At 71.9% G+C, this 55,425-nt stretch carries 52 protein-coding genes (1 of these 52 cut by a window edge); 20 read left to right on the top strand and 32 right to left on the bottom strand.

From position 1 onward, the window contains the following. Positions 1-106: 106 nt before the first annotated feature. The 4 genes from KVT44_RS16250 to KVT44_RS16235 form a co-directional block, all read right to left on the bottom strand. The gene (locus KVT44_RS16250; protein WP_190170725.1) at positions 107-1,222 is read right to left on the bottom strand and encodes an ADP-ribosylglycohydrolase family protein; all 1,116 of its coding nucleotides are present in this window, start codon (positions 1,220-1,222) and stop codon (positions 107-109) included. A gap of 120 nt (positions 1,223-1,342) precedes the next feature. After that, on the bottom strand, positions 1,343-3,976 hold the full coding sequence (locus KVT44_RS16245; RefSeq protein ID WP_217567555.1) for a tetratricopeptide repeat protein: 2,634 nt from the start codon (positions 3,974-3,976) through the stop codon (positions 1,343-1,345). A 28-nt stretch (positions 3,977-4,004) separates the two neighbouring features. Next, entirely contained in the window at positions 4,005-4,580 is a 576-nt protein-coding gene (locus KVT44_RS16240; protein ID WP_217567554.1) for a hypothetical protein, read from the bottom strand. A gap of 93 nt (positions 4,581-4,673) precedes the next feature. Beyond that, the gene (locus KVT44_RS16235; protein ID WP_217567553.1) at positions 4,674-7,259 is read right to left on the bottom strand and encodes a bifunctional FO biosynthesis protein CofGH; all 2,586 of its coding nucleotides are present in this window, start codon (positions 7,257-7,259) and stop codon (positions 4,674-4,676) included. Between the two features lie 240 nt (positions 7,260-7,499). Between KVT44_RS16235 and KVT44_RS16230 the strand changes: the two genes are divergently transcribed. After that, positions 7,500-9,035 carry a CehA/McbA family metallohydrolase gene (locus KVT44_RS16230; RefSeq protein WP_217567552.1) on the top strand — a complete coding sequence of 512 codons (1,536 nt, stop codon included), beginning with the start codon at positions 7,500-7,502 and terminating at the stop codon, positions 9,033-9,035. Positions 9,036-9,106: 71 nt separating this feature from the next. Here KVT44_RS16230 and KVT44_RS16225 read toward each other — a convergent pair whose 3' ends face one another. Next, a complete protein-coding gene (locus tag KVT44_RS16225; RefSeq protein WP_099922087.1) occupies positions 9,107-9,712 on the bottom strand; it encodes a TetR/AcrR family transcriptional regulator in 606 nt (201 codons plus the stop codon). Between the two features lie 167 nt (positions 9,713-9,879). Between KVT44_RS16225 and KVT44_RS16220 the strand changes: the two genes are divergently transcribed. Continuing rightward, on the top strand, positions 9,880-10,968 hold the full coding sequence (locus KVT44_RS16220) for an ABC transporter permease (protein ID WP_217567551.1): 1,089 nt from the start codon (positions 9,880-9,882) through the stop codon (positions 10,966-10,968). Positions 10,969-11,194: 226 nt separating this feature from the next. Further along, positions 11,195-11,551, top strand: a complete 357-nt coding sequence (locus KVT44_RS16215; protein WP_217567550.1) for a helix-turn-helix domain-containing protein — start codon at positions 11,195-11,197, stop codon at positions 11,549-11,551. Here KVT44_RS16215 and KVT44_RS16210 read toward each other — a convergent pair. The 5 genes from KVT44_RS16210 to KVT44_RS16190 all read right to left on the bottom strand — a co-directional run bounded on the left by KVT44_RS16210 (position 11,531) and on the right by KVT44_RS16190 (position 15,428). Further along, positions 11,531-11,857 carry a hypothetical protein gene (locus tag KVT44_RS16210; RefSeq protein ID WP_217567549.1) on the bottom strand — a complete coding sequence of 109 codons (327 nt, stop codon included), beginning with the start codon at positions 11,855-11,857 and terminating at the stop codon, positions 11,531-11,533. The genes KVT44_RS16215 and KVT44_RS16210 overlap by 21 nt on opposite strands. Positions 11,858-11,939: 82 nt before the next feature. Then, complete coding sequence (locus tag KVT44_RS16205; protein WP_308314019.1) at positions 11,940-12,683, bottom strand: TetR/AcrR family transcriptional regulator; 744 nt, start codon at positions 12,681-12,683, stop codon at positions 11,940-11,942. Positions 12,684-12,724: 41 nt separating this feature from the next. After that, a complete protein-coding gene (locus KVT44_RS16200) occupies positions 12,725-13,663 on the bottom strand; it encodes an SDR family NAD(P)-dependent oxidoreductase (protein ID WP_190170732.1) in 939 nt (312 codons plus the stop codon). 64 nt (positions 13,664-13,727) lie between these two features. Continuing rightward, complete coding sequence (locus KVT44_RS16195) at positions 13,728-14,486, bottom strand: SDR family oxidoreductase (RefSeq protein ID WP_099922082.1); 759 nt, start codon at positions 14,484-14,486, stop codon at positions 13,728-13,730. Positions 14,487-14,582: 96 nt separating this feature from the next. After that, positions 14,583-15,428, bottom strand: coding sequence for an alpha/beta fold hydrolase (locus tag KVT44_RS16190; protein WP_217567548.1), 846 nt, complete (start codon positions 15,426-15,428; stop codon positions 14,583-14,585). A gap of 85 nt (positions 15,429-15,513) precedes the next feature. Between KVT44_RS16190 and KVT44_RS16185 the strand changes: the two genes are divergently transcribed. The 3 genes from KVT44_RS16185 to KVT44_RS16175 all read left to right on the top strand — a co-directional run bounded on the left by KVT44_RS16185 (position 15,514) and on the right by KVT44_RS16175 (position 16,651). Further along, positions 15,514-16,134 (top strand): helix-turn-helix domain-containing protein, encoded by a 621-nt coding sequence (locus KVT44_RS16185; RefSeq protein ID WP_217567547.1) that lies wholly within the window; start codon positions 15,514-15,516, stop codon positions 16,132-16,134. A gap of 80 nt (positions 16,135-16,214) precedes the next feature. Next, a complete protein-coding gene (locus KVT44_RS16180; protein WP_217567546.1) occupies positions 16,215-16,409 on the top strand; it encodes a hypothetical protein in 195 nt (64 codons plus the stop codon). Further along, positions 16,406-16,651, top strand: coding sequence for a hypothetical protein (locus KVT44_RS16175; protein WP_217567545.1), 246 nt, complete (start codon positions 16,406-16,408; stop codon positions 16,649-16,651). The genes KVT44_RS16180 and KVT44_RS16175 overlap by 4 nt, the downstream gene beginning before the upstream one ends. Before the next feature lie 71 nt (positions 16,652-16,722). Here the strand turns inward: KVT44_RS16175 and KVT44_RS16170 are convergent, their stop codons facing one another. From KVT44_RS16170 to KVT44_RS16140, 7 genes are all read right to left on the bottom strand, one after another. After that, on the bottom strand, positions 16,723-17,304 hold the full coding sequence (locus KVT44_RS16170; RefSeq protein ID WP_217567544.1) for a hypothetical protein: 582 nt from the start codon (positions 17,302-17,304) through the stop codon (positions 16,723-16,725). Between the two features lie 147 nt (positions 17,305-17,451). After that, positions 17,452-18,927, bottom strand: coding sequence for an aldehyde dehydrogenase family protein (locus KVT44_RS16165; RefSeq protein ID WP_308314018.1), 1,476 nt, complete (start codon positions 18,925-18,927; stop codon positions 17,452-17,454). Then, on the bottom strand, positions 18,924-20,654 hold the full coding sequence (locus KVT44_RS16160; RefSeq protein ID WP_217567543.1) for an amidohydrolase family protein: 1,731 nt from the start codon (positions 20,652-20,654) through the stop codon (positions 18,924-18,926). Before KVT44_RS16160 ends, KVT44_RS16165 begins: the two co-directional genes overlap by 4 nt. A 13-nt stretch (positions 20,655-20,667) precedes the next feature. Next, positions 20,668-21,786: an LLM class flavin-dependent oxidoreductase gene (locus tag KVT44_RS16155; protein ID WP_097285170.1), complete on the bottom strand. Its 1,119-nt coding sequence runs from the start codon at positions 21,784-21,786 to the stop codon at positions 20,668-20,670. Positions 21,787-21,885: 99 nt separating this feature from the next. Then, positions 21,886-22,662 (bottom strand): SDR family NAD(P)-dependent oxidoreductase, encoded by a 777-nt coding sequence (locus KVT44_RS16150; protein ID WP_217567542.1) that lies wholly within the window; start codon positions 22,660-22,662, stop codon positions 21,886-21,888. 32 nt (positions 22,663-22,694) lie between these two features. Next, positions 22,695-23,600 carry a TIGR03619 family F420-dependent LLM class oxidoreductase gene (locus tag KVT44_RS16145; RefSeq protein ID WP_217567587.1) on the bottom strand — a complete coding sequence of 302 codons (906 nt, stop codon included), beginning with the start codon at positions 23,598-23,600 and terminating at the stop codon, positions 22,695-22,697. Positions 23,601-23,638: 38 nt separating this feature from the next. Further along, on the bottom strand, positions 23,639-24,910 hold the full coding sequence (locus KVT44_RS16140) for an amidohydrolase family protein (RefSeq protein WP_217567541.1): 1,272 nt from the start codon (positions 24,908-24,910) through the stop codon (positions 23,639-23,641). Positions 24,911-25,152: 242 nt separating this feature from the next. Between KVT44_RS16140 and KVT44_RS16135 the strand changes: the two genes are divergently transcribed. The 4 genes from KVT44_RS16135 (at position 25,153) to KVT44_RS16120 (ending at position 29,291) form a co-directional block, all read left to right on the top strand. Next, entirely contained in the window at positions 25,153-28,113 is a 2,961-nt protein-coding gene (locus KVT44_RS16135; protein ID WP_217567540.1) for a BTAD domain-containing putative transcriptional regulator, read from the top strand. A 207-nt stretch (positions 28,114-28,320) separates the two neighbouring features. Further along, positions 28,321-28,500, top strand: a complete 180-nt coding sequence (locus KVT44_RS16130) for a hypothetical protein (protein WP_095854064.1) — start codon at positions 28,321-28,323, stop codon at positions 28,498-28,500. A gap of 180 nt (positions 28,501-28,680) precedes the next feature. Beyond that, positions 28,681-28,851, top strand: coding sequence for a hypothetical protein (locus tag KVT44_RS16125; RefSeq protein ID WP_217567539.1), 171 nt, complete (start codon positions 28,681-28,683; stop codon positions 28,849-28,851). Between the two features lie 200 nt (positions 28,852-29,051). Continuing rightward, positions 29,052-29,291, top strand: coding sequence for a hypothetical protein (locus tag KVT44_RS16120; RefSeq protein ID WP_217567538.1), 240 nt, complete (start codon positions 29,052-29,054; stop codon positions 29,289-29,291). 2 nt (positions 29,292-29,293) lie between these two features. Here the strand turns inward: KVT44_RS16120 and KVT44_RS16115 are convergent, their stop codons facing one another. Beyond that, positions 29,294-30,895 (bottom strand): FadD3 family acyl-CoA ligase, encoded by a 1,602-nt coding sequence (locus KVT44_RS16115; RefSeq protein WP_217567537.1) that lies wholly within the window; start codon positions 30,893-30,895, stop codon positions 29,294-29,296. A gap of 102 nt (positions 30,896-30,997) precedes the next feature. On the opposite strand from KVT44_RS16115, the gene KVT44_RS16110 reads away from it, so the two are divergent. From KVT44_RS16110 to KVT44_RS16100, 3 genes are read left to right on the top strand one after another with little or no spacing between them, the layout of a single operon-like run. Beyond that, complete coding sequence (locus tag KVT44_RS16110) at positions 30,998-32,146, top strand: lipid-transfer protein (protein WP_217567536.1); 1,149 nt, start codon at positions 30,998-31,000, stop codon at positions 32,144-32,146. A gap of 9 nt (positions 32,147-32,155) precedes the next feature. Beyond that, positions 32,156-32,587 carry a Zn-ribbon domain-containing OB-fold protein gene (locus KVT44_RS16105; protein ID WP_190170746.1) on the top strand — a complete coding sequence of 144 codons (432 nt, stop codon included), beginning with the start codon at positions 32,156-32,158 and terminating at the stop codon, positions 32,585-32,587. Next, a complete protein-coding gene (locus KVT44_RS16100; RefSeq protein WP_308314017.1) occupies positions 32,563-33,366 on the top strand; it encodes an enoyl-CoA hydratase/isomerase family protein in 804 nt (267 codons plus the stop codon). The genes KVT44_RS16105 and KVT44_RS16100 overlap by 25 nt, the downstream gene beginning before the upstream one ends. 186 nt (positions 33,367-33,552) lie before the next feature. On the opposite strand, the gene KVT44_RS16095 is transcribed toward KVT44_RS16100, so the two are convergent. Further along, positions 33,553-35,877, bottom strand: a complete 2,325-nt coding sequence (locus KVT44_RS16095; RefSeq protein ID WP_099922063.1) for a serine/threonine-protein kinase — start codon at positions 35,875-35,877, stop codon at positions 33,553-33,555. Positions 35,878-36,037: 160 nt separating this feature from the next. Beyond that, complete coding sequence (locus KVT44_RS16090; RefSeq protein ID WP_217567535.1) at positions 36,038-36,790, bottom strand: VOC family protein; 753 nt, start codon at positions 36,788-36,790, stop codon at positions 36,038-36,040. A gap of 166 nt (positions 36,791-36,956) precedes the next feature. On the opposite strand from KVT44_RS16090, the gene KVT44_RS16085 reads away from it, so the two are divergent. After that, positions 36,957-37,592 (top strand): TetR family transcriptional regulator, encoded by a 636-nt coding sequence (locus tag KVT44_RS16085; RefSeq protein ID WP_054234406.1) that lies wholly within the window; start codon positions 36,957-36,959, stop codon positions 37,590-37,592. An 84-nt stretch (positions 37,593-37,676) separates the two neighbouring features. Here the strand turns inward: KVT44_RS16085 and KVT44_RS16080 are convergent, their stop codons facing one another. Together KVT44_RS16080 and KVT44_RS16075 are read right to left on the bottom strand one after the other, a co-directional pair. Continuing rightward, positions 37,677-38,171 carry a nitroreductase family deazaflavin-dependent oxidoreductase gene (locus KVT44_RS16080; RefSeq protein ID WP_099922061.1) on the bottom strand — a complete coding sequence of 165 codons (495 nt, stop codon included), beginning with the start codon at positions 38,169-38,171 and terminating at the stop codon, positions 37,677-37,679. Next, entirely contained in the window at positions 38,171-39,361 is a 1,191-nt protein-coding gene (locus KVT44_RS16075; RefSeq protein ID WP_217567534.1) for an acyl-CoA dehydrogenase family protein, read from the bottom strand. The genes KVT44_RS16080 and KVT44_RS16075 overlap by 1 nt, the downstream gene beginning before the upstream one ends. Positions 39,362-39,475: 114 nt before the next feature. On the opposite strand from KVT44_RS16075, the gene KVT44_RS16070 reads away from it, so the two are divergent. Then, positions 39,476-40,642, top strand: a complete 1,167-nt coding sequence (locus KVT44_RS16070) for an acetyl-CoA acetyltransferase (protein WP_190170749.1) — start codon at positions 39,476-39,478, stop codon at positions 40,640-40,642. Between the two features lie 63 nt (positions 40,643-40,705). Here the strand turns inward: KVT44_RS16070 and KVT44_RS16065 are convergent, their stop codons facing one another. The 4 genes from KVT44_RS16065 to KVT44_RS16050 form a co-directional block, all read right to left on the bottom strand. Then, complete coding sequence (locus KVT44_RS16065) at positions 40,706-41,656, bottom strand: AraC family transcriptional regulator ligand-binding domain-containing protein (RefSeq protein ID WP_217567533.1); 951 nt, start codon at positions 41,654-41,656, stop codon at positions 40,706-40,708. A gap of 192 nt (positions 41,657-41,848) precedes the next feature. After that, a complete protein-coding gene (locus KVT44_RS16060; RefSeq protein WP_254649439.1) occupies positions 41,849-43,186 on the bottom strand; it encodes a hypothetical protein in 1,338 nt (445 codons plus the stop codon). Next, positions 43,183-43,362 (bottom strand): DUF397 domain-containing protein, encoded by a 180-nt coding sequence (locus KVT44_RS16055; protein ID WP_217567532.1) that lies wholly within the window; start codon positions 43,360-43,362, stop codon positions 43,183-43,185. The genes KVT44_RS16060 and KVT44_RS16055 overlap by 4 nt, the downstream gene beginning before the upstream one ends. Then, complete coding sequence (locus KVT44_RS16050) at positions 43,359-43,586, bottom strand: Scr1 family TA system antitoxin-like transcriptional regulator (RefSeq protein WP_254649438.1); 228 nt, start codon at positions 43,584-43,586, stop codon at positions 43,359-43,361. Before KVT44_RS16050 ends, KVT44_RS16055 begins: the two co-directional genes overlap by 4 nt. A 312-nt stretch (positions 43,587-43,898) precedes the next feature. Here KVT44_RS16050 and KVT44_RS16045 point away from each other — a divergent pair, with 312 nt between their 5' ends. Next, positions 43,899-44,570, top strand: a complete 672-nt coding sequence (locus tag KVT44_RS16045; RefSeq protein WP_190170752.1) for a pyridoxal 5'-phosphate synthase — start codon at positions 43,899-43,901, stop codon at positions 44,568-44,570. Here KVT44_RS16045 and KVT44_RS16040 read toward each other — a convergent pair. Then, a complete protein-coding gene (locus tag KVT44_RS16040; RefSeq protein WP_217567531.1) occupies positions 44,507-45,496 on the bottom strand; it encodes a LysR family transcriptional regulator in 990 nt (329 codons plus the stop codon). The two genes, KVT44_RS16045 and KVT44_RS16040, sit on opposite strands and share 64 nt — an antisense overlap. 207 nt (positions 45,497-45,703) lie before the next feature. On the opposite strand from KVT44_RS16040, the gene KVT44_RS16035 reads away from it, so the two are divergent. Continuing rightward, positions 45,704-46,609, top strand: coding sequence for an SDR family oxidoreductase (locus tag KVT44_RS16035; RefSeq protein WP_217567530.1), 906 nt, complete (start codon positions 45,704-45,706; stop codon positions 46,607-46,609). Between the two features lie 18 nt (positions 46,610-46,627). Here KVT44_RS16035 and KVT44_RS16030 read toward each other — a convergent pair whose 3' ends face one another. From KVT44_RS16030 to KVT44_RS16015, 4 genes are all read right to left on the bottom strand, one after another. Next, positions 46,628-47,533, bottom strand: a complete 906-nt coding sequence (locus KVT44_RS16030; RefSeq protein ID WP_217567529.1) for a GNAT family N-acetyltransferase — start codon at positions 47,531-47,533, stop codon at positions 46,628-46,630. Between the two features lie 317 nt (positions 47,534-47,850). Further along, positions 47,851-48,459: a GNAT family N-acetyltransferase gene (locus tag KVT44_RS16025; protein ID WP_217567528.1), complete on the bottom strand. Its 609-nt coding sequence runs from the start codon at positions 48,457-48,459 to the stop codon at positions 47,851-47,853. 30 nt (positions 48,460-48,489) lie between these two features. Beyond that, the gene (locus tag KVT44_RS16020; protein WP_217567527.1) at positions 48,490-48,960 is read right to left on the bottom strand and encodes an OB-fold domain-containing protein; all 471 of its coding nucleotides are present in this window, start codon (positions 48,958-48,960) and stop codon (positions 48,490-48,492) included. 31 nt (positions 48,961-48,991) lie between these two features. Next, a complete protein-coding gene (locus tag KVT44_RS16015; protein ID WP_099922051.1) occupies positions 48,992-49,444 on the bottom strand; it encodes a DoxX family protein in 453 nt (150 codons plus the stop codon). 230 nt (positions 49,445-49,674) lie between these two features. On the opposite strand from KVT44_RS16015, the gene KVT44_RS16010 reads away from it, so the two are divergent. After that, positions 49,675-50,967, top strand: a complete 1,293-nt coding sequence (locus tag KVT44_RS16010) for an NAD(P)/FAD-dependent oxidoreductase (RefSeq protein ID WP_254649437.1) — start codon at positions 49,675-49,677, stop codon at positions 50,965-50,967. Positions 50,968-50,974: 7 nt separating this feature from the next. On the opposite strand, the gene KVT44_RS16005 is transcribed toward KVT44_RS16010, so the two are convergent. Continuing rightward, positions 50,975-52,318: a hypothetical protein gene (locus KVT44_RS16005; RefSeq protein WP_217567526.1), complete on the bottom strand. Its 1,344-nt coding sequence runs from the start codon at positions 52,316-52,318 to the stop codon at positions 50,975-50,977. 390 nt (positions 52,319-52,708) lie between these two features. Between KVT44_RS16005 and KVT44_RS16000 the strand changes: the two genes are divergently transcribed. Continuing rightward, the gene (locus tag KVT44_RS16000; protein WP_217567525.1) at positions 52,709-54,934 is read left to right on the top strand and encodes an acetate--CoA ligase family protein; all 2,226 of its coding nucleotides are present in this window, start codon (positions 52,709-52,711) and stop codon (positions 54,932-54,934) included. A gap of 91 nt (positions 54,935-55,025) precedes the next feature. Beyond that, on the top strand, positions 55,026-55,425 hold the 5' portion of the coding sequence (locus KVT44_RS15995) for an enoyl-CoA hydratase/isomerase family protein (RefSeq protein ID WP_217567524.1). Its footprint extends 482 nt past the window's final position; the window shows 400 of its 882 coding nt (coding positions 1-400); the start codon lies at positions 55,026-55,028; its stop codon lies off the right edge, out of view.

Below are 55,425 nucleotides of genomic sequence, written 5' to 3'. Positions count from 1 at the left end.
GGGCGGGGCTTCGCCCCGGATTCCCGCCCACCCGCAGTCATTTGGCTGCGGGCCCGCGGGGGCTCGGCGCGCAGTTCCCCGCGCCCCTTCAGGGCGCGAAGAAGGCTTATGCCCGGGGGTAGCGGGCCAGCCAACCCGGTGCGGAGCCGCCCGGGCCGTGCAGGGCCGGGCCCTGGGTCATCTCCATCGCGAAGTCGTCCGCCAGGGCCAGCATCGTGGGACGGCCCTCCAGCTCGGCCAGCCAGGCAGGCGGGAGGGCCGTCTCGCCGTGCAGGGCGCCGAGCAGCCCCCCGGTGAGCGCACCGGCGACACCGGAGGGCCCACCCTGGTTCACCGCGAGGCACAGACCGTGCCGGATGTCGTCCCCCACCAGCGCGCAGTACACGGCGACAGCGAGCAACCCCTCCGCCGTACCGTCCCCGGCGAGTTCCTCGACGCGCCCCGGCGTCGGCATCCCCTGCCGCACGGCCCCCAACGCATGCTGGAGCGCGTCCGCGACGGGCTGCTGCCCCGGCCGCGCCGCGAGGATCGCGAGCGCCCGCTGCACGGCCCCGTCGAGGCTCTCGCCGCGGGCCAACGCGTGCACGATGACGGCGTACGCGCCCGCCGCGAGGTACGCCGTGGGGTGCCCGTGCGTCTGCGCGGCGCACTCGACGGCGAGCTGCATCACGAGCTGCGGCTCCCAGCCGACGAGCAGCCCGAAGGGCGCCGAGCGGGCGGCGGCCTCGGGCCCGAGCTCGCCGGGGCTCTTGGGCGCGTCCAGCGTGCCCATGATGTCGTCGCCGAAGCCGATCAGGCAGGCGCGGGCCGGGTCCCGGCGGGCGTACAGCCACTCCTCGCGGGCCAGCCAGCCGTCGTCCTTGCGGCGCTCGTCGGGGCCCCAGTCGCTCTGGGTGGCCGCCCAGCGGCGGTACGCCCGGTGGAGGTCGGTGGGCGGATGCCAGGCGCCCGTGTCACGGCGCACCTGGGCCCGTATCAGACCGTCGAGGGAGAAGAGGGTCAGCTGGGTGAGGTGGGTGACGGAGCCGCGCCGGCCGTGCCCGAAGGCGAGGTCGACCAGCCCCTCCGCACCGTGGGCCTCCCGGATCCCCTCCAGGGTGAGCCCGTCGACCGGCGCCCCGAGGGCATCCCCGACGGCCGCGCCCAGCAGAGTCCCACGTACCCGGCTACGGAAGTCCTGCTGCTCCGCACGGCCCCAGACGGCACCGGCTGTCGCACCCACCGAGACCTCCCCAGGCACCGTCCGTACGTCCGACAGCTCAGCACTGTAATCGACCGGGAACGGTCCGTTCAGGGCACGGATCGGTATGCGAACTGTGCCCCGAGTGAACCAAGTGCTCGCTTATGAACGGCGTTCGTCCGTGTTTCCTGCGGCGATCCGCTCCCCGAGCGGGGCCAGCCGGGCCCGCTCGGTGTCGGAACTCAGTTCGAGGGCTCGGTCCAGGTCCGCGCGTGCCTCCTCGAACCGCCCGAGCCCGAGCAGCGCCCGCACACGGCAGACGAGGACCGGTGCCTCGTCGGGGCGCAGGGCGCGCGCCCGGTCGAGGTCGGCCAGGGCGCGGTCGTGGGAGTCGCGTTCGAGGTGGAGCTCGGCACGTTGGCGCAGCGCCCAGGGGTAGTCCGGCTGGAGGGCGAGGGCCCGGTCGAGGTCGGCGAGCGCCTCCTCGGAGCGGCCCAGCGCGCCGCGGCAGACGCCTCGGCTCGCGTACGCCGAGGCGTATCGGTCGTCGAGGGCGAGGGCCCGGTCGTAGTCGGCGAGGGCCTGCGCCGGGCGGCCGGCGGCGCGCAGGGCGTCTCCGCGTTCGCACAGGCCCCAGATCCCGTCGGGGTACAGGCGGACCGCCTCGTCGAGGTCGGCCAGTTGGCGCCCGTGCTCGCCGCGGGTCCGCCACACGCGGGCCCGGCGGATCAGCGCCCAGGGGTACTCCGGTTTGAGTTCCAGCGCGCGGTTGAGGTCCGCGAGGGCTTCGTCCGGTTGCCCCAGCAGCTGGCGGACGGCTCCCCGGGAGGCCCAGGCGAAGTGGTGGGAGGGGTCGAGCGCGATCCCTCGGTCCAGGTCTTCGAGCGCCGCGTCGTAGTGGCCGAGGATGCGGTGGTACTCGCCGCGTACGGAGACGGTCGGGGCGTGGTCCGGCTCGAGCGCGTCGGCCCGGTCCAGATCGGCGAGGCCCGCCTCGTGGTCGCCGAGGCCGCCGTGGCTGAAGCCCCTGCCGCGGTACGCCCGCGCCAGTTCCGGATCGAGCGCGATGGCCCGGCCGAACTCCGCGAGCGCGGGCGCGTACGCGCCGGCGTGCCGCAGGGCCCGTCCCCGGGCCACCCGGGCCCGGGCCTGCCAGCGCTCCTCGAACTCGGTCCGGTTCAGCAGCAGCTCCAGCGCGGCGGCCACTCCGCCGTCCGCGAGCGCCGCCAGCAGGTCGCGCCCCCAGGTCCGTACGAGCTCCGTGTCCGTGTCCTCGCCCGCCTCCGCCAGGACCCGTGCCCAGCGTTCGGCGAAGACGCCGCCGTCGACGCTGTCGCAGGCGTCCACGAAGTCCCGCAGCACGAGGGGCAGCGCGGTGCGGGCGTTCGCGCACAGCCGGTGGTACGACTCCGCGAGCCGCAGCTCGCGCCAGCCGCCGTCCGCCCACACCTCGGCCGTGTCCAGGCCGGCTTCGGCCTCCGTGCGCCAGCGCCCGAACGTCTCCGCGAGCCGGGTGTGCCGCCCCGCCCAGCCGCGCGGGGAGCGCAGCCGCTGCAGGCGCAGCATCGGGGCCCGTACGACGTCGTGGTACTGGATCCGGTGTCCGCGGTCGGTGACGAAGGGGAGTCCGCGGAGCCAGCCGAAGAGGGCGTCGGCCTCGGTCTCCGGGCAGTCCACGGCGGCGCGGAAGACGTCCGCGTCGAGACGGCGGGGCAGGGCACAGGCGAGGGCGGCGGCGCGGCGGACGGGGTCCTGTTCCCATTTGAGGAAGCGTTCGACGGCCGTGGCGCTCGGGTCGCCGATGTCGTCCGGGGCGCCGGGCCGGGACTCGGCGAGGGTGGAGACGAGGACGGGCAGTCCGCCGGTCAGCCGCAGCACCTCCTCGACGACGGGTTCGGCCACGACTCCCTTGTCGGCGAGCAGGCCGCGTGTCTCGGCCGCCGTGAAGGGCGCCAGCGGCACGTCCGCCACGAAGTCGGCGAGGCCGCCCCAGCGGGCGGTGTCGAGGGGGCGCTGCCCCGCCGTCACGACCACGACGTTCGCGGGCAGGGCGCCGTGCCGGTCGGTCGTCATCACGTCGTGCAGCCAGCCGTCGAGGAGGGGCGCGGTCCGCTCGTACGTGTCGAAGATCAGGACGAGCCAGGGGGCTTCGGTGGCGACCCCGGCCAGCTCGTCGAGCAGCACGGGGGTGAGCACCCGCTCGGGCGACAGGACGAGCTGCGCGTCCTCCTGACTGCGCAGGCGGGCCCCGATTCCGGCCCGCAACCGGTCGGCTCCATGGGCCAGTTGGGCCGGGTCGACGGCACCGGCGAAGGCGCCGACACCGGGTACGAGACCGAGCCCGACCAGACTCGCCCGGGCGGCGGTCAGACTCGCGGCCGACGGTGCCGACGGCTGGAGTTCGGATGTCTGCGCCGGCGCCGCTGCCGCCGACTCGGCCTCGTGGCTCCGCTCCCGGTGGGTGGCCAGCAGGCGGTCGAGGTCCTTGAACCGGTGCCCCTGCCGGGCGAACCGCGCGCTGATCGCCGCCATCGCCTCGGGCAGGCTGCCGACGCCGTCGTCGACGTACGCCGTCAGCGCCCCGCGGGCCCGGGCGAGCTGCTCCAGCTCCCTTACGAGGAACGTCTTTCCGACGCCCGCGTTGCCGTGGACGTGGAAGAGGAACCGGTGCCGCTCGTCCTCCGGCGGCAGGTCGAGGTTCTGCCGGAACGCGGCGCGTTCGGCACCGCGGCCGACGAAGCCGTGCCGTCTGCGCTGCTGGATCAGGTCCTGCATCGACGGCCGCGCACGCCCCATCCGTCCGCCCCCTCCATCGCCCCGGCCGCTACTTCGTCACGGTGACCTTCGTACCCTTGGTGCCGAATGCCCAGACCGCGTCCCCGTCCGCGCTGTGCATACGGATCCCGCCGGTCTTCACGCCCACCGCGGGCTGTGGCGAGGAGCCGTCCTGGGCGTTGGAGAACGCGATGTTCACGCCGGACGCGACAGTGAAGTAGACGATGTTCTCGACCTTCGTGCCGTCCGTTCCCGTGGTGGAGGCGACGGTGGTCGACACCGCGTACCGGCCCGGCGCCGGGCTCACCGTGCCCGGCCACACCGCGAAGGTGCGGCGGACGGCCTCGCCGGTGTCGACCAGCCACACGCGCCGCTGGGCGAGCGAGTAGACGATCCGCCGTCCCGTGCCCGAGCCGTCGGGCACGGCGGCCGGCTCGGCCTTCTTGGGCGAGGCGGAGGGCCCCGGGCTCGCCGACGCTGACGGCTTCGCCCCGGCGGCGTGGGCGGCGGTCGGGTGCGCCCCCTGGTCGGCCCGCGCGGCGAGGCCGGTGACGCCCACGATCGCCGCCGCGGTCAGTCCGGTGACCCAGATCCAGGAGGGAAGCCGTAGGGCAGGCACGGACACACAACTCCTCGGGCTCACAAGGCTTCTGGGCCCTCCACCGAGGGTCGGATCATCGTACTCCGACGCGCCCGGGGCCACCGCACACTTCGGCCGTCACTCCAGGACCGGCAGCAGCTCCGGCAGGTGCCCGTCCGACACCTCCGCCGCCCGCTGCCGCTCCTCGGAGACCTCCCCGTACAGGGTCGTCCGCGGCCTCGCCGGACGCCCGGCCGCCTCCGCGACGGCGATGAGGTCCTTGACCGACTTGTACGAGCCGTACGAGGAGCCCGCCATCCGGGAGATGGTCTCCTCCATCAGCGTGCCGCCGAGGTCGTTGGCGCCGGAGCGGAGCATCTCCGCCGCGCCCTCGGCGCCCAGCTTCACCCAGCTGGTCTGGATGTTGGGGATGTGCGGGTGGAGCAGGAGGCGGGCCATGGCCACCACCGCGCGGTTGTCGCGGGTGGTCGGGCCCGGACGGGAGATGCCCGCCAGGTACACCGGCGCGTTGGTGTGGATGAACGGGAGCGTCACGAACTCGGTGAAGCCGCCGGTCTGCTGCTGGATGCGGGAGAGCGTGCGGAAGTGGCCTAGCCAGTGGCGGGGCTGGTCCACATGCCCGTACATCATCGTGGACGAGGAGCGGATGCCGAGTTCGTGCGCGGTCGTGACGACGTCGATCCAGGTCGCCGTGGGCAGCTTGCCCTTCGTCAGGACCCAGCGGACCTCGTCGTCGAGGATCTCCGCCGCCGTGCCGGGGATGGTGTCGAGGCCCGCCTCCTTCGCGGCGGTCAGCCACTCACGGATGGACATCCCCGTACGCGTCGCGCCGTTGACGACCTCCATCGGGGAGAAGGCGTGCACGTGCATGCCGGGGACACGCTCCTTCACCGCCTTCGCGATGTCGAAGTAGGCGGTACCCGGGAGGTCCGGGTGAATGCCGCCCTGCATGCAGACCTCGACGGCCCCGAGCTCCCAGGCCTGCTGGGCGCGGTCGGCCACCTGGTCCAGCGACAGCGTGTACGCGTCGGCGTCCGTGCGGCGCTGGGCGAAGGCGCAGAAACGGCAGCCGGTGTAGCAGACGTTGGTGAAGTTGATGTTCCGGGTGACGATGTACGTGACGTCGTCACCGACGGCGGACCTGCGGACGTCGTCCGCGATCCGGCAGAGGGCGTCGAGCGCCGGCCCGTCCGCGTGCAGCAGCGCGAGCGCCTCGTCGTCGGTGAGCTTCGTCGGGTCGTCGGCGGCGGTCGCGAGGGCCGCCCTGACGTCGGTGTCGATGCGGGAGGGCAGCATCCCGGGCGCCGCCGCCTCCCGCAGCGCCTCCCAGTCGCCGTACACGAGGTCGAAGTCGTCCCGGCGGTCGCCGGTGCGCCCCTCCGTGTCGATGGTGCGGTGCAGATCGGTGCGCCCCGAAGCCGCGAAGGCCTCCTCCGGCTCCTGCCAGGGGTGCCCCTCGACGACGGCGTCCTCGCGGGCGAGCCCCGTCTCCGGGTCGGCCAGCGCCCGTACGTGCGGCAGCAGCCGCGGGTCGAGCCAGGGCTCCCCGCGCTGCACGAACTCGGGGTACACACACAGCCGCTCGCGCAGTTCGAAGCCGACGGCGCGCGACTGCTCGGCCAGCTGCTCGATCTGCGGCCAGGGCCGCTCGGGGTTGACGTGGTCGATGGTGAGCGGCGAGACCCCGCCCCAGTCGTCGATCCCCGCGCCGATCAGCCGCCCGTACTCGGAGTCGACGAGGTTCGGCGGGGCCTGGAGGCAGGCGGCCGGTCCCATGATGTGCCGGGCGACGGCCACCGTGGCGACCAGTTCGTCCAGTTCGGCGTCCGGCATCCCGCGCATCGCCGTGTCCGGCTTGGCGCGGAAGTTCTGGATGATCAGTTCCTGGATGCCGTGGTACGACCGGGACACGCGCCGCAGCGCGAACAGCGAGTCGGCGCGCTCCTCGTACGTCTCCCCGATCCCGATCAGCAGCCCGCTGGTGAAGGGAACGGACGACCGCCCCGCGTCCTCCAGGACCCGCAGCCGTACGGCGGGCTCCTTGTCCGGGGAGCCGTAGTGCGGACCGCCGGGCTCGCTCCACAGCCGCGTCGCCGTCGTCTCCAGCATCATGCCCATGCTCGGCGCGACGGGCTTGAGCCGCTGGAAGTCGGTCCAGGACATCACCCCCGGGTTGAGATGAGGCAGCAGTCCCGTCTCCTCCAGGATCCGGATGGAGATGGCACGGACGTACGCGATCGTGTCGTCGTACCCGTGCGCGTCCAGCCACTCCCGGGCCTCGGGCCAGCGGTCCTCGGGCTTGTCGCCGAGCGTGATGAGGGCTTCCTTGCAGCCGAGTTCCGCGCCGCGCCGCGCGACGTCGAGAACCTCGTCCGGCGACATGAACATCCCGTGCCCGGCGCGGCGCAGCTTGCCCGGCACGGTGACGAAGGTGCAGTAGTGGCACTTGTCCCGGCACAGCCGGGTCAACGGGATGAAGACACTCTTGGAGTACGTGATGACGCCGGGCCGGCCGGCCGCTTCGAGGCCCGCGTCCCGCACCCGGGCGGCGGACGAGGCGAGGTCCTCGAGGTCCTCGCCGCGCGCCTGGAGCAGCACCGCGGCCTCGGTCACGTCGAGGGCGACGCCGTCACGGGCGCGTTTGAGGGCGCGACGCATGGAGTTCTCGGTCGGGCCGGTTCCGGGGGTCGCGGTGGTCGTCATCCTTCGAGCATACGATCGCGGTGATCAGGCGTTACAGGGCGTGGCCGTATTCCTCCGGGGCCACAGATCGTTACAGGGTGCCACTGGCGCCCCGCGCGGGTCGGGCCCCGGCGGGCGCGCCGCCTCCCCGAAAGCTGTCGATTTCCTTCCCTTGCCCCGCAGTTCACAGCCGACTACCAGGGTGGTACGTGCCAACGTGCACCACCCATGTCACTCTCACGACACCCTGGGAGCAGCAGCATGTGCGAGGACGAGCACGGCATCGAAAGCTTCGACGGCATCGGCAGACGCGCGCTGTTCGTGACGGGGGCGGCGGCCGCCCTTACGTTGGGAAGCGTGACCTTCGCGAGCGGCTCCGACGCGGCCGACCGTACCGAGACCCGTACGGTGTCCGGCACCCTGCCCACCGGTTCGCCGGACTTCGTGTACCTCCCGGTGGAGATCCCGCGCGGGGTGCGGGAGATCCACGTCGCGTACACCTACGAGAAGCCGTCCGTCCCGGCCGGCACCGCGGGCAACGCGCTCGACATCGGCCTCTTCGACGAGCGCGGCACGGCACTGGGCGGCGAGGGCTTCCGCGGCTGGTCGGGCGGCGCGCGCACCGAGTTCTTCGTCCGCGCGGACGACGCGACGCCGGGCTACATCCCCGGCCGGATCCACCCCGGCACCTGGCACATCGCGCTCGGCCCCTACACGGTGGCGCCGCAGGGCCTGCCGTACGAGGTCACGATCACGCTGACGTACGGGGAGCAGGCCGCCACCCCGGCCCCGGCGTACCCGCCGTCCCGCGCGAAGGGCCGGGGCCGTGCCTGGTACCGGGGTGACTGCCATCTCCACTCCTGGTACTCGGACGGTCGCCGCACCCCCGCGGAGATCGCCGCGCTGGCGCGCGCCGCGGGCCTGGACTTCATCAACACCTCGGACCACAACACGCACAGCTCGCACCCCCACTGGGCGGACCAAGCCGGCGACGACCTGCTGATCATGCTGGGCGAGGAGGTCACGACCCGCAACGGTCACGTGGTGGCCCTCGGCACGGACCCCGGCACGTTCGTCGACTGGCGCTACCGGGCCCGCGACAACCGTTTCGGCCGTTTCGCCCGCCAGATCCGCCGCGCGGGCGGCCTCGTCGTCCCCGCCCATCCGCACGCCACCTGCGTCGGCTGCGGCTGGAAGTTCGGCTTCGGGGAGGCGGACGCGGTGGAGGTGTGGAACGGCCCGTACACCCCCGACGACGAGGTGACCCTCGCGGACTGGGACAACACGCTGGTGGCGGCCGTCCGTTCGGGCACCGCCGACCGCTCCTGGCTCCCGGCGATGGGCAACAGCGACGCCCACCGCGACCCCGACCCGGTCGGCACCCCGCAGACGGTCGTCCTCGCCGACGACCTGACCCGCGAGGCCATCCAGGAGGGCCTGCGCGCGGGCCGCTCCTACGTGGCGGAGTCGAAGCTGGTGTCCCTGACGTTTTCGGCAACCGGCGCGAAGGGCGAGCACGCGGGCATCGGAGAACGCCTGCGGGTCGCCCCCGACACCCCGGTCACCGTCCGCCTGGAGGCCACCGGCGCCCCCCGCTGCACGGTCCGCTTCGTCACGGACCAGGGCGTCCTCTTCACGAGCGCTCCCTTGCCGGTCTCGGGTTCCGGCACGGTGGAGTGGAACACGACGGCGCAGTACGCGGCCTACGTACGCGCGGAGTTGCGCCACGAGACGGCGGTGGGCCCGGTACCGGGGGCGTTGGCGGCGTTCACCAACCCGATTTTCCTCGGGACATGAGTCGGCTGGTTTGACGTCCTGATGGGGCCGTCGGCCGACCGGTGCCGCTGATCGAGAAGCGGCGGGACCGCTCAGCGCTCACCGGCCGGCTCCGGCCACAACGCCCGCACCGCGTCAGGCACCTCGGCCACAACAGCCGGGTCGAGCAAGGCCAGTTGGAGGATGTAGCCCGGGAGGACGGAGAGCATCGCCGAAGCGATCGCCTCGGCCGTCACACTTGAGGGCAAGTCGCCGTGGTCCTGGTGGTCACGGACCATGATGGCCAGGTCGGCGCGCATGCGGCCCATGAGCTGGTCGAGCTTGTGAGCCACCGAGCGGTTGCGCATGGCCTCTCCCCAGACCAGAACCGCGAGCCCGGCCAGGTTCCCCTCGGCGGACTTGACCCGGATCACGTCGAGAAGTTCCGCCATGAGCGCCCCCATGGATCGGCCCTGCCGGTTCGTGGCGACGGTGAGCGTGATGTCGAGGACCTCGCGCATGTTCTCCTCGGCGATCGCGAGGATCATCTCGTCCTTGCTGGTGAAGTGCCGGTACACCGCTCCCGCGGACAGCCCCGCCTCCGTGAACAGGTCCTGCATGGACGCGGAGTGGAAACCGTCGCGGAGGAAACAGCGGCGCGCCGCGTCCAGGATCTGCTCGCGGCGGGCGTCCATGTACTGCTGGGTGACCTTGGGCATGAGGTCACCCTATCAAGAAAAACGAACATTCGTGTTGACGTTTGCTCGTGCGGCGGGTCAGACTGGGGAATTAATAGAACGATCATTTCTTTTTTTATGAGAGGGGCTGACCCGTGAGGAGCCCGTTGTCAGGAAACCCGGCAGGGCGGGAAGCGACCGTTGCCGTCGTGGTGTTGCCCCTGGTGATCACCCTGGTGGTGCTGTTGTTCGCCTGGCCGGCGGGACGGACCGCGCCGCGCGATGTCCCGGTCGGAATCGTGGGCACCGGAGCGGCCAGCCAGCACGCGGTGGAAGGACTGGTCCATGAGAGGCCCGGCGCGTTCGACTTCCACCTCTATCCCGACCAGCAGGCCGCGCGGTCGGCGATCGAGAACCGGGACGTCTACGGCGCCCTCGCCATCTCGCCCCACGACATCACGGTGCTGACGGCCCCTGCCGCCAGCACCTCCGTGGCCCAGCTTCTGCGTGAGGTCGGACAGCAGCTGGCCGATCGGGCCGCCCGGCAGGGGGCCGCCGGTCCTCAGCCCTCGGCCAAGATCCACGTGAGGGCACTCGACGTGGTGCCCGTCGCCACGGAGGACCCCAGGGGAGTGGTGTTCAGCTCGGCGGTCTTCCCGCTCACGATCTGCGCCATCCTGATCGGAGCGTTTGTCTCGACGGCTCGCGGCCTGCGACGCCCATGGCACCGACTGCTGACGCTTCTCGTCGCATGCGCCGCCGCGGGGCTCGGCGCCTACCTCGTGGCCCAGGGTTTCCTCGGGGCATTGCCCCACGATCACGTGGCCACGTGGGCGGTCCTGTCGCTCGTCCTGATCTCCATCAGCGCCACCGCCGCCGGGCTGATCCGACTCCTCGGGCAGGCGGGCCTCGGGCTCAGCGCCGCGCTCATGGTCTTCGTCGGGAACCCCTTCTCCGGCGCCGGCTCCGCTCCGGAGATGCTTCCCGAGGGAGTGGACCACGTCGGCCAGTGGCTGCCCCCCGGCGCCGGAGCCAGTTTGCTTCGCGACACCGCGTACTTCGACGGCAACGGCGGCTCCGGCCACCTTGCCGTCCTCGCCCTGTGGAGCGTCTGCGGGTTCACAGCGGTCATGTTCGGCCGACGGATCACCGGACGAGCACCCGGCGCGAAGACCGGTGCGATGGCCTCCGGAGCGCCGCTCTCGTCGTTGCCGACTTCCGGCGCCGCTTCGCCGGACCGGCGTCACACGCACGCACACGCACACGCTCACGCACGTCGCAACGACGATGACGGCTGATGCCGAACGCCTCGGGCGCCATGCTCCGGGCCGGGACGGTGATCGCGGCCGTCCACATGAGCTGACCTCACGAAGGGGGCGGCCCCTTCCACGCGGGCCGCACCGCCACCTGGGAGGCGCGGCCCGGACGACACACGGGCCGACTCCCGCCATAGCCACCAGTACGACCTACAGCCCGAGGCGTTGAACCGCGATGCCTCGCGCCGTACCGGAACGGACACACACCATGACCACCTCACAACGCCCGCAGCCGGCCGGGCCCCCTCCGGCCGCCACTCGGGCCTTCGCCCTGCTGGGCAGACGCTGGAACGGCCTGATCCTCGCGGCCCTGGCCACGGGCCCGGCCCACTTCGCGCAGGTTCGCGAGCGCGTCCCCGGCATCAGCGACCGCATGCTCGCCCAGCGCCTCCAGGAACTGACCGCGGTCGGCCTCGTCGCCCGAAACGCCCAGCCCGGCCCGTCCTCGCGAACCCATTACGCACTCTCTCCGCACGGCAACGCCTTCCTCATCCCACTGGCCGCCTTGCTCGTGTGGGCGGAGGACCACCTTCCAGCGAGCGGCTCACTGGCCGAGGGCCAGTAGCGTCACCATGAGGACCGTCAGGACGCCCAGGCCGATTCCGCCCGCCTTCGCGCCGCCCCGGGGGAGGAAGATCCCGGCGACCGTCAGCAGCGTGGTGAGCGGTACGCCGAGCCGGGCGACCACGATGAGCGCGTTCTCGAAGTGGGGCGTGCGGACGCCGTCCTGGCAGGTGTCGCAGGCGATGGCGAGGAGCGGGCCGAAGGTGGCGACCAGGCCACCGGTGACGAGTACCAGCATCGCGAGGGCGGTCAGGCCGGCCCAGTCGAGGGGAGTGCGCCGGGACTCGGTGGTGTGGGTGTTCGCCATGCGGCCGACGTTACGGAGGGTGTCGACCGGTCGGCATCCGATGTCGTACTCAGGTCACCGTGAGGCCATGACCTGAGTACGGCTACTCCGGCGTCGTGTTGGACAGCCGGTCCAGCCACTCGCCCAGGAGGGCGGACTCGCCCGGGGAGAAGTCCGGCCTCGGGGTCCGGCGGAGGAGGGCGGCGAGGTGGGTGGCGGTGGCGGGGAGTACTTCTTCCGCTCCCGCTTCTTCCGCTCGCGCTTCCTCGTCGTCGGCGGACGTGGTCTCCGGCCCCATCGCCTCCGGGGTGAAGACCACCGCGTGCACCGCGTCCCGTATCCGGCGGGAGAGCGTCTCGTCCGTGAAGGTCGTCGGGCGGGAGACCAGCATCAGGGAGACGCCGACGTTGGCGGACATGATCATCTGGGCGGCGAGTTCGGGGGCCAGGCGCAGCTTGCCCTGTTCGGCCGCGCGCCGGAGGTCCGCGGTGAGGATGCGGTGGGACTCCAGAGCGGCGGCCGGTGGCGTACGCATCGCCGGGGAGTTCATGAGGCGGTAGAGGTTGGGGTTGCGCAGGGCGAAGTCGGTGTGGGTGTCCCAGCCGTCGCGCAGGTCCTGGATGGGGTCCGTGCCGGGCCTGCGGCTGCGCTTGGTCGTCAGGTACTTCTCGTATCCGTGGTCGACCACCGCCGACAGCAGGCCCTCCTTGTCCCCGAAGTGACGGTAGAGGGCCGGGGCGCCGACCCCCGCCGCCTCGCAGACCGCCCGGGTGGAGACGTCCCCGTCGGGGGAGTTCGCCACCAGCTCGGCCGCCACTTCGAGGATGCGCGCTTTCGTACTGCTCACGGACGTGCTCACGGTAGCGACGTTATCCGAGTCGCCCGAGGTCACGCCGTCCCCTTCCGCGCTACGGGGGACAACAGGTCCGCCAGGCCGATCCGGGTCAGGAACTCGGCGCGGACACGGTCCGCGACCAGGCTGACCTCCTGCGAACCGTCGTCCGCCGGGTCGACGTGCACCCGGAAGGGACGCTTCCCGTACGGGGTGTCCACCACGTCGACGATCGCGTCGGCGACGAGCGACACGTCCGCGTCGGGCGGCGTGAGGGCCGCCAGGCGTCCCGCGACCTGGTCCATCAGGCCCGCGTAGTGCTCCTCGTAGGCGGGAAGCACGGTCTGTTCGGAGGGGTGGCCGCCGCTCGCGAAGTGGTTCGTGCCCGAGGTGAACGCGCCCGGCACCACGATCGTCGTCTCGATGCCGAAGCGGGCCAGTTCGGCGGCGTACGACACGGCGAGCGCGTCCATCGCGGCCTTGGCGGCGAAGTACGGCGCCAGGTACGGCGGGGTGCCGCCGCGCGTGGAGGTGGAGCCGACCCACAGCAGCAGACCGTGGCCCTGGGCCCGCAGGTGCGGCAGCGCGGCCCGGTTGACCCGCTGGGTGCCCAGCACGTTCGTGTCGTACACCGCGGCCAGTTCGGCGGGTGTGAAGGCCTCCGTCGGGCCGGTCACCATGTGTCCGGCGTTGTGGACGAGCACGTCCAGCCCCCCGGCCCCCGCCAGCACCGTGGCGATCGCCGCGTCCGCCGACTCCTGGGAGAGGACGTCGAGTTCGACCGTACGGAGGTCCACCGCGTGCTCGGCGGCGTACGCCTCGGCCTCCGCGACCCGGGCCGCGTTGCGCCCGCCGGTGTCCCGCATCGCGGCGTACACCGTGTGCCCGGCGCGGGCGAGGGCGCGGGCGGACAGCGCGCCGAAGCCGGATCCGGCCCCCGTGATGACGATCGTCTTGCGCGCGGCGTCCACGGCCGAATTCACGACTGATTCCATGACTGACTCCACGACTGATTCCGTGCCCGAATCCATGACTGAACTCCTCTTGAATGGTGGCGAGTTACGCGATGCCGCCGTTGGCCCGCAGCACCTGGCCGTTGACCCAGCGGCCTGCGGGACCGGCGAGGAAGGACACCACCTCGGCGATGTCCCGGGGGGTGCCGAGGCGCTCCAGCGGCGGCTGGGCCGCCATCCGCGCGATGGTCTCCTCGTCCTTGCCGTCCAGGAAGAGGGCGGTGGCGGTCGGGCCGGGGGCCACGGCGTTGACGGTGACGTCCCGGCCGCGCAGCTCGCGCGCGACGATCAGGGTCATGGCCTCGACGGCACCCTTGGTGGCGGCGTACGCGCTGTACCCGGGGATCGCGAGCGCCAGCACGGAGCTGGAGAAGTTGATGAGCGCGCCGCCCGCGCGCAGCCGTCGTGCCGCCTGCTGGTCGACGACGAACGTGCCGCGGATGTTGGTGCGGTGCATGCGGTCCAGCGCGTCGAGGTCGAGGTCGACCAGGGGAGCGAGCGCCATGACACCGGCCGCGTGGACGACGACGTCCACCCCGCCGTACGTGGATTCGGTGGCGTCGAAGAGGGCGGCCACCTCGGTCTCGTCGGCGACGTCGGCGCGGACGGCGATCGCCTCTCCGCCCGCCTCGGTGATCGCGGCGACGGTCTTGTCGGCCTCGGCCTCGTTGCCGGCGTAGTTCACGACGACGGCGTGACCGTCGGCCGCGAGGCGCTCGGCGGTCTCCCGGCCGATTCCGCGGGATCCGCCGGTGACGACGGCCACTCGGCGGGACGTTCCCGGCGTGCTGGAGTGCTCGGTCATGACGTTGCTCCTCGATGGGGCGGGGGTAGCGTTGTTCACCACCCGATGAGAGCAACGCTAACACCATCGCGGTAGCAGCGCTACCGCCAACCGCGCTCAACCCAGGAACGCCGCTACGGTCGCCACGAAGCGCCCGGCGTCGTCGAGCCAGGGGTAGTGACCGGCGCCCGCCTGCACGACGAGCCGCGCGTCGGGGAACAGCCCCGCGAACTCGGCCGTCGCCCCGGGTGGGCTGTTCAGGTCGAACTCCCCGGTGAGCAGCAGGGCGGGGGTTCGGCAGGCGGCGAGCGCCGCGCGGGTGGCGGGCGGGTCGAAGGCGCCCTCGGCCCCGAAGAAGGCCACGGCCTCCTCGTTGGCCGGCCGGGCGGCCGCATGGTGCCGCCGCGCCGCGGCGTCCCAACGGCCCCAGAAGAAGGGGGCGATGGCCTCCCAGTCGCTGCCCGTCCCCGCACCGATCGCCTCCAGCGCGGCGAACGCCGCCGGGAACCACGGCTCACCCTCCCTGAGCCGCGCGAGTGCGCGCCGCTCCTCCCCCGTGACCTCGATGCCGACGGCTCGGGTGCCGGGGCCGATCAGGGCGAGCCTGCCGACGCGCTCCGGATACCGGGCCGCGTACTGCGTCACGACGTTCGCTCCGGCGGAGTGGCCGAGCAGGTCGAGCCGGGCCGGCCCGAGGTGCGCGCGCAGCGCCTCGACGTCGTCGACCAGGCGGTCGCAGCGATAGCCGGCGGTGTCGTGCGGGAGCGCGGACCGGCCGGTGCCGCGCAGGTCCAGGACGGCCAGCCGACGATGCAGGGAGAGGCCTCCGAGGTCGCCCAGGTAGCGGGAGTCCGTGGGGCCGCCGGGGACGCAGAGGACCGGATCGCCGCCGCCGTCTCCGCTCCCGCCTCCCATCAGGCGGTAGGCGAGGTGGGTTCCGTCAGGTGCGGTGAAGGTGGGCATGACGCGGATCCTGACACTCATAACCGGGTTATACAACCGGGTTATGACTCCGTGGGGACACTCGACCTGGGTATATAACCGAGCTATGGCAGTCGAAGAGGACACGCGTCGAACCCCCGAGCCCCCGACCGGGCCCCTGACCGAGGCGCAGGCCGAGCGGATGTTCGCCGACATGAACGACGTCATCCGCGCGGGCGAGGAGATGCGCAGGCTGCGCGCCGAGATGATCAGGCTCTTCGCCGACCTCGGCTGGACCCAGGACAGGATCGCCCGCCTCACCGGCATGAGTCAGCCCGCCGTGTCCAAGCAGGTCACCAAGCACAAGGGGGACGACCCGTCGCCCCCGCCGCGCCTCTCGCTCGACCAGCACGACACCCCCTGGCTGGAGGGACGCCTCTGGGGCCTCGCCGAGGAGATCTCCGAGACCCTCCACGACGCCGCCCACTGCACGCGTTACGTCAACGCCGTTGCCCGGGGCCGGAAACACTTCACACCCCAGAACGTCGACGACCTCCGACGCCTGGTCGAGGAGGACCTGCGGCTGCACCGGGCCGCCCTGCCCGACGGCCACCGGCACGCCTACGACGAGATCAGCCGCGCCCTCGACATCTCCGCTCCCGCGGCCCCCACCCCCACCGAATCCCCCTCCGCACGCCGCACCCTGGCCCGCCAGATCCAGCGCGCCCGCCTCAGGGACGAGGCCTGAGCCGACGCTCGCTCACCCGCCGCACCGGGGTCGGTGTTCCTACAGCCGCCATACTCAACACCATCAACCTGCCCGCGAATATGGACGCATTCGTGAAGGCCAAGGGGAACGTCTCCTCGCACACCGCCCGGATCCTGCGGCGGCAGAACTTCGCCGAGGGATGGGAGAAGTCCGCGCGGATGCGGGCCGAGGCCGGAATCGTGACCACAGCCTCGGAACCCGCTGAGAGCGAGGACTCCACCCTGGAGCGCTGGGCGCGGGTCGCGGGCAGGTGAAGCGCGGCCACGCCCACGAGCTGTCGTTCGCCGGAAGTCCCCCGCACACCCTGGTGATCCGGAAGTCCCACGCACACCCTGGTGATGTCGACGTCCCGGTCGACGCCCCCTCCTCGGGCACCGTCGTGCTCGGCGAGTTCCGCACCCTCTCAGCCCCTCGCTTCACCGAAGAGCTGGGCCCCGTCGACGAACGGGTCATGGAGGCCGTCGAGATCGGCCTCCGGGCCGTGTTCGACCTGTAGACCCGGGCCGGCCAGGCCCGTCAGTCCTGCCGCGTTCCGGCGTTCACCGGCCCCGGCGAGGAGGACTCCGGTCAAGGCCCCTTCGTCGCCCGAGCCCGGTCGCGGGTCCACGCACCCGCACCTACCAGCAGGGCGGCCCCAGCTCCGTACACGGGCAGCCACAGGGTCGTCGTGGCTGCCAGGCAGTCGGCAACGGCCTTGTCGCTCTGGGCCACTTGCGCGTACGCCAAGGCGGCGCCGTCGCTGTCAGCCAGGTTCGCCAGCGCGGCCCTCGACCGGATGGCCTCGTACCTGCCCGTCCCCTCACACCCGCTCCGCGTGCCCGACATCGGAAACAGCCAAGCCCAGCGCTGCATCATGGGGGCCAGTGCGATCGCCACGCACAGGCCGACGACCAGCGAATACGCGACCAGGCCGCGCATGTAGGCCGATCGGATGCCGGGCGTCCACGCCGGCCGCCGCTGGAAGGCGAAGATCACGGCAAGAAGCGTCACCCCGATGTACGTGGAGAACCACTGCCAGGAACCCTGCGCGAGTGCGAACGTCAGCACGGCGGCGAGTCCGATGCCGATGACCCCGGCCTGGCCGGCCGAGTCGTATCCGGCTCCGGTGGATGCGGGCCTTCGGGTTGCTTGAGGGCTGGGGTCGTTCACGGGCCTCTCCTGCGGGGTGGGAGCCATCAGCATCCGCCGCGTGGCGCCGCGGGCCCCGGCGCCATGCCGGACGGTCTCGACACCCCCGCTCGGATGCCCCACCCTGCCGGTCCGGACAGGCCCAGGGCCTGTCCGGCCGATCAAGCCCTAGTTGCCCGACGGCCACACGATCGCCTGCACCTCGCTGTACGCATGCAGTGCGTACGACCCCACGTCCCGCCCCACCCCGCTCTTCTTGAAGCCGCCGAACGGTGCCTCCATGTTGCGGCCGACGGTGTTGACGCCCACCCCGCCCGCACGCAGCGCGCGGGCGACGCGGAAGGCGCGGGCGACGTCGCCCGACCAGACGTAGTCGATCAACCCGTAGTCGCTGTCGTTGGCGAGGGCGATGCCTTCCTCCTCGTCGTCGAAGGGGACGACCACGACGACGGGCCCGAAGATCTCCTCGCGGACCACCCGCATGTCGGGGGTGCAGTCCGCGAGAAGGGTCGGGGCGACGTAGAAGCCACGGTCGCACGGGGGGCGCGTGCCGCCCGTGACGATCCGCGCACCCTCCTTGCGGCCGAGTTCGACGTAGGCCTCGACCCGGTCCCGGTGGGCCGCCGAGATGACCGGCCCGACGACCGTCCCGGGCTCCCGCGGACCCCCGACCGTCAACCGTCCCGCATACGCGGCCAGTTGCTCGACCAGGCGGTCGTGGACACCCCGCTGTGCGATCACCCTCGTCGGCGCCGTGCAGATCTGGCCGCTGTAGAAGGAGAACGTCGTGCCGATGCCGAGCACCGCCGACTCGACGTCCGCGTCGTCGAAGACGACCGCCGCGCCCTTCCCGCCCAGCTCCATCAGCTGGCGTTTCATCCCGCGCCCGCACACCTCGGCGATGCGCTGCCCCACCGCCGTCGAGCCGGTGAAGCTGACCATGTCCACGTCCTCGCAGTCCACGGCCGCCTCGCCGACCTCCGGACGCGAACCGCTCACCACGTTCACGACACCCGGGGGTAGGCCCGCCGCCTCCAGAGCCTCCGCCATCCGGTACACGGAGAGCGGGTCCTGCGGGGCGGGCTTCACGAGCACCGTGTTGCCCATGGCGAGGGCGGGGGCGATCTTGCCTGCCGGATTGGCCCAGGGGTTGTTGTAGGAAGTGACGCAGGTGACGACGCCGACCGGCTGGCGGACGGCGAGGGCGCCCATGACCGCCGCCTTCCCGAACGGCCCGGCCTCGTTGATCTGCGGCGGCAGCGGCTGCTCGACGGGCTCCACGCGCGCGTAGCGCCGGAAACGGGCCGCGCCCACCCCCACCTGCATCCCGCGCGCGGTCCCGGTCGTCGCACCGCTCTCGGCCTGGGCGAGATCGGCGTAGGAGAGGAAGTTGCGCCGGATGATGTCCGCCGCCCGGCCGAGGAGCGCCGCGCGCTCCTCGGGGGGCGTCCGCGACCACGGTCCGAAGGCCTCCCGGGCCGCGGCGGCGGCCGCGTGCACCTGCTTCCGCGAGGCCTCCGGCGCCATCCCGACGACACCCTCCGTCGCCGGGTCGATCACCTCGTAGTGCCCGTCGTCGGGCTCCACCCACGAGCCGCCGATGAACAGCCGCTGCTCGTCGCCCGCCCCCCGCACGTCGGTCACCTCGTACTCACCGTCTCCGTGTCCCGGCCGGAGCGCAGCACCTTCCCCGGTACGGCGCCCGTCACCACGTCCCCCCGGATCGACTCGACCCCGTTGACCCAGACCGCCGTGATGCCGATCGCCTTGGAGTCCAGTCGCGGGCTTTCTCCCGGCAGGTCGTGCACCAGGGTGGCCTTGCCGGCGTCGATGCGCTCCGGGTCGAACAGCACGAGGTCCGCATGGAAGCCCTCCGCGATCCGCCCGCGTTCCCTCAGTCCGAAGAGGCGCGCCGGGTCGTCCGTGAGCATCTTCACGGCGGCCTCCAGCGTGGTCAGCTTCCGCCCGCGCAGACAGTCCCCGAGGAAGCGGGTCGTGTACGGGGCCCCGCACATGCGGTCGAGATGGGCGCCCGCGTCCGAGCCGCCGAGCATGACGTCCGGGTGCTGCCAGGTCTCCGCGCGCAGCGTCCAGGAGTCGGTGTCGTTGTCGGTGGGCATGGGCCACAGCACCGTCCGCAGGTCGTCGTGCGCGCAGATCTCGACCAGGCACTCGAAGGGCTCCTGGTGGCGCCGGGCCGCGATGTCCTTCACGACCTGCCCGGTGAGGCCGTCGTTCGCCGGGCTGTAGGTGTCCCCGATGACGTACCGCCCGAAGTTGGCGAGGCGGCGGAAGACACCCGCCTCCTTGCTGTTCGCCCGGGCCAGCATCTCGGCGCGCACGGAGGGGTCTCTGAGCCGTGCGATGCGCTCCGGGACGGGCAGGGCGAGGATCGGGCCCCACCCGGGGATCAGGTTCAGCGCGCAGAACGTGCCCAGGGACATGTTCATGGGGGTGAGGATCGGCATGGTGAGGGCCACCACCCGGCCGCCCGCCTTCCGCGCCCGTTCACTCGCGACCAGTTGCCTCGGTACGCGCTCGGGGACGGCGGCGTCGATGGTCAGCACGTTCCAGTTGAGCGGGCGGCCCGCCGCCGCGCTCATCTCGACGAAGAGGTCGATCTCGTCGTCGCTGAACTGGTCGAGGCAGCCGGCGACGATCGCCTCGATCTGGGTGCCCTCGTGCTCGCCGACGGCCCTGCTCAGAGCCAGCAACTCGGCGGGCTTCGCGTGCCGGGAGGCGACCGGTTTCCCGTCGCCGTCGGAGTGGGTGGAGGACTGGGTGGTGGACAGGCCCCAGGCACCGGCGTCCATCGCCTCGTGGAAGAGGGCGAGCATCCGCTCCAGCTGCTCCCCGGTCGGCTGCCCGCCCACCGCGTCCGCGCCCATCACGTACCGCCGCAACGCGCAGTGCCCCACCATGAAGCCCGCGTTGACGGCGATCCGCCCCTCCAGGGCGTCGAGGTAGTCGCCGAAGCTGTGCCAGTTCCAGGGCGCCCCCTCCTCCAGGGCGACCAGCGACATCCCCTCGACCTTGGACATCATGCGGCGGGTGTAGTCGGCGTCCTCGGGCCGTGCCGGGTTCAGCGGGGCGAGGGTGAAGCCGCAGTTGCCGCCCGCGACCGTCGTCACCCCGTGGTTCAGGGACGGGGTGGCGTAGGGGTCCCAGAAGAGCTGGGCGTCGTAGTGGGTGTGCGGGTCGACGAATCCGGGGGCGAGGACGAGACCGGAGGCGTCCTCGCCGGTGCGGGACGCCTCCGTGACCGTGCCGATCGCGGCGATACGGCCGTCGCGGATGCCGACGTCCGCGGTGTAGCCGAGCGCGCCCGTGCCGTCCACGACGGTCGCGCCCTTGATGACGTGGTCGAGCATGGCCGCACCCTCCTCAGACCGCTTGGCGGAAACGGGTCGTCCGGTGCACCGGATCCGTGTCGATCTTCGGGATCACGTGCTCCCCGATCAGCCGGATCGTCTGCAGGGTCTCCTCCTTCGGGACCCCGACCGGCAGCCCGAAGGAGAGCTGGTCGGCGCCCGCCTGCTCCCAGCGCTTGCACTGGGTGAGCACCTCGTCCGGGTCGCCGCAGATCAACAGCTCCTCCTCGATGAGGAGTTCGACGAACTCGGCGTTGTACTCGGGGAGCGTCTCGGGCCAGACGGGGAAGCCCTCGGGGCGCGGGAAGGTGTCGTGGTAGCGGAAGACGAGGGAGGGGAGGTAGTGCAGTCCGCCGCCGACCGCGATCCGTATCGCCTCGTCGTGGGTCGGCGCGCAGATGGCGGTGGTCGTCACCATCACGTTGTCGTTGACGAAGGCCCCGACGGGCTCGGCGTCCACGATGGCGGTCTTGTACTGCTGGAGCACCCACTCCATGTCGGAGACCTTCTGCACGCTGAAGCCGAGCACGCCCAGGCCCTTGCGTGCGGCCATGGCGTACGAGGGCGGCGACCCGGCGGCGTACCACATGGCGGGGTGCGCCTTCCCGTACGGCTTGGGGAGCACCTTGCGGGGCGGGAGCTGCCAGTGCTTGCCCTGGAACCCGACGTACTCGTCCTGGAGCCACATCTTCGGGAACTCGGCGATGGTCTCTTCCCAGATCTCCTTGGTGTAGTTCATGTCGGTGATGCCGGGGAGGAAGCCGAGGATCTCGTGGCTGCCCGCGCCGCGCCCGCTGCCGAACTCGAAGCGGTTCTCGCTGAGGTGGTCGAGCATGGCGACCTTCTCGGCGACCTTCACCGGGTGGTTGACCTGGGCGAGCGGGTTGAAGATGCCCGAGCCGAGGTGGATGCGGTCCGTGGCGTGGGCGAGATAGCCGAGGTAGACGTCGTTCGCCGAGAGGTGCGAGTACTCCTCCAGGAAGTGGTGCTCGGACGCCCAGGCGTACTTGAAGCCGGACTTGTCCGCCTGGATGACGTACTCGGTCTCCTCCATCAGCGCCTTGTGCTCCGCGAGCGGGTCGGTCTCGGCGCGCTTGCCCACGTATCCCTGTACAAAGAGCCCGAATTCCAAGGAGGTTCACCGTCCCCAGTATGTTTCTGACTATCCGTCAGATTGACTTGCCGCCGACTGTTGCACCACGGGCCTGCACCGTCAATAGCTGACTGGCCGTCAGATCACGCTGACCCCCGCCAGCCACCCCCCGTCGATCACGAACGGCTGCCCGGTGATGTACGAGGAGTCCTCGGAGGTCAGGAACAGGGCGAGCCGGGCGACCTCCTCGGGCCTGCCCACCCGCCCGAGCGGCACGAGCTTGCTGTACAGCTCGTCCAGGGCCCTGGTCATCTCCTCGGGATCGGCCGTCGGGTCGAGTTGGGCCGGGTTCGACATGGGGGTGTCGACGGCGCCCGGACAGATGGCGTTGACCCGTATCCGCTGGTGCGCCAGCTCCAGCGCGGCGACCCGGGTGAGGCCGAGGATGGCGTGCTTGGTAGCCGTGTACGTGCCCACGGCCGCCATCCCGGTCATCGCGGTGTACGAGGCGGTGTTGACGATCGTGCCCCCGCCTGCCGCGGCGATCTCCCCCGCGACGGTCTTGATACCGAGGAAGCAGCCGACCTGGTTGACCTGCACGACCTGGAGGAACTCGTCCAACGGGGTGTCGACGAGGGCGTTGAAGCGCAGGATGCCCGCGTTGTTGACCAGCCCGTCGATCCGCCCGTACGCGCCCTTCACGGCGGCGACGGCGTCCCCCCAGTCGTCCTCCCGGCCCACGTCGAGGTGGACGTAGAGCGCGTCCAGCTCCTTGGCCACATCCTCGCCCCGGTCGTCGAGCACGTCCGCGACGACGACCCTGGCACCCTCCGCGGCGAACAGCCGCGCCTCCTGCTCGCCCTGCCCGCGCGCCGCCCCGGTGACGATGACGACACGTCCGTCCAGCTTTCCCATGCCCTGACTCCCTGCTCGAGGTGAGGCGCGATCTAGTTGAGGTGGGGCGCGACGTCGGCGCCGAACGCCGTGATCTGGTCGACGAGCTCACTCAGCCCCCGCGCCCGGAACCGCACCTGGATCTGGTGCACCCCCATCGCCCGGTACGCCCGCAGCGACTCGGCGACCGCCTCCGGGGCCCCGGTCACCGTGCGCCGCCCGACGTGCCAGTTCGGCGTGCCGACGTACAAGGGCTCGGTGATGGCCCCGACGACGAGAGGCGCGGAGATCCCCGCCCCCTCCCTGATCCGGTACAGGCGGGCGATCTGCTCCGGCAGCCGCTCGCGCGGATCCCCCTGCGGCAGCCAGCCGTCACCCCGCAGCGCGGCCCGGCGCACGGCGGCGGGCGAGGAGCCGCCGACCCAGATGGGCACGTGCTCCTGCGCGGGCCTGGGCCGCTGCCCGAGCCCTTCGAAGTCGTACAGCTTCCCGTGGTGCACGGGGAACTCGTCGGCCCCCAGGGCGGCGCGCAGCGCGTCGATGGACTCGTCGAGCACCGCCCCCCGCCGCGCGAAGTCGGCGCCCACCGCCTCGAACTCCTCCTCCACATGCCCGGCGCCGACCCCGAGGATCAGCCGCCCGCCGGAGAGGTGGTCGAGGGTCGCGTACTGCTTGGCCGTGACCAGCGGATGCCGCAGCCCGACGACCGCGACATGACTGAGCAGCCGTACGCGCTCGGTCACGCCCGCGAGGTAGGAGAGGGTGGCGACGGGGTCGTACCAGATCGTGCTCATGGCGTCCGCGAGACGGCGCGGGACGGCCACGTGGTCGCAGCTCGCCACATAGGCGAAGCCGGCGCGGTCGGCGGCGCGGGCGACCGCGACGAGCTCGCCGGGACCGGCGTCCGCCTCCCAGGGTTCGGCGTAGAGGGTGCTCTGGGACTGGATCGGGAGCTGCATCCCGTAGAGCAGGGGCGAGGGGTCCGACGGGGACTGGTTCAACGGGGGCCTCCCGGTCCGGGCCACAGCCCGTCCTTCGTCAGCCCCAGCAGGTCGATGGCGTTGCCCCGGACGATCCGTTCCACCACGTCCGCGTCCAGGTGCCCCATCTGGGCCTCGCCGACCTCGCGGGACTTGGGCCAGGTGGAGTCGGAGTGGGGGTAGTCGGTCTCGTAGAGGACGTTCGGGACCCCGATGGCGTCGAGGTTCCTCAGGCCGAACGCGTCGTCGAAGAAGCAGCCGTAGACGTGGTCGGCGAAGAGTTCGGACGGCGGGCGGTGGACCTTGTCGGCGACGCCGCCCCAGCCGCGGTTCTCCTCCCAGACCACGTCGGCGCGCTCCAGGATGTAGGGGATCCAGCCGATCTGACCCTCCGCGTACATGACCTTGAGGTTCGGGAAGCGTTCGAACTTGCCGCTCATCAGCCAGTCGACCATCGAGAAGCAGCAGTTGGCGAAGGTGATGGTGGAGCCGACGGCGGGCGGCGCGTCGGCCGAGGTCGACGGCATCTTGCTGCTGGAGCCGATGTGCATGGCGATGACCGTGCCGGTCTCGTCGCAGGCGGCGAGGAAGGGGTCCCAGTCGTCGGTGTGGACGGAGGGCAGTCCGAGGTGGGGCGGGATCTCGGAGAAGGCGACCGCGCGGACGCCACGGGCGGCGTTGCGGCGCACTTCCGCGGCGGCGAGTTCCGGGTCCCAGAGAGGTACGAGGGTGAGCGGGACGAGCCGGCCGTGGGCCGCCGGGCCGCACCACTCCTCCACCATCCAGTCGTTGTAGGCCCTCACTCCGAGCAGGCCCAGCTCACGGTCCTTGGCCTCGGTGAAGGTCTGGCCGCAGAAGCGCGGGAAGGTGGGGAAACAGAGCGCGGACTGGACGTGGTTGACGTCCATGTCGGCGAGACGCTGGGGGACGTCGTACGAGCCGGGGCGCATCTGCTCGTACGTGATGATCTCCAGCCGTATCTCGTCCCTGTCGTAGCCGACGGCGGTGTCGAGGCGGGTGAGGGGCCGGTGCAGGTCCTCGTAGACCCACCAGTCCCCGATGGGTCCGTCGTCGCCGGGCCCGCCCATCACCGGGGCGAACCTGCCGCCGAGGAAGGTCATCTCCTTCAGCGGCGCGCGGACGATGCGGGGTCCGGTGTCCTGGTACTTCGCGGGGAGGCGGTCGCGCCAGACGTCGGGCGGCTCCACGGTGTGGTCGTCCACGGAGATGATCTTCGGGAACGGGGTCGTGGACGCCTGGGCGGCCTCAGTGGTCCTCGTGGTCTCCATACGGCTCACGGTAGCGCCGATCTGACGACCCGTCAGCTACCTGGTACGGCTCTGCAGACTGCTGCACGCCTCCGGAATGGGCGGCTCTGTGCGGAGATGTGCGCAGTGGTTGTGAGAGCCCTGTGATTCCCCGTGCCTGTACGGTGTGCGGGCCTGTGATCGCTGTCTCGCACGGCTGACGCATCCGCCATGAACAAGGCAAACTGGCCTCGTAGCACTGACGGTTCGGCAGGGGGACGGCGATGGACGGTGTACCGCGAGTGCCGGAGCAGCGACGTGCCGGGGAATCGGCGGCGTTGCGCTTCAGCGTGCTCGGCCCGGTGCGCGCCTGGCGCGGCGAGGATTCCTTGCCCACGGGGTCCCCGCAGCAACGCGCCCTGCTGGCCGCGCTGCTGCTGCGGGAGGGCCGGACGGCCACGTCCGGCGAGCTGATCGACGCCCTGTGGGGCGAGGAGTCCCCGCCCCAGGCGCTGGCCGCCGTGCGGACGTACGCCTCCCGGCTCCGCAAGGCCCTGGACCCCGGCGTCCTGATCAGTGAGTCCGGCGGCTACGCGATCCGGCTGGCCGCGAGCGACAGCTCCCTCGACCTCGCCGAGGCCCAGGAACTCGCCGCCGACGCCGAGAAGGCCAAGCACTCCGGCGACCTGTGCTCCGCCCGCGACCTGCTGAACCGCGCGCTGGGTCTGTGGGACGGGGAGCCGCTGGCGAGCGTGCCCGGTCCGTACGCGGAGACCCAGCGGGCCCGCCTGGAGGAGTGGCGTCTCCAACTCCTCGAATCCCGGCTCGACATGGACCTGGAGCAGGGCTGCCACGCGGAGGCGGTCTCCGAACTCACCGCCCTGACGGCGGCGCACCCCCTGCGCGAGCGGCTGCGCGAACTGCTGATGCTCGCCCTGTACCGCAGCGGGCGGCAGGCCGAGGCGCTCGCCGTGTACGCCGACACGCGCCGCCTCCTCGCCGACGAGCTCGGCGTGGACCCGCGCCCGGGCCTGAAGGAGCTGCAGCAGCGGATCCTCCAGGCCGACCCGGGCCTCGCGGAACCCTCGGCCCCGGCGGCCGAGCCCACCGCGACACCGGTCCGCCCGGCCCAACTCCCGGCCACCGTCACGGACTTCACCGGACGCGCCTCCTTCGTCCAGGAACTGAGCGACGTCCTGGCCTCCGCCTCCTCCGCCGAGGGCGAGGGCCAGGTCATGGCCGTCTCCGCGCTCGCGGGCATCGGCGGCGTCGGCAAGACGACCCTCGCCGTGCACGTGGCCCACCAGGCGCGCGCGGCGTTCCCCGACGGGCAGCTGTACGTCGACCTGCAGGGTGCGGGCCAGCGGGCGGCGGAGCCGGAGACGGTCCTCGGCGCGTTCCTGCGTGCCCTGGGCACGGCGGACTCCTCCATCCCCGACTCCCTGGAGGAGCGCTCGGCGCTCTACCGCTCGGTCCTGGACGGCCGGCGGGTCCTGGTCCTCCTGGACAACGCCCGCGACGCGGCCCAGGTCCGCCCGCTCCTGCCCGGCACGGAGGGCTGCGCGGCCCTCGTCACGTCCCGGGTGCGGATGGTGGACCTGGCGGGCGCCCACCTGGTCGACCTCGACGTGATGTCCCCGGAGGAGGCCCTCCAGCTCTTCACGAAGATCGTCGGCGAGGAGCGGGTGGCGTCGGAGCGCGAGGCGGCCCTAGACGTCGTCGCGGCCTGCGGCTTCCTCCCCCTCGCCATCCGCATCGCGGCCTCCCGGCTGGCCGCCCGCCGCACCTGGACCGTCTCGGTCCTGGCGGCGAAGCTCGGCGACGAGCGCCGCCGCCTCGACGAGCTCCAGGCCGGCGACCTCGCGGTCAAGGCCACCTTCGAACTCGGCTACGGACAGCTGGAGCCGGCCCAGGCCCGCGCCTTCCGGCTGCTGGGCCTGGCCGACGGCCCCGACATCTCCCTGGCCGCCGCGGCCGCCGTCCTCGACCTCCCGATCGACGACACCGAGGACCTCCTCGAATCCCTCGTCGACACCTCCCTCCTGGAATCCGCCGCCCCCGGCCGCTACCGCTACCACGACCTCGTACGCCTCTACGCCCGCGCCTGCGCGGAACGCGACGAACAGCCACCGAGCGAGCGGGATGCGGCGATGTCACGCCTTCTGGACTTCTACTTGGCCACGGCCGCCGGGGTGTACGCGATCGAACGGCCCGGGGATCGGTTGGTGGACCATCTGGAGCCGACGGAGCACCCCGGGCTGGTGTTCGACGACCGGCATCCGGCGCAGGACTGGTTGTACGCCGAGGCGAACGCCCTCCTGTCGTGCGTGCGCCAGTCTGTGGCGGACAGCCGACTTCGCAGGGCTGTCGACCTGCTCTGGGCCGCCAAGGATCTTGCCGAGTCGGGGGCCAATTCGCGCGAATACGAGGTCGCCGCGAACGCGGCGCTCGAGCGTGCTCGTGCCATTGGCGACGCGCATACCGCTGGGCGTGCGCTGACTACGCTCACCGACGTCCACCTGGTCGCGGGACGCTTCGATCAGGCTGACGCGGCCGCCGTCGAAGCCATGCACATGGCACAGGAGGCGGACGACCCCGTTGCCAGCTGCTGGGCCCCCAACACCCGCGGCATCATCGCCATCTACCAGAGTCGGCACGCCGAGGGCGAGCAGTACCTGACCTCGGCCATCGAGAATTTCCGCAGCAACAAGAACCGGCCGGGCGAGGCCAGCGCACTGTGCAACCTGTCCCGCATTCACCTGGCCACGGGACGTGTCGACAGCGCCGTCACTCTCGCTCAGCAAGGCATCGACATCTACGACTCCACGGGGAACGCCCTCAGGGGCGCGAACGGGCGCTACGCCCTGGGCTTGGCGCTCACCCGCAACGGGGACCTCGGCTCGGCGGCCGAGAGCCTCGTGGAGGCCCTGGAGACCTTCCGCGACAGTCGCCAGCGACTCTGGGAGGGGATGACTCTCTTCCGGCTCGCCGAGGTGGACCTCGCCGCCCGACGTCCGGCGCAGGCCGCGTCCAACGCGGAGATGGCTCTGACCGTGCTGCGGGGCATCGGTGGGGAGTGGCGACGTGGGCTCGTGCTCACTGTGCTCGGTCGCGCGCTCAACGGCATCGGACAGACCGGTCGCGCCCAAGTCTGCTGGCGTGAAGCCCTCGGGATCTATGAGGAGTTGGGATCCCCCGAAGCAGCCGAGGTGCGCAGCCTGCTGAACCCGGCCGCTGCTGCCTAGCCGACCGTCGGGGCGTTCATCGAACGTTTATCGCCGCCCGACATGCTCACTCCTGTCGTTCCGTCGCGTCGGGGGGCAGGCGGATCGACAGTGAGGCCGTGAGGTTAATCTGAGCGGCCAATCGGTGCCCGTCCGGCGTCCATCGGGGGAGCTGCCGGGCGGGCCCCCAAGCCTCTTGCCTGGAACGGAACTGGGGAGTTGACCGCTATGAGCGAAAAGAAGAGCGAGCCCATCGTCAAGCCGCTGGACCAGCACGCAACGGGTGAGGAGCTCGTCGCGCTGGACCAGCACGCCACCGACGAAGAGCTCATTGCCCTGGACCAGCACGCCACGGGCGGCGAAATCAAGCCGCTGGACCAGCACGCAACAACCGAACCGTCCAACTGACCAATCACGACGGGGATCGGCCGCGGCGGCGCGGAGGGGGAGCCGCCGCGGCCGATGTGTGTCCAGCAACTGGTTCAGGTCAATTGATGACGCGAATCGTTCGATCTACTCGAACATTCGCCCCCTGTGTCGCTAGCGTCACTCGATGTTCGGAAGTTCCTTTCTCTCACAGGAGTTGGCATGACACGCACCAAGAAGGCCCTCGTCACGGTGGCTCTCGCGGCCGCCGCCGCGATCGGTACCTCGGCCCCGGCGTTCGCCAACGTCCACGCCACGGACACCCCGGTCACCACGGACAACATCCACGCGACCGACACCCCCGTCACCACGGACAACATCCACGCGACCTGATCAACACCTCAAGCCACACTGCGGGGTCGAGCTCAAGCTCGGCCCCGTTCGCGTCCAGCCTGCTCAAACCGCCCAGCTCTCCAAAACCACCGCAATGCTCCCCGCCGTACAGGTCTTCTTCTTCGGCTCGGTCACGAGCGGGGTGGGCCGAACTCCGTACGCCCGACGGCCGCCGCCGCTACCTGGACTTCCTGTTCCGGGTGGAGGGGCTGGCCGTCGAGATCGAGGGATACGCGTACCACGGCTCACGCGAGTCGCACCGCCGGGATGTCGCCCGCTTCAACCAGGTCCTCCAGTGCCCGGAGGTGCGTCTCCTCCTCCGCTACACCGCCGCGGATGTCTTCCACCGTCCCGCGATCGTGATCGAGGAGGTCCGCGCCGCCCTCTCCCGGCTCCGCGAGCGCGAGCGCGACCGTGACTCAGGGACCCTCGCGCCGTAGCTTCAGTACGTCCCGGACCGCAACTCCCCCTTCACCACCTTCCCGCTCGCGTTCCGCGGGAGTTCCCGTACGAATTCCACCGCCCGGGGGACCTTGTAGTTCGCCATCTCGCGGCGGGACCAGGCGATGAGGTCGTCGGAGGTGAGGTCGGATCCCGGGCGGCGGACCACGTAGGCCTTGCCGACCTCGCCCAGGCGGTCGTCCGGTACGCCGATGACCGCCACGTCCGCGATGTCCGGGTGGAGGCCGAGGAGCTGTTCTATCTCGGCGGGGTAGGCGTTGAAGCCGCCGACGATGAACATGTCCTTGATGCGGTCGGTGATGCGGAGGTTGCCCGCCGGGTCCAGGACGCCCACGTCGCCGGTGCGCAGCCAGCCGTCCGAGGTCAGGACGCGGGCGGTCTCCTCGGCGTCCTCGAAATAGCCCCGCATCACGTTGAAGCCGCGGACCAGCACCTCACCCGGGGTACCCGTGGGCGCTTCCACTCGTACCTCCACCCCCGGGATGGCCCGGCCCGACGTCGACGCGATCACCGACGACGGGTCGCCCCGGCGGCACATCGTCACGAATCCGCTGGCCTCCGAGAGGCCGTACGCGGTCAGGACCGTCTCCACGCCCAGTTCGGTGCGCAGGCGTTCCACCAGGCGGAGGGGGACCACGGCCGCTCCCGTGACCACCAGCCGCAGCGTCGACAGGTCGTACGACGCCCGCGCCGGGTGGTCCAGGAGGGACTGGTGGAGGGTCGGCGGGCCCGGCAGGACCGTGACCCGCTCGGACGCGATGTTCGCCAGCACCGTGTCCACGTCGAACACCGGCTGCGGGATCATCGTCGCGCCCCGCATCAGACAGGCGAGCACCCCGGCCTTGTAGCCGAAGGTGTGGAAGAAGGGGTTCACGATCAGGTAGCGGTCCTCCCGGCGCAGACCGGCCAGCTCGCACCACACCTCGTACGCCCGCAGGCTCTGCTCGTGCGTGATCACGGCGCCCTTGGGCCGGCCCGTCGTGCCCGAGGTGAAGACGATGTCCGACGGCGCCGATCCCGGCACGGCCGCCGCCCGTTCCCGCACCTCCGCCGCCCCGACACCCTCCCCATCCGCGAGGAAGTCCTTGCAGGTGCGGAAGTCGGCGGGGGCGTCGTCGGCGAGCACCACGACCTGTTCCAAGTGCGGGAGTCCGGGGAGGGGGCCGTCTCCGGCGCCCTCCTCCTCCGCGCTCTCCCCCGCCGCCCGTCGCAGCGACGCCACGTACGACGTCCCCAGGAACGTCCCCGTCACGAACAGCAGCCGCGCGCGGCTCCGGGACAGCACGTACGCCGCCTCGGTGCCCTTGAAGCGGGTGTTGAGCGGGACGAGCACCGCGCCCGCCGACACCGCGCCGAGGGCGGAGACGATCCAGTCCAGGGTGTTCGGCGCCCAGATGGCGACCCGGTCGCCGAGCCGTACGCCGTTCGCGAGGCAGGCGGCCGCCGCACGTTCGACGCGGGCGCCCAGCTCGGCGTAGGAGATCCGCGTACGGCCCTCGACGACGGCCTCGCGGTCCGCGAAGCGCGTCGCCGCCGACCGCATCAGCCCCGGGATGCTGCCCCATTCCAGGTCTCCGCGCATCTCACGCCTCCCGTAGCCACGAACCCACTAGCTGACTACCCGTCAGATTAGCTGTAGCCTGACGGCCTGTCAGCAGTCGGGCCCTTCCGTGGAGGTGCACCTATGCCGGGGATCAAGGACGCCACCGCCGTCGTCGGCATCGGACAGACACCCTTCGCCAAGCAACTCCCCGAGTCCGAGAAGACCTTGGCCTGCCGCGCGATCCTCGCCGCCCTCGACGACGCCGGAATCGCGCCCTCCGAAGTCGACGGGCTCGCCTCCTACACCATGGAGGAGACCGACGAGGTGGAGGTCGCGAAGGCGGTCGGCCTCGGCGATCTCACCTTCTTCAGCAAGGTGGGCTACGGCGGCGGCGGCTCCTGCGCCACCGTCGCGCACCTCGCCGGCGCCGTCGCCACCGGCCAGGCGACGGTGGGCGTGGCCTGGCGGTCGCGCAAGCGGGGCAGCGGGCCCAGGCCGTGGAAGAACACCGCCGTCCAGCTCCCCACGCCCGCCCAGTGGACCCGCCCCTTCGGGCTGCTCAGACCGGCCGACGAGATAGGCATGCTGGCCCGTCGCTACATGCACGAGTACGGCGCCACCCGCGACCACCTCTTCAACGTCGCCCTCGCCTGCCGCAACCGCGCCAACCAGAACCCCGCCGCGATGATGTACGAGCGCCCGCTGACCCGCGAGATGTACATGACCTCCCGCTGGATCAGCGAACCCCTCTGCCTCTTCGACAACTGCCTGGAGTCGGACGGCGCGTTGGCCTGCGTGATCGTGTCCGCGGAGCGCGCCCGGGACTGCCGGCAGCGCCCCGTGTACGTCCACTCCGCCGCCCAGGGTCTGCCCGCCCAGCACCACGGCATGGTCAACTACTGGAACGACGACCCGCTCACAGGGCCCGCCTGGACCGCCGCCCGGCACCTGTGGAAACACGCCGACTTCACCCCTGACGACGTCGACGTGGCCCAGATCTACGACGCCTTCACCCCCCTGATCCCGCTCTCCCTGGAGGGCTACGGCTTCTGCGGACGCGGCGAGGGCGCGGCCTACACGGAGGGCGGCACCCTGGAGATCGGGGGCCGGCTGCCCCTCAACACCGGCGGGGGCGGGCTCAGCGAGGCGTACGTCCACGGCTTCAACCTCATCAACGAGGGCGTGAAGCAGTTGCGCGGCACGAGCACCGCCCAGGTCCCCGGGGCCGCCACCTGCCTGGTCACGGCGGGGGAGGGCGTCCCCACCTCCGCGATCCTGCTGAGGAACTGAGGAGCCGAGATGACCGAGCCCCTTCTCACCCCCGTCCTCGACGACGACGGCGCGCCCTTCTGGGGGTACGCCGCCCAGGGCGAGCTACGGATCCAGGCGTGCGCCGACTGCGGCGAGCTGCGCTTCCCGCCCCGCCCCTGCTGTCCCCACTGCCGGTCCTTCGGCAGCGAGTGGCGGCGGATGAGCGGACTGGGCCGCGTCTGGTCGTACGTCGTCCCGCACCCGCCGCTGCTCCCGGCGTACGCGGCCCTGGCCCCGTACAACGCGATCGTGGTCGAACTCGCCGAGGCCCCGCACATCCGCCTGGTCGGCAACCTGGTCACGGCGCCGGGCGCCCCGCTCGACTCCTTCCCCCCGGACCGGATCCGGATCGGAGCGCGGGTACGGGTGGTGTTCGGCGGGGAGGGGCTGCCGCAGTGGGTTCTGGACGGCCGGTCGTGAACGGCGGCGCGCTGCGGATCGCGACCGACAAGGACACGGGCGTCGCGGTCCTGGCCCTGGACCGCCCGGAGAAACTGAACGCCATCGACGAGGCCCTGGCATCCGAACTCTCCGCCGCCTGGCGGGCGTTCCGCTTCGACGACTCGGTACGGGCCGTCGTCCTCACGGGCGCGGGGGAACGGGCCTTCTCCACGGGCCTCGACCGCGCCACCGAAACCCCCCAGCCCGCCTCCCCCTTCATGGTGGACGACCCGCTCCTGCGCATCGGCCCGAAGGCCAACGACCTGTGGAAACCGGTCGTCGCGGCCGTGTCCGGGATGGCGTGCGGAGGGGCCTTCTACCTCCTCGGGGAGGCGGAGTTCGTCGTCGCCGACGAGACCGCCACCTTCTTCGACCCGCACACGACGTACGGCATGGTCAGCGCGTACGAGTCCGTGTACGCGGCGCACCGGATGCCGTACGGGGAGGCGGCGCGGATGGCACTCATGGGGAACGCCGAACGGATGTCCGCGCGGCGGGCGTACGACATCGGATGGGTGTCCGAACTCACCCCGCCCGGGGGAGCGTTGGAAGCCGCCGTGCGTTGCGCCACGGTGATCGCCTCCTACCCCTCCGAAGGAGTCCAGGGCACCGTCCGCGCCCTGTGGACCGCCCACGAAGCCGCCCGCGCCCACGCCTTCGCCCAGGCGCCGCACCTCATCTCCCTGGGCAACCTGCCCCTGACCCGACAGACAGAGTTGTTCTCCGCACGCCGCCCGAACGGGTTCCGGGTGCGGTGATTCGTCCGCGGGCCGGTGGGGGCTGGTCGCGCAGTTCCCCGCGCCCCTAAAAGCCTCCGGCCGACCGGCGTTCGAGAGCGACGCCGATGGGGCACAGGGGCGCAGCCCCGTGCCCCAGGGGCGCGGGGAACTGCGCGCCAAGCCCCCACCGACCCGCAGTCGAAGAACAGGAAGGGCCGGTCGGCCTTACGTCGTGCGGGCCGTGCCCGTCCCCTTCTCCGCGTCCAACGCGTACACGCACCGGTCCTTGCTGCACGCGTACACCACCCCGTCCTTGACCACCGGCGCACCGGTGATCTCCCCACCCGTCGCCAGCTTCCACCGAAGCCGCCCGTCGTCCGCCTTCAGGGTGTAGAGGAGATGGTCCGTGGAGCCGAAGTGGATGCGGCCCTCGGCGACCGCGGGCGCGCCCACGAGGTCGCCCCCGGCCTGGAAGCGCCACTTCGGGGTGCCGGTGACCGCGTCGAGGGTGTACAACCCCTTGCCGCTGCCGACGTGGACGTGGCCGGCCGCGACCAGGACGGGATCGATCGAGGAGCGGGCCTCGGTCGCGATGCGCCAGCGGTCGCGACCGTCCGTCGCGTCGAGGGCGTACACCGTGCCGAGGTAGTCGGCGAGGTAGACCCCGCCTCCCGTGACCGCGGGGCCCGGCACGAAGGTCGGCGGGGAGAGGAAGACCGCGGGGGCCTCGAAGTGCCAGCGCACGTGCCCGCCGGCGACGTCGACGGCGAGGACGCGGGTGCCCGCGGAGATGTAGACGTAGCCGTCGGGGGCGGAGGTGATCCGTACGGGTACGCCCCCGCACGACGCCGCGTCGCCGATCGGGTACGACCACCGTTCCTCACCCGTACGGGCCTCCAGGGCACGCAGCCGGGCGTCCTTCCAGACGTACACCGTGCCGTCGTGGACGGCGGGCCCGGCCTCCGGGGACTCGAAGTCGGTCTGGGCGCCGGTGATCTCCCAGAGTTTCTGGCCGTTGGAGGCCTCCCAGGCCTGGACGCCGCCCCCGCGCGTACCGGTGATGACGGTCCCGCGGTCGGCCTTCAGGGAGTACACCCAGGCGTCCGTGGACAGACGCCACAGGTCCGCGCCCTCCCGCGCGTTCAGGGCGAAGAGGGTGGGGCCGTCGGAGGCGTGGATACGGCCGTCCGCGACCGCCATGGACCAGGCCACGTCCCGCGTCTTGAAGCGGCGGCGGCCGGTCGCGACGTCCAGGGCGTGGACTTCGAAGGAGGTGACGTAGACGAGGTCGCCCGCGACGGAGGGCGTACCCCAGACGTCGTTCGACATACGGAAGCGCCAGGGCCGCCAGCCGGACGGGGAGTCCGGGGCGGGCGGCGGAGCGACCGTCGGCGCGGGGTCGGCGCCGTTGACGCCGACGCGCGGGCGGGACCAGGAGGCGGCGAGTCCCGCCTCCGGAGGAGGTGCCTTCACGGCGGCGGCACGGGCGTCGGCGACGCGCGGCCCGGGGCCGATGGGCACCTGGCCGCCCGCGAGCCGCACGGGGCCGGTGTCGGGCGCCCCGACGGGCAAGGGAGCGTGCGAGGGCGGCGGAGGGAGGGCGGGGCGTCCGCCTCCGCTGCGACCGCCGGAGGACGGGGGCTTCAGCGCCGGACGGCCCCCGCGGCGCGACTCGATCAGGCCCACTGCCCGCTCGGGCAGCCACGCCGACGCCGTACCGCTGTCGTCGGAGCCGGAGCCGAAGAGGTGGGGTGCCAACTGGGCCTGGAGGTCGGCGGGGTTGGGGCGGCCGGTCGCCTCCATCTGCATGCAGGACTCGATGAGGGGGCGCAGCTCGTCCGGGAGGCCCTCCAGGTCGGGGCCCTCCCGCAGCAGCATGAAGACCGTCTCGACGGGGTTGGCGCCGTGGAAGGGCGCGTGCCCGGTGGCGGCGAACACCAGCATCGAGCCGAGCGAGAAGACATCGCTCGCGCCCGTCACACTGCGCGAGTCCTTCGCCTGTTCGGGGGACATGTAGGCCGGGGTGCCGACGGCGACGTTCGTCATCGTCAAACGGGTGTTCGAGACACCGGAGGCGATACCGAAGTCGATGACCCGCGGCCCGTCCTCCACCACCAGCACGTTCGAGGGCTTCAGGTCGCGATGGACGAGCCCGGCGCCGTGGATCGACTGCAGCGCCTCCGCGACGCCCGCCGCCAGCCAGCGCACCGCCTGGGCCGGCATCGGCCCGCACTCGTTCACTATTTCCTCGAGGGAGGGCGCAGGAACGTACGCGGTGGCCAGCCACGGCACGGCCGCGCGCGGGTCGGCGTCGACCACGGCCGCCGTGTAGAAGCCGGAGACCGCTCGCGCGGCCTCCACCTCACGAGTGAAGCGGACCCGGAACAGCTGGTCCTCGGCGAGCTCGGTCCTGACCGTCTTGATCGCCACGCGCCGGCCCGAAGCCGAGCGCGCGAGATAGACCAGCCCCATGCCGCCGGCACCCAGCCGTCCCAGCACCTCGAACGGCCCGATCCGCCGCGGATCGTGCTGTGTCAGCTGATCCACCACTTGCCTGCCACCTCCCCGTACGAGCCACGTCATCCACGTATGAACGCAGCCCCGTGCAGCGTCTCACCACCGCACCGCCATGGCGGCACGCACCCCGATTCTTCCTGTCCGGGCCACAGGTTGCGAACCCGGGGGCGGAACGGGGTGTCTCGGGACAAAATCACCGGCCCCGTACCTGGAGTACGGCGAACGACGCCCCTTGATTGTCCGTGACGACGGCCGCCCTTCCGTACGAGGTGTCGAAAGGGGGCGCCTGGACGCGTCCGCCGAGCCGGTTCACCGTACCGAGAACCGCGTCGACGTCCTCCACTCCGAAGTGGACGAGGAAGTGCGGCGGCATCTCGGCCGGGAAGACACCGGAGACCGGGGCGCGGCCGAAGTCGGGCGAGGCGTCGGGGCCGAACAGGGCGTCGTGGAACAGGGTGCCGTAGAAACGGTCGACGGTTTCCGGGTTCCGCGCGTACAGCTCGGCCCAGCAGAAGGAGCCCGGCTCGTGCCGCTTGCCGAAACCGGGGTGGGTCCCCGCCTGCCACAGGCCGAAGACCCCGCCCTCGGGGTCGGTCGCGAGGGCGGTCGTACCGTAGGGGCCCAGCCGGGTGGGCGCGGTGATCACCTGCCCGCCCGCCGCCTGGATCCGGGCCGCGAGCGCGGCGGCGTCCGGGGTCGCGAAGGACACCGTCCACACGGTGGGCATCCGGCCGTCCCGCTTGGGTGTGAGGGCGGCGACGGGCTCCCCGTGATGGCGTGCCCACACGCCCTCCATGTGCGGCTCGAACCCCTCCCCGAAGGTCCAGCCGAACAGCTCACCGTAGAAACGCCTGCCCGCCTCCACATCGGGAAGCTGCGCGTCGACCCAACAGGGGACGCCCTCCGGGTAGGCGTGCGTTGCGTCGGACGCCCGGGATACGGCCATGCGGCCAAGTTAACGGCCTTTCATCCACTCCGCGCGACGGCCCGGACACCCCCGGACACCTCCCAGGGCCCCCACTCGCCGCCCGCACTCCCCCACGCACCCCATTTGCAGTCGGCCGAATCGCGCTCCGATCACCCCTCGGTAAGCTGACGGCATGACAGGACAAGTGCGTACCGTCGACGGCCGCGTGGCCGGACGGCGAGGGCAGGCGACCAGGCAGAAACTGCTCGACTGCCTCAGTGAAATGCTCAGCTCGTCGCCGTACCGGGACGTCAAAGTCATCGATGTCGCCCGGAAGGCGGGCACGTCGCCGGCGACTTTCTACCAGTACTTTCCGGACGTCGAGGGCGCCGTCCTGGAGATCGCCGAGCAAATGGCCGCGGAGGGCGCCGGGTTGACCCAGCTCCTCGAAGGTCGCTCCTGGGTCGGCAAGGCCGGCTGGGCGACCGCGCAGGAACTCGTGGACGGTTTCCTGGAGTTCTGGCGGAAGAACGAGGCGATTCTGCGCGTGGTCGACCTGGGCGCCGCCGAGGGCGACAAACGCTTCTACAAGATCCGCATGAAGATCCTGAACTCGGTGAACAACTCCCTCGCGGACTCCGTCTCCGAGCTCCAGTCCAAGGGCAAGGTCGACAAGGACGTGAACCCCGCGGCGATCGCCGGTTCCCTCGTCGCGATGCTCGCCGCGGTGGCCTCGCACCAGAAGGGCTTCCAGACCTGGGGCGTCAAGCAGGCCGAACTCAAGCCGAACCTGGCGCTGTTGGTGCACCTCGGGGTGACCGGGAAGAAGCCGACCAAGTAGCGCGACCGTATCTTCTGGGGCTCCTGTTCGGCCCACATCCTGTCATGCAGGCGGCAGTCCACTCGTGGACTGCCGCCTGCTGCGCTATGCGCCGCGACGCACGATGCGAAACAGCCGGATCTCCCGGTCGATCCGCGCCTGGTACGTGGCGTACGGCGGCCAGAACGCCAGCACCGCCTTCCACGCCGCGTCCCGCTCCTCCCCCTCCAGCAGACGGGCCCTCACGGGGATGTCCTCGCCCTGCCAACTGATGACGGCGTCCGGATGGGCGAGAAGGTTGGCGGTCCAGGCCGGATGATCGGGGCGCCCGAAGTTGGACCCGACGAGAATCCAGCCGCCCTCCCCCTCCGGCATACAGGCCAGTGGCGTACGCCGCTCCAGCCCGCTGCGGGCGCCCCGCACGGTCAGCACGATCCCCGGCAGCAGCTGCGCGCTGAGCAGTACCCTGCCGCGCGTCAGCCGGTGCACCGCGCGGTCCATGGCAGGGACGAGGTGCGGGGCGACCCGGGCGAAGACCCGCGTCGAGGACACCTTCTGCACACTCCGCACGACGGCTCGCGATCGGATTCCCGGCGCCATCAGACCGCCACCTCCGCCCCGTCGAAGAGCCGCGCCGCGTCGGCGGCGTACGCCCGCAGCCGGTGCACGGGCCCGAAGAGCAGTTCGTCGCCGGCCGCGCGCTTGAAGTACAGCTGGGCCTCGTGCTCCCAGGTGAAGCCGATGCCGCCGTGCAGCTGGATCGCCTCGGCGGCGGCCGTGCGCAGCGCCTCCAGGCCCTGGGCGAGCGCGAGCCCGCCGACCCGCTCGCCGCCGGCCCCCGCCGCCCAGGCGGCGTAGTACGCGGCGGACCGCGCCGCCTGTACCCGCACGTACACGTCCGCGAGCCGGTGCTTCACCGCCTGGAAGGACCCGATCGCCCGCCCGAACTGCTCCCGCTGCCGCACGTAGGCGACGGTCCGCTCCAGCGCCCGGTCCGCGGCCCCCACGGCTTCGACGGCGAGCACGGCGGCGGCGCCGTCCCCGACGGAGGCCAGCGCGCCGAGCACGTCGCCGTCCTCCTCACCGAGCAACTCGGCCCGCACCTGACGCAGTTGCACCCGCCCCTGTGCCCGTGTCTCGTCCAACGACGTCTGCCGCATCCGTACGAGCCCCTGGGCGCCCTCCGTCACCAGGAAGATCCGCGTCCGGGCCCGGGCGAACCCCCCGGTGTGCGCGGCGACCAGCAGGAGCCCGGCGCTGTGCCCGTCGAGGACCTGTTCCACCTCCCCGTAGAGGCGCCAGCCGCCCTCCTCGCCCGGCCGGGCCTGTACGCCCCCGGCCCGGCCGCCGCCCGCCCAGTCCCCGCCGTTGTCGCCGACCAGGCCGAGCGCGGTGGGGAGCCCGGCGCCCGGTACCGCGAGGGCGGCGGTCAGCTCGCCGGCCGCGATCCTGGGCAGCAGCCCGGCGCGCTGGACGTCGGTGCCGAGGGCGAGGATCAGCGGGGCCGCGAGGGCGGCCGTGGCGAGCAGCGGCGAGGGCGCGAGGACCCGCCCCGACTCCTCGCAGGCGAGGGCGAGATCGGCGAACGAACAGCCGACCCCGCCGTACGCCGTGGGCAGCGCGAGCCCCGGCAGCCCGAGCTGCTGCGCGAGGGTCTCCCAGAGCCCGGCGTCGTGTCCGACCCCGGTGCGCACGGCCGACCGCACCTCCTCCGGACCGCAGCGCTTGAGCAGGAGCTCCCGCAGGGTGCGGCGGATCTCGTCCTGTTCGGCGGTGAAACGGGCGTCCATGGCCAGGCCCTTTCTCCCGATCTGACGGCCCGTCACATTAGCGCCGTGCGGTACGGATGCCCAGAGCCACGACGACCTCCCGCACGCCGCCACATCTGATGTACCGTCAGATTCATGACTCCGGGGAAGCGCAAGGTCGCCGTCGTGGGTGTCTCCCTCTCGGACTGCGGTCGCGTGGACGACGCGACGCCCTACGCCCTGCACGCCCAGGCCGCCAGGCGCGCGCTGGCGGACGCGGGGATGGACCGCTCGCTGGTCGACGGGTTCGCGTCGGCCGGCCTCGGCACCCTGCCGCCGGTCGAAGTGGCCGAGTACCTGGGCCTGCGCCCCACCTGGGTCGACTCCACCGCCGTCGGCGGCTCCACCTGGGAGGTCATGGCGGCGCACGCGACGGACGCGATCGCGGCGGGCCACGCCGAGGCCGTCCTCCTCGTCTACGGTTCGACGGCCCGCGCCGACATCAGGGCGGGCCGCCGCACCGGCAACCTCTCCTTCGGCGCCCGGGGCCCCCTCCAGTTCGAGGTCCCCTACGGCCACACGCTCATCGCCAAGTACGCGATGGCCGCGCGCCGCCACATGCACGCCTACGGCACGACACTCGAACAGCTCGCCTCGGTGGCCGTCCAGGCGCGGGCGAACGCGACGCTGAACCCGGAGGCGATGTTCCGCACCCCGATCACCACCGACGACGTCCTGTCCGGCCCGATGATCGCCGACCCCTTCACCAAGCTGCACTGCTGTCTGCGCTCCGACGGCGGCGCGGCGGTGCTGCTGGCGGCCGAGGAGTACGTACGGGACTGCCGTACGGCCCCGGTGTGGATCCTCGGCACCGGCGAGCACGTCTCGCACACGACGATGTCCGAGTGGCCGGACTTCACCGTCTCCCCCGCGGCGGTGAGCGGACGTCTCGCCTTCGAGCGGGCGGGGGTGCGGCCCGACGAGATCGACGTGGCCGAGCTCTACGACGCCTTCACCTACATGACCCTCGTGACCCTGGAGGACCTGGGCTTCTGTGCGAAGGGCGAGGGCGGGGAGTTCGTGGAGAAGGGGCGCCTGACGGTGGGCGGAGAGCTGCCGGTGAACACGGACGGGGGCGGACTCTCGGCCCAGCATCCGGGGATGCGGGGCCTGTTCCTCCTCGTGGAGGCCGTACGGCAACTGCGCGGGGAGGCCGGGGAACGCCAGGTCAGGAAGACGGGCGGACGCCTTCCCGAGCTGGCGGTGGCCTCCGGGACGGGCGGGTGGTTCTGCTCGTCGGGGACGGTGGTGCTGGGGCGGTAGGGGCCGGTGGTGCTCGGACGGTCGGCCCCGTCGGCGCTGGGGCGGTAGGGGCCGGGCAGCGGTTCAGCGTGCGGCCCAGCGGCGTCTGGCCCGACGCAGGGCGCGGGCGTCGGAGTAGCCGAGGAGACCGGCCTTACCGCCGGAGGGCGCGGCCGGGTGCCGATGGAGCCGCGCGAACTGCGCCTGCCGGGCGCGGTCGACCTCATGGCGCCAAGTGGTGCCCGACTCGGCGAGCCGGCGCTGGAGGGTTCTGGGGCTCGTCGCCAGCCGTCGCGCGACGGAGGTGAGGGAGAGGGGGGCCTCCGCGAGCACCGCGGCGGCCAGCACCTGCTGGACGCGGTCGGGCCAGCTGGTGGGGCGCGGCTGGATGCGCGGCAGCGAGGCCGCGTGGCGCTCCATGATGGCGGCGAGGGCGGGATCGGCGGTGCGCAGCGGCAGCTCCAGATCGGCGGCGCGCAGGGTCACGCTGTCGGTGTCGGCCCCGTACGTGATCCGGGTGGTGCCGAGGAAGTCGCTGAACGTGGTGGACCTGCGCGGTGCGCGCTGCCGCAGGCTGACCTCCACGGCTCCGATCGGCCGTCCGGTCGCCCAGCGGGAGCGGGAGAGCAGATCGGACATCCCGGTCTGGATGGCCAGCTCCCGCCCCCGGTCCTCGTCCTCGGCCAGCGAGAAGGTGACCCGCACGACTCTCTCCGTGGCGGCCACGACGGCGTACTGCCCCACACCGGTGATCAGGTCCACATACCGCCCGCTCGCCGCGTAGCCCTCCCCGAGAGTCCGTGCCGTGGTGAACAGGTAGTCGTAGACACCGAGTTGGCCGGGCGCGAAGTCGGCGCCGACGCGCAGTCCGACGTCGGGCACACCATGGTGGTGCTCGGCCAGTACCAGGGTCCGCAGGAAGCAGTCGTTGGCGACGGTGATGTCGTCGCTGTCCATGGCCCACGCCGGGATCCCCGCTTCCCGGGCGAGGCGGCCGGCCTCGTACCCGGTTCCCGCCGTTCTCGCGAGCACCATCTTCGGCAGGGCAACGCTGTACAAAACAGGCACCTCACAACACCGCGGCGGTGACTGGCGTGTTCAGCCGCGTCGCTGACACGTTCGGTCCTCCCGCACAGGCCGATCCGCGCCACATCTTAGAGGCAGCGGAAAACGCAACAGCCTCTTCCGTTCCCTGGCGTCACGGGGGTGCGCCAGGGACACGGGAGGTCAAGGCAGAACGGTGACAGGAGCCGTGTCGTTGGCCGGGTTCGGGTCGCGGCGGCCCGTGGACGGCTTGGTGTCCTGCAGGGCCACGCCGCCCTGCCCCGGACCGTCGAGGCTGAGGGTGAACTCGAAGTCACGGGTCTTGCCGGGGTCGAGTTGGCCCACGAGGCAGCTGTACGCCGGGCCGTCGGAGTCGCAGTACGGCTCGTACGCGTCCTCGTCGATGGCCTCCATGGGTTCTTCCAGCACGGTGCCGGGCGGCGGCGTGAACAGCAGCTTCGTACCGGCGCCGGGGATGCCGGGCCCGTTGTTGCGGACCTTGAGCCGCAGCGAGCGCTTCGTGCCGGGGCTGCCCCGCAGTTCGACGTCGAAGACCTCGTAGTCGGCGTGGGTGTCCAGACGCACGTCGGTGAAGACGTCTCCCTCGGCGAACGTGCCGTCGGTGTCGTCGGCGCCGCGCACGGCCTCGGCGGTCAGGGGCGGGCCGTGACCGTGGTCGCCGCCCGGCGGCACCACGGCGTACTGTCCGGGCCCCGAGTCCAGCGGCCAGGCCTCCTGGCTGAAGGAGCCGTACATCCGCGTCTTCGACGCGCGCAGACGCAGGGCGGGGTGCAGGACGACGGTCCCGCCGGGCGGGATGCGCAGGTCGGGAAAACGGCAGACGGCCGTGTGGCCGTGGTGTTGCGGTGGGTAACGGCAGTTGGCGTACCGTTGCCGGAAGTCCAGGTCCCCGGAGCCGAGTTCGAGGGCGAGCCCCTTCACCGGCACCTCGCCGTCATTGCGGACGACGACCGGTACGGTCACGTCGGCGCCGGGGCGCACGTCCTTGATGACCTTGAGCGTTCGCACCTTCACCACGGGCTCGCCGACCACGACCCGGGTGCGGGTGGTGAGCGTCTTCCCGTCCTTCGTGGTGAACGTGAAGCGCACGATGCCGGTGTCGCCGGGTTTGCTGCCCTCGGCGGCGACCGGGTGGACACGGTCCAGGTCCGACCAGTTGTTGTAGGCACCGCTGACGTCGCAGATGGCACGCACGGTGTCGTTGATGCACCGGGTCCCGCCCTTGCGCAGGCCGACCGCCTTCAGCCGTACGACGCCCTCGGACCCGCGCACGTCGACGGTCAGCCGGTGATCCTGCGTGCCGTAGCGGCTGGTCGCCTTGACGTCCTCGGCCTGCAGATGGAACGGCATCTTGGCCTTGGGCCCGGATTTGTCACCGACGGGGCGCAGGTAGAAGACCTCGGGGGCGGAGATCCAGGACTTGGGGTCCGCGAGGGGGCCGCAGGCGGCGAGGGGGAGCAGGAGGGCGCCGCTGAGAGCGACGCCCGCTGAGCGCCTCAACGGACGGTACGGAGGAAGGCCGTCCAGGTGTTGGGGGTGACGGCGAGGGTGGGGCCGGTGAGGTTCTTCGAGTCGCGGATGTGGATGGTGGTGGGGGCGGTGGCTATTTCGAGGCACTCGCCACCCTCGTTCGTGCTGTAGCTCGACTTGAACCAGGCGAGTTCGGTCGTGTTCACAGTTGCCCCGCTTTCTTTGCGATGAGTTCTGCGGACTCCCACGGCGTCAGGGCCTGGGCCCGCAGCATGCCGAGCAGATCGAACAGTCCGTTGACTTGCTCGGGCTTGGAGATCAACGTACTGCCTGCCTGGGACTCGACGAAGACCAGATTGCGGCCGTCCTCCGTGCTCATCAACTGCATCGGCCCCTGCAACCCGGCGTGCGTGTGCCGCTTGTTCGGCATGACCTGCACCGTCAGATGGTTCAGCGTCCGACGGTCACCCCGGACCGGTCGTCAGGGAATCCAACGGCTGCCGCTGGACGTACTTCCTGCTGGCGCCCGGCGAGGGCGCGGAGCACGACTGGCCGGCCGGCGCCCGCCGGTTCACCCGCTCGGCGCACGACGAGTACGTGGGCGTACCCGCGCCGGAGGGGAACACGTACCCCCTGAGCTGGGGGCACGGCGCACCGGAGGTGGCTGAGTTCGTGGACGCGGAACTGCTGCACGGGGTGCTCATGGCGCAGCTTTGTCGGACCTCCGGGTGATACTCGGGGCATGGGAACGGATCTTCACGAGCTGCTCAGGTCACTGCGGGTGTGGGACGTAGAGCTGCCCTCCTTCGACCCGGCATCCGCACCCGCCGAACCACTCCCCCTGTTCACGGAGTGGTTCGCGGACGCGGTCGCGGCGGGGCAGAGCGAACCGCACACGATGTCGCTGGCGACGGCGGACGAGGACGGGCTGCCCGACGTCCGGATCGTGATGCTGCACGGCGCGGACGCGGACGGCTGGGCCTTCGCGAGCCATGTCACCAGCCGCAAGGGCCGCCAGCTGGCCGCGCGCCCGTACGCGGCTCTGGGGTTCTACTGGCCCGCCCAGGGCCGTCAGATCCGGCTGCGGGGGCCGGTCGAGGTCGCCCCGGCCGAGGAGGGGCAGGCGGATCTGCACGCCCGTTCGACGGGGGCGCTGGCCGCCGCGCTCGTGGGCGGGCAGAGTGAAGTGCTGGGTTCCATGGCGGAGTTGGGGCGGGTCTCGGACGAGGCCTGGGACCGCGCTCGGCGCGAACCCGACGCCCCGGCCCCGACGTGGACCCTCTACCGCCTCCGGCCGCAAGAGGTGGAGTTCTTCCAGGGTGACGCGAGGCGTCGGCACGTACGGCTCGTCTACCGCCGCACGGAGCCTTCTCCGGAGGGCGGTGGCTGGCGCAAGGAGCTGCTCTGGCCCTGAGGCACGGGAGGGGCCAGGTGGGCCTGGGCGCACTTGCGGAAGGCCGTCACGAGGCGGCTTCGGTCGTCGGCGCGGGTCGCGAGCACGACGTGGCTCGGTTCGACGCCGTGCAGGGGGACCGTGGTGAGGTCGGGGCGGACTCTGTCGACGCGCGGGTCGGCCGGGACGATGGCCACGGCCTGCCCGGAGGCGATGAATTCGAACTTGTCCTCCAGGGCCTCGATGAGCGGACCGTCGGGCGCCCGGCTGCCGTCGGGGCGCGGGTCGATGCGCCAGAACGCGTTCCAGGCCGCGTCGGACACCCGGGGCAGGGGTTCGTCGGCGATGTCGTCGAGGGTGACGGATTCCTTGCCGGCCAGGCGGTGGTCGAAGGGGACGAGGAGCACGCGGGGCTCGTCGTAGAGGATCGTGACGTGGAGCTGGTCGGTCCGCATCGGGAGGCGGGTCACCGCCACGTCCACCCGGTGCTCGACCAGGGCCGCGTGGGCGTCGTTCCAGACGAGGTGCTGGGCGACCACCTCGGCGTCCGGGTGCAGTCGGCGCATCTCGCGCACCGCCGGAGTGACGATGATGCCGGAGGTGTAGCCGATGGTGACACGGCTGGGCTGGGCGGCTGCCCGGGTGCGCGCCGCGGCCTGAGTGGCCGAGCGCAGCAGCGCCTTGGCCTGGGGCAGGAAGACCTCGCCGGCCTCGGTGAGCCGGCTGCCCTGCGGGGTACGGTCCAGCAGCCGGGCGCCGAGCTGCTGTTCGAGGCGGCGGATCTGCCGGCTCAGGGACGGCTGGGCGATGCACAGGGCGGTGGCGGCCCGGCCGAAGTGCCGGTGCTCGGCGACGACCGTGAAGTACCGCACGAGCCGCAGGTCGAGGTCGAGGTCGAGGTCGACCTGCGGCGAAGGCTGCTGCTGCGGCGACGAGTCGGGCGTCATGTCTCCATGGTATTCCCCGTGACTACCAGCTGACCGCAAGCCTTCACCCTTGACCTGTGGTGATGCCTGAAACGCATGTTCCGTTGCGCAACAGGCCTTGGACGCGGAACCCCACGTGGCCGCACGGTGGATCCGGAATCACCTGGGCGGGGAACCACCGGGCGGGGAACCGCCGGGCCGGACCTCATCACCTTTTTGGAGTGCACCATGCGTGTGTTCGTCACCGGAGCCACCGGATTCGTCGGCAGCGCCGTCGTACGCGAACTGCTGGACGCGGGACACCGGGTTCTCGGCCTCGCCCGCTCGGACCAGGCCGCCGCGTCGCTGACGACCGCGGGGGCGGAAGTGCACCGCGGCGCCCTCGACGACCTCGACAGCCTGCGGGCGGGCGCGGACGCGGCGGACGGCGTGATCCACACGGCGTTCCAGCACGGCTCCTCCGACTTCGCTGCCGCCGCCCGGACGGAGATCCGCGCCATCCAGACGCTCGGCGAGACGCTCGTGGGATCCGGTCGGCCCTTCGTCGTGACCTCCGGGACCGCCGGTCTCACGCTCGTGCCGGGCCGTGTCGCGACCGAGGACGACGAACAGGATCTCTCCTCGCCCGCGGCGGCCCGGATCCCCGGGGAGGCGGCGACGCTGTCGTTCGCCGAGCGCGGGGTGCGGGCCTCGGTGGTGCGGCTGCCGCCGTCGGTGCACGGCGAAGGGGACCACGGTTTCGTCCCGCACATCATCGCCGTCGCCCGCGCGAAGGGCGTCTCCGCCTACCCCGGCGACGGCTCCAACCGCTGGGCCGCCGGGCACCGGCTCGACGCCGCGCACCTGTACCGGCTGGCCCTGGAGGAGGCACCCGGCGGCGCGCGGCTGCACGCGGTCGGCGACGAGGGCGTACCGGTCCGCGACATCGCCGACGCCGTCGGCCGGTACCTGAAGCTGCCGGTGGCCGCCATCCCTCGCGAGGAGGCGGCCGACCACTTCGGCTGGCTCGGACACTTCTTCGCCATGGACGTCCCGGCGTCGAACGCCCTCACGCGGAAGCGGCTGGGATGGCACCCCGAGCGGCCCGGCCTCGTCGAGGACCTCGAAGAGGGCCACTACTTCACGAAGACGTAGACGGGTTGTCGTAGACGGCTACTTCGCGAAGTCGTAGACGGCGAAGTCGGCGACGGGGCGGTAACCGATGCGCTGGTAGAGGCCGTTGCTGGTCGGATTGGCGAGGTCGGTGAAGAGGAGTACCTCGTCCGCTCCGGTGGCCAGCGCGGCCCTGCTGACCTCGGCGGTGGCGGCCCCCGCGTAACCGCGTCCGCGCAGGGGTGCCGGGGTGTAGACGGGGGCGACCCTGATCTGCCCGGCGATCAGGGGGGTCGCTCCGGCCATGGCCACCGGCGTACCGTCCGGCGTCTCCCAGAGCGTGACACCGCCGTACGCGAGTCGGCTCTCGGCCCAGCGGTCCGGGTCCTGTCTCTCGTTCCGCTCGAAGATCTCGGCGAACTCCGAGTACCAGCGCGCGACGAGCGCGTGGTCGCTCTCGCCGGCCACCCGGGCGCGGCCCGGCGGAACGGGCCTCGGCGGCGTGAGCGCACCGAGCCGGTACAGCCGTTCGCTTCTTCTGAGTTGGGCCCGCGCGCCGGCGTGGCGCTCCCAGGCGGTGGCGAACTCGGCGGCCGTGTCCACCGGACCGCCGACGCCCGGGAACGAGTACCCCTCGTCCGCGAGCCGCGCGGCCAGCGCGTCGACGTCTTCCGCCGGGAGGTCGGTGAGGTTGAGCTGGTACGGCGGGGTGTGGAACAGCACGGCCGACACCCCACCGACCCCGTCGCCCTCCCCTTCACCCTCCCGGTCGGCGTCGGCGTCGGCGAACCGGCCGAAGAACGGTGCCTCCTCCCCGTACACGTCCGGCCCTCGTCTGCGCAGCGCATCGGTCACGGACAGCGCCACGGTGTGCGCCGCGGGCCGCGAGCGCAGGAAGTCCCCCGCGCTCGTGAGGAATTCGTCCAGATCGTGGGTGAACACCCAGTCACGCGCGTCACGAGTCATGGCGGCCATGATCCCGCTCATCCCCTGCCCGGCACTCCGATTTTCCGGGCGCCCGGCGCTAGGGCAGCCTGTCCGGCGGATACAGGTCGCAGGAAACGGGCGGTGCCTCATTGACGCCGGTCAGCGGGGCTTGGTGCGTCCAGCTGCAAGGCGGAGGAGGGCGACGACGCGATGGGGGTCCCCCCTGCTCGAGCGAAGCCGAGAGCTTGGGGGAGTCGGCAACCGACGACAACGCCGCTGGGGGCACCCCCTGCTCGAAGAGCTTGGGGGAGGGCGTGCCAAGCCCCGCGTCTGCGGCAGGATCCGCCGGACAGGCCCTAGGCCCCCGGCAGCGTCGGCTCCGGGTCCGTCGCGATCCGTGCGTGCAGGTGGACGTCCCGGAACGCGTCGTGTCGCCCCGACTCGAACATCGCCTCCCGCAGGGTCCCCTCGTACGGGAACCCGCACCGCTCGGCGATCCGGCAGGACGCGTCGTGGCCGAGGGCGTGGCCCAGTTCGATGCGGTGCAGACGGACGGCGCCGAAGGCGTAGCGGGCGGCCAGGGCGAGGGCACGGGTGGCGACCTGGTGGCCGCGGGCCTCAGGAAGGACCCAGTAGCCGACGATGCCGACGCGTATGACGTGGTTGATGTCGTTGACGCCTATGTGACCCAGGGTCGTACCGGTGGCCGCGTCCGTGATGCAGAAGGCGACGGCGGTGCCGTCGGCGACGGCCTCGGCGCGCGAGCGGAGCGAGTCACGGGCGCTGTCCAGGTCCCGGACGATCTTGACCGGGGTGTTCCAGCGCTGGAACTCCGGGTCGGACAGCCCGCGCAGCCAGGTCGCGACATCGGCCTCGGACTCCGGGTCCCAGGGGCGAAGCCGCAGACCATGGCCGTCGAGCACGGGGAAGGGATGGGCGAGGGACTTCTCGTGAACGTCGGACATCCGGCCATTATTCACGGGGCCCGAAGGGGGTCAGGAACTGGTTTTCGACGCGGAGGAAGACGCGGAGGAAGGAGGAGGGACGGCGGAGGAAGGCGGCGGGACAGCGCCGGACCGTGGCCGGAACACGGGCACCCCCGCCCTGAACGTGACCTCCAGACCCATCCCGATCCGCAGCGCGTCGTCCTCGCACTCCACCACCTCGGTCATCATCCGCGGCCCCTCCGCGAGGTCGACGACCGCGGCGACGTACGGCACCCGCTCGCCGAACGGCGGGAGGTCGTTGCGGTGCACGACGGACCAGGTGTAGAGCGTGGCGTGCCCGCTCGCGGGCCGCCAGCGCACGTCCTCGCTCCAGCAGTGCGGGCAGAACTCCCGCGGGTAGTGGTGGGCCCGGTCGCAGCCCGCGCAGTGGCGGATCAGCAGCCGGCCCTCCGCCGCCGCGTCCCAGTACGGCCGGGTGAAGGCATCGACTTCGGGCAGATCGAATCGCGCCCCGCTCACGAGCACACCCCGACCCCGATCGACCCGCGCCTCACGAGAACAGCCCGATCGCACTGTCCAGCGACCACGTCTGCCATCCCATCCCGAAGAAGGCGACGACCGAGATCAACGCCATCATCGCGTTCTGCCCCTGCTCGGCCCAGTCGTGGATCATGAGGGTGAAGTACAGGACGTTGAGGAGCAGTCCGCCGACCAGCGCGATCGGCGTCAGGAACCCGGCCACCAGTCCCAGCCCGAGGGCCAACTCCGCGTAGACGACGACGTACGCCATCGTCCGCGGCCGGGGCGCGACCACGACGTCGAAGCCGGAGCGCACCGCGTCCCACCGGTGCTTGCCCGCGACGTCCGCCGCCCACGCGATCCCGGTCCCCCGCTCGAACCAGCCCTTCTTGTCCTTGTGCCGCCAACTCTCCAGCCACCACAGCCCGAGCCCGATCCGCAGCACGGCCAGCCACTCCGCTCCGCCGAGCCAGATCGTGTCCATGGCAGTCCACGCCCCCTTCCGTTTCTGACGGTACGTCAGTTCAGCGCACGGAGGACGCCCGCGCAAGAGGCGTACGCCACCCTCCCCTTCACTCGTCCCCCCGTTTCGAACACAACCGAGTGACCTACGCCACCAGCCCCACCCACTCCTCCTACAGCCGTGATCAGTTCGCAACCGATTCCGGGCTTGACCGAGACCTATCAAGTGACGACGTGATTACGCTCGCGCACATGGCCGACTCGACTGCTTCCTCCACATCCCGCCCGGTGCCGTCGCACGAAGACCGCCCCGTGTACGTGATAGGCGGCGGCCCCGGGGGGCTCGCGACGGCGTACGCGCTGCGCGCCCAGGGCGTACGGGCCGTCGTACTGGAGAAGTCCGACCAGGTCGGAGCGTCCTGGCGGCGCCACTACGACCGGCTGCACCTGCACACGACCCGGCGGCTGTCCGGCCTGCCCGGCCTCGCGATGCCGCGCTCCTTCGGGCGGTGGGTCTCGCGCGACAACGTGGTGCGCTACCTGGAGAAGTACGTCGAGCACCACCGGCTGGAGATCGTCACGGGCGTCGAGGTCTCGCGCGTCGAGCCCGCCCCGGGCGGCAACGGCTGGCTGCTGCACGCCACCGGCGGCCGCGAACTGACCGGCAGCGCCGTGGTCGTCGCCACCGGCCACAACCACACCCCGCGCCTGCCCGACTGGCCCGGCAGCGACTCGTACACCGGCGAACTCCTGCACGCCGGCGACTACCGCAATCCCGCCCCCTACGCCGGCCGTGACGTCCTCGTCGTCGGCGTCGGCAACACGGGCGCCGAGATCGCCGTGGACCTGGTCGAGGGCGGCGCCTCCCGGGTACGGCTCGCCGTGCGCACCGCGCCGCACATCGTGCGCCGCTCCACGGCCGGCTGGGCCGCCCAGTTCACCGGGATCCTCGTACGCCGGCTGCCGGTGCGCCTCGTCGACGCACTCGCCGGGCCGATGGCCAAGGTCAGCGTGCCGGACCTGTCGGCGCAGGGGCTGCCCCGTCCCGACACCGGCCTCTACTCCCGCGTCAACGAAGGCTCCATCCCCGTGCAGGACGTCGGCCTCATCAACGCCGTCCGCAAGGGGCGGGTCGAGGTCGTGGCCGCGGTGGAGGGCTTCGAGGAGGACAAGGTCGTCCTCGCCGACGGGAAGCGGATCGACCCGGACGTCGTGATCGCCGCGACGGGGTACGTACGCGCCCTGGAGGGCATCGTCGGCCACCTCGACGTCCTCGACGGGCGTGGCCGCCCGGTCGTGCACGGCGCCCGCACCCCGAAGAAGGCACCCGGCCTCTACTTCACCGGCTTCACCAACCCCATCAGCGGCATGTTCCGCGAGCTCGCCCTCGACGCGGAGAAGATCGCGAAGGCGGTCGCGAGGACCGCGCAGAAGGCGGAGAAGGCGGCGGAGAAGGCGGCGTCGGAAGCGGGGGCGAAGGCAGGGGCGAAGGCGGGGGCGAAGGCGGGGGCGCGCGACACGGGAGACACCCGCGCCGCGCGCTGAGTCATCGTCAGTTGACGGCGAGAACCGCTGTGTTGTTCGTGGAGTCCGGGTCGAAGGCGAAGTCGCCGAACTCGGGATGGATGCTGACCTCACCGGTCGTGCCGGGCACCGCCGCGTCGATCCGCAGCTGGAAGGCGTACGTGCGCTCGGTGTTCTCGGACACCCAGTAGGGGAGGGCGCAGTCGTAGCGCGGGGCGCCCGTCCGCTTCTCGTAGTACCCGCCCGTGAGGGTGTGCGGGACGCAGTCCGCGGGGACGCCGGTGACCGTCGTACCGGTCGGGACGATCAGCCTGACCTTGGCGGCCGGGTCGCCGGAGCCGAGGTTCGCGAACCAGGCCGGGCCGTTGTTCTTGAAGGTGAGCGGGGCGGTCACCGTCTGGCCCGCCGTACCGGTGACCGCGGCGCCGGTCACCGAGAAGTCGGCGGTGTTGTCCGTGCCGATCTGCAGGGCCGCGTAGTTGTCGCGGCTCGCGAGGTCGGTCGCGCCGTCGGCCGGGTCGACACTGATGTCCAGCCGGTCGTTCAGCGCGTGCCGCGCGATCGCCAGCTGCAGCGGCGCGGGCAGCTCGAAGGAGTCACCGGGGGCCAGCACCTGGTCGAACGTGCAGGTCGCGTCCGTCATCGGCGCGTACTCGTCACCGCCCGTCCGCGTGTAGGTGCAGGCGTCGTACTTGTTCAGGAAGTCCAGCCCGTACGACGCCGTCATCTTCACCGTGACGCCGTGCGCGCTCTCGTTGCCCTTGTTGGTCAGCGCGAAGGGGATCGTCTCGGTGCCACCCGGCTGCGCGTGCTCGACGTCGGCCACGGGGGCGAGGGAGAGGTCGGGGCCCGAGGCGAGCGTGAAGTCGGTCTCGAAACTGTCCTCGGGCGCGGTGAGCGTGCCGTCGGGGCCGCCGGTGGCCGTCGCCCCGTAGGTGATCCTGCCCTGCGCCCCGGCCTGCGCACCGTCGGCCGCGCGGATCCCGAGGTGGATCTGCCGGCTGTAGTCGGACCCGATCACGGGCACGTCCGGCACGCTGCACACCGCGGTCGTGCCGTTCGGCGCGCAGTTGTCCGGCCAGGTCACCTCGCCGACCCCGGCCAGCCCGGAGGCGTCGACGGTCACCTTGCCGTCGGTCACCGTGAAGTGCCCGTTGTCGTGGTAGATCCCCACGTCGATCGTCCGGCTCTGCGGCGCGCCGCCGTCCGTGCCGAGCAGCAGGGTCTGCTCGGAGGGTGCGTCGATCCACAACTGGTCGGACTCGGTCTCGGCCAGCGCGGGGGCGGCGGTGAGCCCCACGGTGACGAGTCCGGCCGCGAGCGTCGTACAGGCTCCGAGCCGCAGCGCGCGGCCGAGGGAGACAGGTCTCATGACATCCCCAAGAGTGCAAAGAAGGGCGAGGAAAAGGACAGAAGCGGTGGCTTGACCGGCGCGAGCCGACAGGGCCATGTCGTAGACGATCAGCGGGAGTTGATGGTTGTGCGGCACCCTCACGGGTTCCGGCCCCCCGCGCGGCGGGTACGAACCAGGTCCCCGCCGCACAACGTCCCGCGCGGCGTCCCGCACAACGTCCAGCACAACATCCCGCACGGCGTTCCGACCGGCCGCACGGCGTTCCGCACGACCAGCCGCGCGGCAGCCGACCCCCGAGACCCCCCCCCGCCCAGCCTTTTGCTTGCACGACGGTTCCTGACGCGGCGTCAGTTAAGTAATCTGACAGAGCGTCAGTTAATTGGCTGTCACACAGGAGCGGGCGGACCGATGCTTGGATCAACCCACGGCACCCTCACCACCGACTCCCGCCGGGCCCGCGTCATCGCCTGCGGCGAGCAGCCCTCACCCGTCGTGCACGGCCGCCCGGCCGACGTCGACGACCTGGACGTCAGCGGCCGTCCGCTGTACGCCGACGTACCCGATCTGGACCGCTTCTTCCGTCCCGAGTCCGTGGCCGTCGTCGGCGCCTCGGACGCCGAGGGCCGGCCGAACACCGGCATCACCCGGCAGCTGATCGCCTGGGCCGAGCGGGTCGGCGCCCGGCTGCACCCTGTGCACCCCACCCGTCAGTCCGTCTTCGGCATCCCCTGCTCCCCTTCCCTCGCCGACCTGCCCGAGCAGGTCGATCTGGCCGTGCTTCTCGTCGGCGACCCGCTCCCCGTGATCGGGGAACTGGCCGAGGCCAAGGTGAAGTTCGCCGTCGCCTTCGCCTCCGGGTTCGCCGAGACCGGGGCCGAGGGCGCCGCCGCGCAGGCCGACCTCGCCGCCGCCGTCCGCCGCGCCGGCCTCCGGCTCCTCGGGCCCAACACCAACCTCAACGCCTTCGAGAAGTTCCGCGACGATCTCGACGGTCCCGCGATCGCCCTCATCACCCAGTCCGGACACCAGGGCCGGCCGGTGTTCGCGATGCAGGAGCTGGGCGTACGCCTCTCCCACTGGGCGCCCACCGGCAACGAGGCCGACCTCGAGACCGCCGACTTCATCTCCTACTTCTCCGAGCAGCCGGAGATCGGCGCGATCGCCTGCTACGTCGAGGGGCTGAAGGACGGCCGCTCCTTTCTGCTCGCCGCCGACCGCGCCGCCCGCCGCGGAGTGCCCGTCGTCGCCGTCAAGGTCGGCCGCACCGAGACCGGCGCCCGCACCGCCGCCTCACACACCGGCAAGCTGACCGGCGCCGACACGGTGGTGGACGCGGCGATGCGGCAGTACGGCGTGATCCGCGTCGACGGGCTCGACGAACTCCAGGACACCGCCGCCCTGTTGGCCCGCGCCCGCGCCCCGCGGGCCGAGGGGGTCGTGGTCTATTCGATCTCGGGCGGCACGGGGGCGCACTTCGCCGACCTGGCGACGGCGGCGGGGCTGCCCCTGCCGAATCTCTCCGCCCCCAAGCAGGCCGAGCTGCACCAGTGGATACCCGAGTACCTGAGCGTGACCAATCCCGTCGACAACGGCGGGCACCCGGTCGGCGACTGGCGCGGGCGGAAGATCATCGACGCGATCCTCGCCGACCCGGAGGTCGGCGTACTGATCTGTCCGATCACCGGGCCCTTTCCTCCCATGAGCGACAAGCTCGCGCAGGACCTGGTGGACGCGGCGGAACAGACGGACAAGCTGGTGTGCGTGGTGTGGGGCTCGCCGGTCGGCACCGAGGCCGCCTACCGCGAGACGCTGCTCGGCTCGTCGAAGGTCGCCACCTTCCGGACCTTCGCCAACTGCATCACGGCCGTGCGCGCCTACCTGGACCACCACCGGTTCGTCGCCGCCTACCGCTCCCCCTTCGACGAGGCTCCCCGCACTCCCTCGCCATCCTTCCGCAAGACGCAGGCGCTGATGCGGCCGGGGCAGCAGCTGAGCGAGCACGCGGCGAAGCAGCTGCTGCGGGCCTATGGGATCCGGGTGCCGCGCGAACAGTTGGTGACCAGCGCGGCGGCGGCCGTGCGCGCGGCGAGTCTCGTCGGCTACCCCGTGGTCATGAAGGCGTCCGGCGCCCAGATCGCCCACAAGACCGAACTGGGTCTGGTGAAGATCGGACTGACCTCCGCCAGCCAGGTCAGGGACGCCTACCGCGAGCTCACCGACATCGCGCGCTACGAGGGGATCTCGCTCGACGGGGTGCTGGTGTGCCAGATGGTCGAGCGGGGAGTGGAAATGGTCGTGGGCGTCACGCACGACCAGCTCTTCGGGCCGACCGTGACCGTCGGGCTGGGCGGCGTGCTCGTCGAGGTGCTGCGGGACGCGGCCGTCCGCGTGCCGCCGTTCGGCGAGGACCAGGCGCGGGGCATGCTCGGCGAGCTGCGCGGGCGGGCCCTTCTGGAGGGCGTGCGCGGGGGGCCGCCGGTGGATGTGGACGCGCTGGTCGAGGTCGTCATGCGCGTACAGCGGATGGCGCTGGAACTCGGGGACGACATCGCCGAGCTCGACATCAACCCGCTGATGGTGCTGCCCAGGGGCCAGGGAGCGGTGGCGCTGGACGCGCTGGTCGTCTGCCGCTGAGCCCCGGCGCTCCAGCGCCCGCCGCGGCGCCGGCGCCGGCCGCAGCCCCACCCCCAGCCGCACCATCCCCCGTAAAAACCGGAGCATCCCCATGACGCCCTCCCCCGAAGACTCCGTCAATCCCGCCGAACCGGTCGAACCGGTCGAACCGGTCGAACCCGCCGATCCCGTCGATTCATTGGTACTGCACGCCACTGACAATCACGTCTCGTGGATCACCCTCAACCGCCCCGAAGCCCTCAACGCCATCACCCCTGACCAGCGCGAACGCCTCATCCAGCACCTCTCCCACGCCTCCTCCGACCCGGACGTACGGGCCGTCGTGATCACGGCGACCGGACGTGGTTTCTGCGCGGGCGCTGACCTGCGCGGGGGACCGTCGACCGGGGGACCGCCGTCCGGGGAGCGGGCGGCCGGTGACGTGGCCCGCGTGATCCGGCTCGGCGCCCAGCGCCTGATCGGCGCGGTCCTCGACTGCGAGAAGCCCGTGA

Source organism: Streptomyces sp. GbtcB7 (assembly GCF_019091445.1).
GTDB classification, from domain to species: domain Bacteria; phylum Actinomycetota; class Actinomycetes; order Streptomycetales; family Streptomycetaceae; genus Streptomyces; species Streptomyces mirabilis.
The sequence above is the reverse complement of the archived record's forward strand: the minus strand, read 5'-3'. Positions and strand labels throughout refer to the sequence as shown.

What these genes read in the sequence shown, in the direction of transcription:
- KVT44_RS16090 (WP_217567535.1), bottom strand. Translation starts at nt 36,790, where the DNA reads ATGGCCGTATCCCGGGCGTCCGACGCAACGCACGCCTACCCGGAGGGC.
- KVT44_RS16080 (WP_099922061.1), bottom strand. Translation starts at nt 38,171, where the DNA reads ATGGCGCCGGGAATCCGATCGCGAGCCGTCGTGCGGAGTGTGCAGAAG.
- KVT44_RS16185 (WP_217567547.1), top strand. Translation starts at nt 15,514, where the DNA reads ATGGCAGTCGAAGAGGACACGCGTCGAACCCCCGAGCCCCCGACCGGG.
- KVT44_RS16230 (WP_217567552.1), top strand. Translation starts at nt 7,500, where the DNA reads ATGTGCGAGGACGAGCACGGCATCGAAAGCTTCGACGGCATCGGCAGA.
- KVT44_RS16215 (WP_217567550.1), top strand. Translation starts at nt 11,195, where the DNA reads ATGACCACCTCACAACGCCCGCAGCCGGCCGGGCCCCCTCCGGCCGCC.
- KVT44_RS16075 (WP_217567534.1), bottom strand. Translation starts at nt 39,361, where the DNA reads ATGGACGCCCGTTTCACCGCCGAACAGGACGAGATCCGCCGCACCCTG.
- KVT44_RS16040 (WP_217567531.1), bottom strand. Translation starts at nt 45,496, where the DNA reads ATGACGCCCGACTCGTCGCCGCAGCAGCAGCCTTCGCCGCAGGTCGAC.
- KVT44_RS16140 (WP_217567541.1), bottom strand. Translation starts at nt 24,910, where the DNA reads ATGGAGACCACGAGGACCACTGAGGCCGCCCAGGCGTCCACGACCCCG.
- KVT44_RS16070 (WP_190170749.1), top strand. Translation starts at nt 39,476, where the DNA reads ATGACTCCGGGGAAGCGCAAGGTCGCCGTCGTGGGTGTCTCCCTCTCG.
- KVT44_RS16000 (WP_217567525.1), top strand. Translation starts at nt 52,709, where the DNA reads ATGCTTGGATCAACCCACGGCACCCTCACCACCGACTCCCGCCGGGCC.
- KVT44_RS16105 (WP_190170746.1), top strand. Translation starts at nt 32,156, where the DNA reads ATGACCGAGCCCCTTCTCACCCCCGTCCTCGACGACGACGGCGCGCCC.
- KVT44_RS16110 (WP_217567536.1), top strand. Translation starts at nt 30,998, where the DNA reads ATGCCGGGGATCAAGGACGCCACCGCCGTCGTCGGCATCGGACAGACA.
- KVT44_RS16005 (WP_217567526.1), bottom strand. Translation starts at nt 52,318, where the DNA reads ATGAGACCTGTCTCCCTCGGCCGCGCGCTGCGGCTCGGAGCCTGTACG.
- KVT44_RS16195 (WP_099922082.1), bottom strand. Translation starts at nt 14,486, where the DNA reads ATGACCGAGCACTCCAGCACGCCGGGAACGTCCCGCCGAGTGGCCGTC.
- KVT44_RS16030 (WP_217567529.1), bottom strand. Translation starts at nt 47,533, where the DNA reads ATGACTCGTGACGCGCGTGACTGGGTGTTCACCCACGATCTGGACGAA.
- KVT44_RS16135 (WP_217567540.1), top strand. Translation starts at nt 25,153, where the DNA reads ATGGACGGTGTACCGCGAGTGCCGGAGCAGCGACGTGCCGGGGAATCG.
- KVT44_RS16180 (WP_217567546.1), top strand. Translation starts at nt 16,215, where the DNA reads ATGGACGCATTCGTGAAGGCCAAGGGGAACGTCTCCTCGCACACCGCC.
- KVT44_RS16225 (WP_099922087.1), bottom strand. Translation starts at nt 9,712, where the DNA reads ATGCCCAAGGTCACCCAGCAGTACATGGACGCCCGCCGCGAGCAGATC.
- KVT44_RS16200 (WP_190170732.1), bottom strand. Translation starts at nt 13,663, where the DNA reads ATGGAATCAGTCGTGAATTCGGCCGTGGACGCCGCGCGCAAGACGATC.
- KVT44_RS16210 (WP_217567549.1), bottom strand. Translation starts at nt 11,857, where the DNA reads ATGGCGAACACCCACACCACCGAGTCCCGGCGCACTCCCCTCGACTGG.
- KVT44_RS16010 (WP_254649437.1), top strand. Translation starts at nt 49,675, where the DNA reads ATGGCCGACTCGACTGCTTCCTCCACATCCCGCCCGGTGCCGTCGCAC.
- KVT44_RS16245 (WP_217567555.1), bottom strand. Translation starts at nt 3,976, where the DNA reads ATGGGGCGTGCGCGGCCGTCGATGCAGGACCTGATCCAGCAGCGCAGA.
- KVT44_RS16145 (WP_217567587.1), bottom strand. Translation starts at nt 23,600, where the DNA reads ATGCAGCTCCCGATCCAGTCCCAGAGCACCCTCTACGCCGAACCCTGG.
- KVT44_RS16065 (WP_217567533.1), bottom strand. Translation starts at nt 41,656, where the DNA reads ATGGTGCTCGCGAGAACGGCGGGAACCGGGTACGAGGCCGGCCGCCTC.
- KVT44_RS16035 (WP_217567530.1), top strand. Translation starts at nt 45,704, where the DNA reads ATGCGTGTGTTCGTCACCGGAGCCACCGGATTCGTCGGCAGCGCCGTC.
- KVT44_RS16115 (WP_217567537.1), bottom strand. Translation starts at nt 30,895, where the DNA reads ATGCGCGGAGACCTGGAATGGGGCAGCATCCCGGGGCTGATGCGGTCG.
- KVT44_RS16025 (WP_217567528.1), bottom strand. Translation starts at nt 48,459, where the DNA reads ATGTCCGACGTTCACGAGAAGTCCCTCGCCCATCCCTTCCCCGTGCTC.
- KVT44_RS16125 (WP_217567539.1), top strand. Translation starts at nt 28,681, where the DNA reads ATGACACGCACCAAGAAGGCCCTCGTCACGGTGGCTCTCGCGGCCGCC.
- KVT44_RS16050 (WP_254649438.1), bottom strand. Translation starts at nt 43,586, where the DNA reads ATGCCGAACAAGCGGCACACGCACGCCGGGTTGCAGGGGCCGATGCAG.
- KVT44_RS16150 (WP_217567542.1), bottom strand. Translation starts at nt 22,662, where the DNA reads ATGGGAAAGCTGGACGGACGTGTCGTCATCGTCACCGGGGCGGCGCGC.
- KVT44_RS16045 (WP_190170752.1), top strand. Translation starts at nt 43,899, where the DNA reads ATGGGAACGGATCTTCACGAGCTGCTCAGGTCACTGCGGGTGTGGGAC.
- KVT44_RS16130 (WP_095854064.1), top strand. Translation starts at nt 28,321, where the DNA reads ATGAGCGAAAAGAAGAGCGAGCCCATCGTCAAGCCGCTGGACCAGCAC.
- KVT44_RS16015 (WP_099922051.1), bottom strand. Translation starts at nt 49,444, where the DNA reads ATGGACACGATCTGGCTCGGCGGAGCGGAGTGGCTGGCCGTGCTGCGG.
- KVT44_RS16235 (WP_217567553.1), bottom strand. Translation starts at nt 7,259, where the DNA reads ATGACGACCACCGCGACCCCCGGAACCGGCCCGACCGAGAACTCCATG.
- KVT44_RS16190 (WP_217567548.1), bottom strand. Translation starts at nt 15,428, where the DNA reads ATGCCCACCTTCACCGCACCTGACGGAACCCACCTCGCCTACCGCCTG.
- KVT44_RS16160 (WP_217567543.1), bottom strand. Translation starts at nt 20,654, where the DNA reads ATGCTCGACCACGTCATCAAGGGCGCGACCGTCGTGGACGGCACGGGC.